This is a genomic window from Streptomyces sp. NPDC093221 (assembly GCF_044753885.1).
Taxonomy (GTDB): domain Bacteria; phylum Actinomycetota; class Actinomycetes; order Streptomycetales; family Streptomycetaceae; genus Actinacidiphila.
The window spans coordinates 346,030-401,859 of sequence record NZ_JBIVOA010000008.1; the positions used below are offsets into that span (position 1 = coordinate 346,030).

The following is a 55,830-nucleotide window of genomic DNA, read 5'->3' on the forward strand; positions in this document are numbered from 1 at the left end:
CTCCAGCAGGTCGCGCAGCTCGTCCTCCGCGAAACGCTCATCCGGCATGGTGTTCACCTCCGACGCCCGTGTCGACCGCTTCGGGCAGCCGTCCGCGCAGCGCCCGCAGCGCCTTGGACGCCTGGCTCTTGACGGTGCCCTCCGTGCAGCCGAGGACATCCGCGGTGTCGGCCACGCTCAGGTCCTCGAAGTAGCGCAGCACGACCACCGCGCGCTGGCGTACCGGCAGTTCCCGTATCGCCGCGGCCAGCGCCTGCTCCAGGTCCACGTCCCCGTACGGGTCCGCCGGCTGCGGGCGGTCGGGCAGCTCGCCGTGCGGCACCTCGCCGCGCCAGCGCCGCCGCCACCACGAGGCGTGGGTGTGCACCAGCGCCTTGCGTACGTACGCCTCCGGGCTGTCGCCCGCGATCCGGTGCCACTTCGGCCACACCCTGGCCAGCACCGTCTGGAGCAGGTCCTCTGCGAGGTGCGGGTCGCCGGTCAACAGCCACGCGACCCGCAGCAGTCTGGGGCCGCGGGCCGCCACGAACTCCTCGAAACCGGGGTGCGACACCGTTGTTCCTCTCCACACCCCTTCAACGCGGTGACCCGCCTCCGGGGTTGCCCCCCGGCTCGCCCCTCCCGAGACGCCGTCCTAGCGCCCCGCGGAAGGGCGCCCTGCCGAAGGGCGGAGCTGGATGTGGAGCTCGCGCAGCCGCGCCTCCTCGACCTCGGAGGGCGCGCCCATGAGCAGGTCCTGGGCGTTCTGGTTGAGCGGAAACGCGATCGTCTCGCGGATGTTGGGCTCATCGGCGAGGAGCATGACCATACGGTCGACGCCCGGCGCGATGCCCCCGTGCGGCGGCGCGCCGAAGTGGAAGGCGCGGAGCATGCCGCCGAACTCGGCCTCCACCGTCTCGCGGGTGTAGCCCGCGATCTCGAACGCGCGGTACATGACGGCGGGTTCGTGGTTACGGATGGCCCCGGAGGACAGCTCGATGCCGTTGCAGACGATGTCGTACTGCCAGGCCAGGATGTCCAGCGGGTCCTTGGTGTTGAGGGCTTCGAGGCCGCCCTGCGGCATGGAGAAGGGGTTGTGCGAGAACTCCACGGCCCCGGTGTCCTCGTTGCGCTCGAACATCGGGAAGTCGACGATCCAGCAGAAGCGGAAGACGTTCTCCTCGAACTGGCCGGTGCGCTTGGCGGCCTCGACCCGGACCGGGCCCATGATCTTGGAGACCTCGTCGAACTCACCGGCGCCGAAGAAGATCGCGGTGCCGGGCTTCGCGCCGACGGCGGCGAGCAGCGCGGTGACGTCCTCGGGGGTGAGGAATTTGGCGATCGGGCCGGTCAACGCGTTGCCGTCGCCGACCCGGACCCAGGCCAGGCCCTTGGCGCCGAGCGAGACCGCGTACTCGCCGAGCTGGTCGAAGAACTTGCGCGGCTGCTCGGCGGTGTCGGGCACGGCGAGCGCGCGTACGTGCTTGCCGGCGAACGCCTTGAAGCCGCTCCCGGCGAACACGTCGGAGACGTCAACCAGTTCGAGCGTGGTGCGCAGGTCCGGCTTGTCGTTGCCGTACTTGAGCATCGACTCGCGGAAGGGGATGCGGGGGAACGGCGAGGTGACCGTGCGTCCGCCGCCCAGCTCGGTGAAGAGGTCGGTCATGACCTTCTCGATGACGCCGAAGACGTCCTCCTGCTCGACGAAGCTCATCTCGACGTCGAGCTGGTAGAACTCGCCGGGCGAGCGGTCGGCGCGTGAGTCCTCGTCGCGGAAGCAGGGCGCGATCTGGAAGTAGCGGTCGAAGCCGGAGATCATCAGGAGCTGCTTGAACTGCTGCGGGGCCTGCGGCAGCGCGTAGAACTTCCCGGCGTGCACGCGGGAGGGCACCAGGAAGTCGCGGGCGCCCTCGGGGGAGGTGGCCGACAGGATCGGGGTGGCCATCTCGTTGAAGCCGAGCGCGGTCATCTCGCGGCGCAGGAAGGAGATGACCTGGGTGCGCAGCATGATGTTGCGGTGCATGCGCTGGCGGCGCAGGTCGAGGAAGCGGTTGGTGAGCCGCATCTCCTCGTTCGCGTTGTCCTCGGGGAAGACCGGGAAGGGCAGCGGGTCGGCCGCGCCCAGCACCTCCAGGGCGGTCACGTCGACCTCGACCTCGCCGGTCGGCAGCTCCGGGTTGACGTTCTCCGCGGAGCGGGCCAGGACGCGGCCGTCGACGCGGACGACGGACTCCTTGGACTGGCCGCTGAGCTGGTCGTACACCGGGGAGCCGGGGCGGACGACGAGCTGGGTGAAGCCGTAGTGGTCGCGCAGGTCGACGAAGAGGATGCCGCCCAGGTCGCGGCGATTGTGCAGCCAGCCGGACAGGCGGACGTCGGTGTCGACGTCGGTGGCGCGCAGCTCGCCGCAGGTGTGGGACCGGTACCGGTGCATCATTCGTCCTCGACGCTGGATGTTGGGTGGGTGGCCGGGCCAGCGGCCCAGCACAGCTTACCGGCGCCCGCACACCGGCCTCACTCCGGATTCGGTGGGGCGTAAGGCCACGAAGGCCGCCCTACTGGGCCATAACGCCCCAATTCTCATAAACTGACACAATGCGCACCGAGGACGTCCTGGCCGCAGTCGGTACCGGGCTGTGGCAGTGGCACGAGGCCACCGGCACCGTGACGGTCGACGCCCGCGCCGCGCGCCTGCTCGGGCTGTCCGGCGGCCCGGCCGAGCACCGGACGTCCGCCGTTCGGGCGTGCCTGCACGCCGCCGATTACGTGTCGCTGGCCGGCGCGGTCTCGCTGGCCTACTCGGAGGGCACGGTCGCCGAGGCGCTGGTGCGGGTGGTGGGCGACGACGGCGCGACCCTGCGGACGGTACGGGCCAGGGTGCGCCCGCAGGGCACGGTGATGGCGGGCACGCTGCACGAGGTGCGCGGCGGCCCCTCACGGGCGGCGCAGGCGGGCGGCGGCTGGCGGCGGGCCAGGGAGGCGTTCCTGCTGGACGCGGGGCGCGCGCTGGCCGAGGCCGACTCCACCGCCGAGGTGCTGCGGGTGGCGGCCACCTTGTCGATGCCGGGTTTCTCGCCCGACGGCCTCGCCGTCTTCGGCACGGACGGCGACCGGCTGTCGGTGATCGGGCACCACGGGCAGGCGGCGGGCACCGAGGACCCCTTCCTCGACATGCCGCTGGACACCGACTACCCGGCCGCGCTGGTGGTCCGTACCGGCCAGGCGGTCTATCTGCCGTCGCCGGCCGCGTACGAGGACCGCTTCCCGGTCACCTGGCCGCTGGTGAAACCGTTTGGCCGCTCCTCCTGGGCGTATCTCCCGCTGGTCGTGGCCGGGTCCACGATCGGCGCCTGGATGGCGGCCTTCCGCGACCCGGTGGCCTTCACCCCCGACGAGCGCTCGGTGCTCACCACCGTGGCCCGGATGCTCGCGCAGGCGCTGTCCCGCGCGCATCTGCACGAGTCGGAGCGCGCCCTGACCGACGGCCTCCAGCGCACGATGCTGCCCGCGCGCAGGCCCGGCATCGAGGGCATGGCGGTGGCCGCCCGGTACGTGCCGACCGGCGGCGGCCTCCAGGTCGGCGGCGACTGGTACGACGTGATCGGGCTGCCGTCGGGCCGAACCGCGATCGTCATCGGCGACGTCCAGGGCCACGACGTACGGGCCGCGGGGATCATGGGCCAGCTGCGGATCGCGCTGCGCGCCTACGCGGCCGAGGGCCACCACCCGGACGCGGTGCTCTCGCGCACCTCCCGCTTTCTGGCCGGGCTGCACGACGGGCTCCCCGACGGGCCGGCGGACGGGCTGCGCGACGGCCTGCACGAGGGGCTGAGCGCCGACGAGTCCGCCGACGTACGCTTCGCGACCTGCCTCTATCTGGAGGCCGACCCGCTGACCGGCACGCTCGACGTGGTGCGCGCCGGGCACCCGGAGCCCGCGATCCGGCTCGGCGACGGTACGACGATCGTCCGGCGTACGGCGGGCGGCCTGCCGCTGGGCATCGAGCCGGACACCGACTACCCGACGACCCGGCTGGTCCTGGAGCCCGGCGAGGTGCTGCTGCTGTGCACCGACGGCCTGATCGAGACCGGCGGCCACGACCTGGAGACCGGCTGGCAGCGGCTGCGCGATGTGCTGGAGGCCGGGCCCGCGGGCGATCTGGAGGAGCTGGCCGACTCCCTGATCCGCGCGGTGCACGGGCCCGCCTCCCACCACACCACCGGGCCGCTGGCCGACCGCCGCGAGGACGACATCGCGCTGGTCCTGCTGCGCCGCGACCCCGACGGCCCGACCTGCGCGGTCCCGGTCCGCCGCGCGGTGCTGACCGTCTCGCAGACCGACCCGGGCCGCATCCGCGCCACCCGCGACGACATCCGCGCCCTGCTGCACGACTGGACCTCGGCCGACCAGGTCGAGTCCGCCGTCCTGCTCGTCTCCGAACTCGTCACCAACGTGCTGGTGCACACCGACGAGGACGCCGTGCTGACCGCCATGGTCACCGGCATGCCCGGCACCCGCCGCCTCCACGTCGAGGTCGGCGACCGCTCCGACGACATGCCGCACCGCCGCTCCCCCGGCGAGATGGCCTCCTCCGGCCGCGGCCTGATGCTCATCGAGGAGCTCGCCGACGCCTGGGGCGTCGACCCGCGCGGCGACGGCAAGTCCATCTGGTTCGAGCTGTACGAGGCGACGAGCCCGTCGATCGGGTGACCGCCCGGCGGGGGGGCGGGGTCGGCCGCGGACGCGAATCCGTCACGGTCGTGTGAACCGGCCGTGAAACGGAGGAAAACACTGGTCGCACAGAGCGGTTGGGCCCGCTCCAACGCCCCGTGGAGCCGGTGCCTCCACCTAGCCTGAACGCCTACGTGACGGGCGATCGTACGGCCGACCGCGCGCCCTGACACTCACGCCGGCGAAAAGGCAGCACTGGGATGAGCCTGAAACTCCCCGCACCCACGGACGATCCGACGTCGCCCGGCGACCCGACCGCGCCCGGCGACCCGACGTCGCCCGGCCGCGTACCGGCGGCGTCCGCCGCACCGGCACCGCGCGGCGGCGGGAAGGGCCGGTTGCGGGCGCTGGACGGGCTGCGGCTGGTGGCCGCGCTCATGGTGGCGATCTACCACCTGGCCTTCCGGGGCAGCGGAGCCTGGCGCGGACAGCCGCTGGAGATCTTCCCGCACCTGTCGCACGCCGCCGCGTACGGACCGCTGGGCGTGCAGTTCTTCTTCATCATCAGCGGCTTCGTGATCTGCATGAGCGGCTGGGGCCGCAGCGTCAAGGCGTTCGCGATCTCCCGGATCAGCCGCCTGTACCCGGCCTACTGGGCGGCGCTGATCCTGGTGACCGTCGTCCTGTTCGTCCTCGGCTACAAGACCGTCTCGCGCACCGACCTGCTCACCAACTTCACGATGCTCCAGACCCCGGCGGGCTCCGAGCGCGTCCTGGGCGTCTCCTGGACGCTGTGGGCCGAGATGCGCTTCTACGTGCTCTTCGCCGTCACCGTCCTGTGGCGCGGCGCCACCCGCAAGCGCGTCCTGGCCTTCTGCGCCCTGTGGACGATCGGCGCCCTGTACGCGGACTCCTCCGGCCAGGAGTTCCTCAAGCTGGCCCTGATGCCCGAGTACGCGCCCTTCTTCATCGGCGGCATCGGCCTCTACCTGCTGCGCCGCTTCGGCCACGACCTGCTGACCTGGGGCGTCGTCGCGACCGGCTTCCTGCTCGGCCAGCACTACGCGGTCCTGGGCCTCGTCCCCAAGCCCGGTGTGGCCGTCACCTTCCACCGCTCGCCGACCGTCGTCATCGCCCTGGTCGCCGCGGGCTTCGCCGCCATCGCCGCGGTGACGCTCGTGCGCCGCGTCGCCGACGTCGACTGGCGCTGGCTGACCACGGCGGGCGCCCTGACGTACCCCTTCTACCTGGTCCACGAGATCCTGGGCACGCTCGTCATCGAGAAGCTGAAGGCCCACACCGGCATACCGAACTACGGCGTGCTCGCCCTCGCGATCGGCTCGATGCTGCTGCTCGCCTACCTCATCTACCGCCTGGTCGAACGCCCCTTGACGCCGATCCTGCGCCGCGCGCTCACCCACCAGGCCAACCGCCTGTCCGAAGCCCGCCCGGCCTCGACCGGCTGACGTCGCTGAGCCCGGCGACCACCGACTTCCCGCGCACCGGGCGCGGCACGACTCCCCAGACCTCGGCGAGGGCGTCGATGAGCACCAGCCCCCTTCCGCCCTCGCTCTCCGGCCCGGCCTCGGCCAACTCCGGCTTCTCCGGCCCGCCGTCGGACACCGCCACCCAGTAGTGCCCGTCGGCGGGCCACAGCACCAGCTCGATGACCGCGTCCTCCTCGCACCGGTCCCCGTGCCGCACGGCGTTCGTGACCAGCTCACTGGTCACCAACCCGAGATCCGCGGCCAGTTGGGGCTCCACTCCACGAGGGAGCGCCTCCGCGACGGCGTGCCGCGCCCGGCGCACGGACTCCGGCCGCGCCGGGAAGCGCCAGAGTGCTGGTAAGCGGGGGATTTCAGGCATGACGAACTCCGTTGCGTCGAAGGGGTCTTGTGGCGTCTTGAGGGTTCGCCGGTGGCATGCCGCCGTCACTCGCGGTGCGCTTCCGACGTAGTTGTGCGTAGCTGCGCGCTACTACGGTAGGGGGATGGGGCCACTTTTGCCAGGCGCTTCAAATAAATGGCCTCCCGGCCATGCGCCTATGCTCACCGTGGCAAGCGGTCGAGACACGCACAGGGAGGAAGGGCATGCCGACGAGGACGGTCCTCACCGAGCGACAGAAGCGTGTGGGAAGCGAGTTGCGCAGGCTGCGCACGGCGGCGGGCATGTCCGCCGAGAGCGCGGCGGGACTCCTGGGCGTCGACCGGAGCCGAATCTCCAACATGGAGTCGGGACTTCGGGCGATCAGCGCGGAGCGCGTGCGCAAGCTGGCCGTCAACTGCGAATGCACGGACGAGCGGTACGTCAACGCCTTGGCCGCGATGGCCGAGCCGAGCGGCACCGGATGGTGGGAGCGTTATCGGGGCAGCCTGCCCCAGGGGTTCCTGGACATCTCCGAAATGGAGGCAGGCGCGTTACGGCTGCGCGGCGCCAACACGGTCCACATCCCGGGCATGCTCCAGACGTCCGACCACGCCATAGCCATCTTCCGCGCCGTGGTGCCCAAGCTCCCGGAGCACGAGGTCGCCCTGCGCCTCGCCCACCGATCGGAGCGCCAGCAACTGGTCACCGGCACCAGCACGCTCCCGTACGTCGCGGTGATCCACGAAGCCGCGCTGCGCATGCAGTTCGGGGGACCTGACGTGGCGCGCGCCCAACTGGACTACCTGCTGGAGGTCTCCGAGCGGGACAACGTCACCGTGCTGGTCCTCCCCTTCGCCCACGGGGCCTTCCCCGGCGCGGGTCACACCGTCGTCTACGCCGAAGGCGCCGTGAGCCAGCTCGACACCGTGCAGGTCGACAGCTCCCACGGACCGGTCTTCCTCCACGCCGAGGCGCAACTCGCGAAATACCGAGCGCAACTCGACCTGTTGGAAGAGTTGTCCGTGTCCGCCGACCGGTCCCGCGACCTCATCCGCGAGATCGCGCACCAGCTCTGAGGAGATCAGACCCGATGCCCGACATCACCTGGGAAGCCCCCTTCTGCGGCGAAGGCAGCTCCTGCTTCCGCCTCGGCACCGACGCCGACGGCAACGGCTACATAGCCGTCAACGGCCGCGAGGACGAATACCTCACCGACACCCGCGAAGCCCTCCGCACCCTGATCACCGACATCAAGGCCGGCAAGGCCGACCACCTGCTGTAGGCCGGCCACCTCGCGGTCAAGAAGCCCCCGACGGCCGTCGGCCGTCACCGTCGGGTCAGGTCACGACCCGCAGTGCCGCGGGCCTGCTCGACACACCCCTCGAAACACCGCCCGGCGCGCGGCCCGGCGCACCGTCCGGGCCGCCGGGGCGGACCGGCTAGCGGCCGAGGACCGTGTCGGCCGGGATGGTGCCGAGGCGGCCGGCCTGGAAGTCGTCGAAGGCCTGGGCCAGTTCGGCGTGGGTGTTCATGACGAAGGGGCCGTACTGCATCATCGGCTCGCGGATCGGGAGGCCGCCGAGCAGGACGACCTCGAAGTTGGGCGAGCGGGACTCCTGGGTCTCGTCCGCGCGGATGGTGAGGGAGTCTCCCTTGCCGAAGACGACGGCCTGGCCCATACGGAAGGGGCGGGCGTCGGGGCCCGCGAAGCCGCGGCCGGCGAGGCCGTAGGCGAGGGCGTTGAAGTCGGCGCGCCAGGGCAGGGTCACCGAGGCGCCGGGGTTCACCGAGACGTGGATCATCGTGATCGGGGTGTGGGTGGCGCCGGGGCCCTCGTGGCCCGCGAGGTCACCGGCGATCAGCCGGATCAGCGCGCCGCCGTCACCCGAGGTGAGCAGCTTCAGACCGCCCGCCCGGATGTCCTGGTACTTGGGCGGCATCATCTTGTCGGCCTTCGGCAGGTTCACCCAGAGCTGGAGGCCGTGGAAGAGGCCGCCGCTGGTGACCAGCGACTCCGGCGGGGTCTCGATGTGCAGCAGGCCGGACCCGGCGGTCATCCACTGCGTGTCGCCGTTGGTGATCGTGCCGCCACCGCCGTGCGAGTCCTGGTGGATGAAGGTGCCGTCCATGATGTACGTGACGGTCTCGAAGCCGCGGTGCGGGTGCCAGGGGGTGCCCTTGGGCTCTCCCGGCGCGTACTCCACCTCACCCATCTGGTCCATCATGATGAACGGGTCGAGGTTGCGGTAGTCGATGCCCGCGAAGGCGCGGCGCACGGGGAAGCCCTCCCCCTCGAAACCGCTCGGGGCGGTGGACACCTGTAGCGCCTTGCGGGGCTGGGCGTCGTCGGGCGCGCTCACACGCGGCAGGGTCAGCGGGTTCTCTACGGTCACGGCGGGCATGACTGCCTCCTTCGGGATGCTCCGGTTCCAAAGTAGTTGAACACTGAACATCTTGCAAGGCGTGACTATTCCAGCACTCACCGGAGGGGAAGATCGAAAGCGCGGGCGTACGAGCCGGGACGTGCGCCCGTACGGTCTCAGGCGTACCGCCGTGCGGCCTCAGGCGTGCCGCCGTACGGCCTCAGGCGTGCCGCCGGGCAGCCTCAGCCGTACATCCGGCGCATCGTGAAGTCGACCATCTGCTCGACCGCCTTGGCGTCGAAGACCATGCGATGCTGGCCGTCGATGTCCAGCACGAAGCCGTAGCCGGTGGGCAGCAGGTCCAGCACCTCGGCGCCGGTGATCACGAAGAACTTGGACTCCTTGCCCGCGTACCGCCGCAGCTCCTTCAGGGAGGTGAACATCGGGATGACCGGCTGCTGGGTGTCGTGCAGTGCCAGGAAGCCCGGATTGTCGCCGCGCGGGCAGTACACCTTGGACGTGGCGAAGATCGCCTGGAAGTCCTCGGCGGCCATCGAACCCGTGGTGAAGGCGCGGACCGCGTCGGCCAGGGACGGCGGGGAGGGCTCCGGATAGCCACCGGGCATGGGTGCGGCGCCCTGGACCGGGCCGGGTCCGGGATTCACGCTCTGCTCGTAGCCGTACACGGCCTCAAGAGTAACGGCCCCCGGGACGAGGAAACGGTCACATCCGGCCCTTCCGGGGTTGCTTCTTATTACCGACGGGTAGCATTATTTTCCACGAGTGCCACGACCACCCCACTTGCGATACGGAGCCGACGTCATGGGCCACTACAAGTCGAACCTCCGCGACATCGAGTTCAACCTCTTCGAGGTGCTCGGCCGCGACCAGCTCTACGGCACGGGTCCGTTCGCCGAGATGGACGTGGAGACCGCGAAGGACGTCCTCGCCGAGCTGGCGCGCATGGCGGAGAACGAGCTGGCGGAGTCCTTCGCCGACGCCGACCGCAACCCGCCGGTCTTCGACCCGAAGACCAACACCGCCCCGGTGCCCGAGACCTTCAAGAAGAGCTACCAGGCCTTCATGGACGCCGAGTACTGGCGGCTCGGCCTGCCCGAGGAGATCGGCGGCACCACCGCGCCGCGCTCCCTGATCTGGTCCTACGCGGAGCTGGTGCTGGGCGCCAACCCCGCCGTGTGGATGTACTCCTCCGGCCCGGCCTTCGCCGGAATCCTCTACGAGGAGGGCACCGAGGAGCAGAAGAAGATCGCCGCGCTCATGGTCGACAAGCAGTGGGGCTCCACCATGGTCCTCACCGAGCCCGACGCGGGCTCCGACGTCGGCGCGGGCCGCACGAAGGCGGTCAAGCAGGACGACGGCACCTGGCACATCGAGGGCGTCAAGCGCTTCATCACCTCGGGCGAGCACGACATGTCCGAGAACATCATCCACTACGTGCTGGCCCGCCCCGAGGGCGCGGGACCCGGCACCAAGGGCCTGTCGCTGTTCATGGTCCCGAAGTACGAGTTCGACTTCGAGACCGGCGAGCTGGGCGAGCGCAACGGCGTCTACGCCACCAACGTCGAGCACAAGATGGGCCTGAAGGCGTCCAACACCTGCGAGATGACCTTCGGCGACGGGCTCCCCGCCAAGGGCTGGCTGATCGGCGAGAAGCACGACGGCATCCGGCAGATGTTCCGGATCATCGAATTCGCCCGCATGATGGTCGGCACGAAGGCCATCGCGACGCTCTCCACCGGCTACCTGAACGCGCTGGAGTACGCCAAGGAGCGCGTGCAGGGCCCGGACCTCGCGCAGTTCATGGACAAGACCGCGCCCAAGGTCACCATCACCCACCACCCCGACGTCCGCCGCTCGCTCATGACGCAGAAGGCGTACGCCGAGGGCATGCGGGCGCTGGTGCTCTACACCGCCTCCGTGCAGGACGCCATCCAGGTCGCCGAGGCGGCCGGCGAGGACGCCACGAGGCTGCACGGGCTCAACGACCTGCTGCTGCCGATCGTCAAGGGCTACGGCTCCGAGAAGTCGTACGAGCAGCTCGCCCAGTCCCTCCAGACCTTCGGCGGCTCCGGGTACCTCCAGGAGTACCCGATCGAGCAGTACATCCGGGACGCCAAGATCGACACGCTCTACGAGGGCACCACCGCCATCCAGGGGCAGGACTACTTCTTCCGGAAGATCGTCCGCGACCAGGGGCAGGCCATGACGGCGCTCAGCGAGGAGATCAAGAAGTTCCTCGCCGAGGCCACGGGCGGGGAGGACCTGGCCGCCGCCCGCGACCAGCTCGCCAAGGCGGCGGTGGACCTGGAGGCGATCGTCGGCGCCATGCTCACGGACCTTTCGGCCACCGAGCAGGACGTCCGCTCGATCTACAAGGTGGGGCTCAACACCACGCGGCTGCTGCTCGCCTCCGGTGACGTGGTCATCGGATACCTGCTCCTGCGCGGGGCCGGCGTGGCCGCCGAGAAGCTCTCCGGGGCCTCCGCCAAGGACGCCGCCTTCTACGCGGGGAAGGTCGCCGCCGCGAAGTTCTTCGCCGCCAATGTCCTTCCCGGCGTGGGGACGGCTCGGTCCCTGGCCGAATCCGTCGACCTCGGCCTCATGGACCTCCCGGAGGACTCCTTCTGACCCGCCCCCGGGGACTCCTTCCAACCCGCCCCGGCGGGCAGTCCGGTGGTCGCCGGACTGCCCGCCGGTGGTGGGTTGCTCGCGCACCCCGCGCCCCTCACGGGGCGAGCCATGTGGCCGAAAACTAAGCTGAGGGCATGAGCTCTCAGCGTCCGGCGTTTGACCGTAAGCACACCGAAGATCTGGCCGCCTTCGTGCAGGCGAGTCCGACGCCGTACCACGCGGTGGCGACCGTGGCGGAGCGGCTGGAGGGGGCCGGGTTCCGGCGGGTGGCGGAGACGGAGAAGTGGGGGGCCGAGCCGGGCGGGCGGTATGTGCTGCGCGGGGGCGCGGTGGTGGCGTGGTTCGTGCCGGACGGCGCACGGCCGGAGACACCGTTCAGGATCGTCGGCGCGCACACGGACTCGCCGAATCTGCGGGTGAAGCCGCGCCCGGACATGGGGTCGCAGGGCTGGCGCCAGGTGGCGGTGGAGATCTACGGCGGCCCGCTGCTGAACAGCTGGCTGGACCGGGACCTGGGCCTGGCGGGCCGGCTGACGCTGCGCGACGGCAGTACGCGGCTGGTCGCGACCGACCGCCCGCTGCTGCGGGTGCCGCAGCTCGCGATCCACCTGGACCGGGGCGTGAACGACGGGCTGACGCTGGACAAGCAGCGCCACCTCCAGCCGGTGTGGGGCCTGGGCGACGCGCAGGACGGCGACCTGATCGGCTACCTCGCCGAGCGGGCGGACCTCGACCCGGAGGACGTCGTCGGCTGGGACCTGATGACGCACGACACGCAGCCGCCCGCCTTCCTCGGGCGCGACGAGGAGCTGTTCGCCTGCCCCCGGCTGGACAATCTGCTGTCGGTGCACGCGGGCGCCGCCGCGCTGGCCGCCGCGGCGGGCGGCCAGGACCTCACGTACATCCCGGTGCTCGCTGCCTTCGACCACGAGGAGAACGGCAGCCAGTCCGACACCGGCGCCCAGGGCCCGCTGCTCGGCAACGTCCTCAGCCGCTCGGTGCACGCGCGCGGCGGCGGCTTCGAGGAGCGGCAGCGCGCGCTGGCCGGGAGCGTCTGCGTCTCGTCGGACTCCGGCCACGCCGTGCACCCCAACTACGCCGAGCGGCACGACCCGACGCACCACCCGCGCGCCAACGGCGGCCCGATCCTGAAGACCAACGTCAACCAGCGGTACGCCACCGACGGCACCGGCCGCGGCGTCTTCGCGGCGGCCTGCGACACCGCGGGCGTCCCCTACCAGCACTTCGTGTCGAACAACTCGATGCCCTGCGGGACGACGGTCGGCCCGATCACCTCCGCCCGGCACGGCATCACCACGGTCGACGTCGGGGTGCCGATCCTCTCGATGCACTCGGCCCGCGAGATGTCCGGCGCCGACGACCCGCATCTGCTGGCCAGCGCCCTGACGGCCTTCCTGGCGGCCTGACTCCGGGGCCTGCTTCCCGGGGCCTTCCGGGGCCTGCTTGCGGGCCGGGGCCGCGCCCCGGCCCGCCCGCGACCCGATGCGCCTGCTTGTGCCCCGAGGTCCGGGGTAGGCGCTGCTTCAGAACGCCGGAGCACAACTAGGCCAAAGGAAGCGGTAATTGTGGGCATCGGAGGCTGCATCATTCTGATCGCGGTCGGTGCGATCATCACGTTCGCCACCGACTGGCACGCCAAGGGCGTCAACATGGATCTGCTCGGCCTGATCATGATGGCCGTCGGCATCATCGGACTCGCCGCTTACGTCAGCATCTTCAAGCGCCGCCGGATTCCCCCGACGGCCGACGGCGACATCCCGCCCGTCGAGGAGCGCTACTACCCGGGTGACCGGCGGTACTGACACCAGGCCAGTACCACCGGCGTTCTGACGTGAGGTCAGCCCCGGATCTCAGAACAGCGACTTGTACATCTGCCAGCCCGCGCCGAGCCTGACGCGGGCGGCAAAGCCCGGCTCGCTGTCGCGGCCGTCGTAGCGCCACAGGTCGCCCGCCGCGTCACGGGCGACCAGTCCGGTGAGGTACGCCCCCCGGACCGGCCGGATTTCGCCGACGCCCACGATCGAGTTGTAGATGTTCCAGCCGGACCCGATCTTCACGCGCGGCCCGAAGTGCCCCTTGCCGTCGCCGTCATAGGCCCACAGCACCCCGGACTTGTCCCGGGCCAGAAGCTGACGGCCGTAGCCGACGGATTCGGAGTGCTGCGAGCCGATCAGCAGGTTGTACGTGTTCCAGCCGCCGCCGATGAGGGTGCGCGGCCCGAACCTGCCGTTCCGGTCGGCGGCGTAGAGGTACAGGCTGCCGGACGGCGTACGCGCCACGAGGTCCGCGCGGCCGTCACCGGTCAGGTCGCCGACCGAGGCCAGCGCGTCGTACGCGTTCCAGCCGGGGCCGATGAGCGTGCGCGGCTGGGACGGGGTGAAGTTCGTGCCCGCCTTGCCGTCGTAGCGCCACAGTTGGCCCGAGGCGTCCCTGACCAGCAGGTCGTTGACCCGGTCGCCGCCGAGGTCGCCGTAGGGCACGTACAGCGAGGACGTCGGCCAACCGGACGTGGAGCGGGCCGCGTTGACGTTGCCCTTGCCGTTGCCGGCGCGCAGGTCCAGGCGGCCGGACGGGGTGAGGCCGAAGAAGTCGCCGGTCCCGTCACCGGTGAAGTCGTGCACGCCCGCGGCGCCCTTGACGACGATCAGGCCGGTGAGGGAGAGCCCGCCGGGGCCGCCGTCGGCCGGGGGCGCGGTCAGCGTCCAGGTGTAGCGGCCGTTCTTGACCCACGCCCCGTCGGCGCCCTTGAGATTCCAACTCGCCGACACCTGCGCGCCCTTGGAGCCGCGGCGGGTGGCGACCGTCCTGCCCGCCTCGTCCGTGACCGTCAGGCTCCAGCCCGCGACGGGCCGGGACAGCGTCCACCTGCCGTACCAGTCCTCGGGGTTGTCCAGGACGTCGACGACGGCCGGGCCGACGTCGCTGCTCAGCACCGACACCGCGCTGCGCGGTATCGAGGTCAACGGCTGCACGTGGAAGCGGTGTTGCGCATCGACGTAGGCGACACCGCCGCCGTACTTGTCCACCGTCCACGTCACGCCTCGGTCGTCGGCCAGGTCGCTCGCTGCCAGTTCCGCGAGGTTGCTGCCGACGGCCGAGCCCGTGTGCACGTCGGTGAGCATCAGACGGCCCGCCGTCGTGTCGTGCCGGACGACGTAACCGTCGCCCAGCAGCGCGGTCCCGGTCGGCACCGGCACGTTCTTGCCGGTCGTACGGTCGTACACCCCGGCGCTGGTGCCGCACGACCAGTACAGCCAACGCCCGTCCGCCTGAAGCTCCTTGGGCACGCACGGCGCGCCCGTCTGGACCGTGGCGCCGTACGTCCGCCGCTCCAGGTCGTACGGGCGGACGGTGCCGGTGGCGCTGCCGGGCACCCACAGGGTGCGGCCCCACAGCGCGGAGGCCGTGACCGGGCCGTCGAACAGGGTGCCGTCGTAGCGGAGGTCGAAGACCTTCTGCCGCGCGGGGGTGCCCGTGTGCACCACGACGTACGGTCCCGCGGCGTCGGTGACCGTGCCGGGCGCGCCGAGGAAGACGGCGCGCGAATCGGTCGGGGACGGCGGCTGGGGCACGGTGATGATGTTGGCGGCGGAGAAGGCCACGGTGCCGGTGCCGGTGCCCTGGAGGTGCACGCAGGAGACGCCGGAGCCGCAGTCGGCGGGCTTCGGACCGTAGCTCCACAGCAGTTCGGGTTCCGACACGGCGGGCGCCGGGCCCGCGGCCACATCGCGCCGTACCAGGGCCGGGTAGGGCCGGGTGGTGTCGGAGTACGCCAGCCGCCCGGCGCTGTAGGACAGTCCGTAGACCGTGGCCGCGACCGGCGGCAGCGTCTTGAGGTCGGTGACGGTCGCGTCGGCGCCGTCGGCCGCGGTGATCCGGCGGACCGCCCAGTCGTCGGGTCCGGTGCCGCCCTCGACCAGCACCGAGCCGTCGGGCGCGGTCGCCATGTCCGTGGCGACCTTGGCCAGCAGGGTCCGCGCGGGGCCGCCGCCGACCGGGACGGCCCGCAGCGGAAGTCCCGCGGACTGGCTGTCCGTCGACCGCTCCAGCACCAGGACGCGGTCCCCGGTGACGGTGAGCTTCGGCGTACCGTCCCGGCCGTCGGTGGGCAGCGGCGTCTTCTCGACGGGGGCCGTCGGGTCGTCGAGCCGTACGGTGTACGCCGTCGTGGCCGCGCCGCCGTACGCCAGCACCCGGTCCCTGCCGAGGACGACGGTGGTCTGCTCGGCGGCGGGCACGTCGGCGAGGATCGCGCGCAGCGTGCCGGTGCGGTAGTCCAGCAGGTAGGCGTGCGCGGTGCCGGGCGCGGCGCCCGAGGTCAGCCGCAGGACGGCGTGGTCGCGGTTCTGCGCGAGCAGGTCGGGCCAGTCGGGCACGGCGGTCCCCGGGGGCAGCCCGGTGACGGTCAGGTCGGCGGAACCGTCCTTGCCGTCGCCGATCACGTGCAGCGCGGCGAGCGTGCCGTCGGCGGCGGTCTCGCTGGTGAGGACGCGGTCGAGGCTGAAGCCGAACGGCACCCAGCGCTGGCCCACCGGCGCGGTGACCGTGCGGAAGGTGTTGGTGTCGTAGTCGGTGATCGTCACCGACTGGGACGGGAAGTTGCGGATGAGGTGCGCGGACAGGCCGGTGTTGACCAAGGGCGGCGTGGGATCCGGCAGTACCGGGCCCTCGCTGCCGTCCGCCGGATTCACCCAGTGGGCGCCGTTGGCCCCCCTGACCAGGTATCCGTCGTTCCCGGCGGTGATCAGCGGCTCGCTCTGCGGCAGCCACCGCGAACCGGCGGGTATGACGGTCTCCTGCGACGCGGTACCGGACGGCGTACCGTCCGCGTACGCCGTGCCGCCGGTGGCGGCCGGGGCGAGCCCGGCGGCCATGACGACGACGGTGGCCGCCGCGACGGAGCCGCGTGTGAGAGCGCGACGAGGCACTCGGTCCCTCCCCAGGTGACGCTCCGCCCCCCGGCGGATCAAGAGTGATGGCCGGAGCTTACTCACCGCCCGGGCACGCCCGTACGGCGCCTGTACGCCTTACGCGTCCAGGCCCGCCAGGACCAGCGCCAGCCGGGAGTCGCCGTCGGCGCCGACGCGGACCGGGACGCCCCAGTCCTGCTGGTGCACGTGACAGGCGGGGTAGGGGTTGGCCGGATCGTCGTCGCAGGACGCGGCCATCGCGGAGACGTGCAGGACGCCCTCGGTGACGGACGGGTCGAGGACCAGGTCGCGGAAGAGGTCGGTGCCCTTGCCCGCACCCTCCGCCAGGAGTTCCGGCGGGGTGGCGCTGACCAGCAGCCGCGTCGAGGGCCCGTAGCGCTCGTCGAGCTTCTGCCCGTCGGGCGCGGTGAACACCACGTCGAGCCGGAAGGCACCGGCCGCCACGTCGGTCGCGTCCCGCTGCGTACGGTGGGCGACGGCCTCCACGCGGACGGCCTCCTCCGGCAGGTGCATCCGGGTCAGCCGGTGCCCGGCGGACTCCACCACGACGATGTCGCCGTCCACGACCACCGCGTCCGAGGGCTCGCGCAGGCCGGTCGCGAGCGTGGTGACCTCGCCGGTCACCGGGTCGTAGCGGCGCAGCGCGTTGTTGTACGTGTCGCTGACCGCGACCGAGCCGTCCGGCAGCGCGGTGACGCCCAGCGGGTGCTGGAGCAGCGCCTGCCCGGCGGGGCCGTCGCGGTGGCCGAAGTCGAACAGGCCGGTGCCGACGGCCGTACGGATGATGTAGCGGCGCGGCTCTCCGCCGTCACCGCCTGCCGCGTCCGCGTCCGGGTCCGGGTCGTCGTCGGCGCGCTCGACCCAGCGCAGCGCCGAGGTCTCGGAGTCGGCGATCCACAGCCTTCCCCAGCCGTCGGCCGGGGGCGCCCCCGCCTCGCCGCGCTCCGGCGCCGCCGCGAGGCCGGACGGCTGGGCGAACCACGCCTGCGCCGCGTGCCCGTCCACCAGCCCTTCGTTGGTCGTGCCCGCCGCGACCCGTACGGTCTCCGTCGCCGGGTCGTACGTCCAGAGCTGGTGCACGCCCGCCATCGCGATCCACACCCGGTCGTCGAACCAGGCCACGTCCCACGGCGAGGACAGGTCCACCTCGCGGGCCGGGCCGGACGTCGGGGAGCCCTGCCACCACTGCTTTCCGGTGCCCGCGACCGTCGTCACGTGCCCGGTGCCCAGGTCGACGCGGCGCAGCGCGTGATTGACGGTGTCGGCGACGATCACGCTGCCGTCCGGCAGCAGCGTCAGCCCCTGCGGCTCGCTGAAGCGGGCCGTCTCCGCGTTGCCGTCGGCCAGCCCGCGCGTGCCGGTGCCGATCCGCCGCACCACGCTCTCGGCGTCCGCCGCCAGCTCCACCAGGGCGTGCCGGGTCGAGTCCGACACCAGGAAGTGCCCGGAGCCGGGCAGCGCGAGCGCCTTGCCGGGGAAGCGGAGGTCGGTCGCGACCGGCTCGGGCGGTACGTACGGGCCGTCGCCCCTGCGCAGGGTGCCCTTGGCCGCGTGCTCCTTCTCCAGCGCCGTCACGAGCTGCTCCAGCGCGTGCGCGTGCCCCTCGCCCGCGTGCTGCGCGACCACGTACCCCTCGGGGTCGATCACCACCAGCGTCGGCCAGGCCCGTACGGCGTACTGCTTCCACGTCGAGAGCTGCGGGTCGTCCAGCACCGGGTGGTGCACCTCGTACCGCTCCACCGCGTCCACGACCGCCTGGTGCTCGGCCTCGTGCACGAATTTCGGCGAGTGCACGCCGACGATCACCACCGTGTCCCTGTGCCGCTCCTCCAGGGCCCGCAGCTCGTCCAGGACATGCAGACAGTTCACACAGCAGAACGTCCAGAAATCCAGAATGACGATGCTGCCCCGCAGGTCAGCGAGGGTCGGATGCTTGTCGCCGGTGTTCAGCCAGCCGCCCTCGCCGGTCAGCTCGGGCGCCCGGACACGTGCACGTGCAGTCATATCCCCATCCAACAGCATCCGCCGGGGTAGGCATTCCCTATGAAATACGTGGTGCGAGAGAAGATGTTCGCCATCGGTGACGACTACTGGATCGAGGACGAGCACGGCCGCAGGGCCTTCTACGTCGACGGGAAGGTCCTCCGGATCCGCGACACCCTCGAACTCCAGGACCCGGACGGCAACGAGGTCGCCGTCATCCGCAAGAAGCTGGTGTCCCTGCGGGACGCCATGACCATCGAGCGCGACGGCGACGTCCTCGTCACCGTCCGCAAGAAGCGCCTCCACCTGCTCCGCGACGTCTTCCGCGCCGAGCTCGCCTCCGGCGAGGAACTCGAAGTGCGCGGCGACATCATCGACAAGGAGTTCGACATCGAGTACGAGGGGGAGCGCCTCGCGCGCATCTCCCGCAAGTGGTTCACCCTCCGTGACGCCTACGCCATCGACATCGAGCGCGAGGACGCCGATGCCGCGATGCTGATCGCGGTGGCGGTGTGCGTCGACCGCATGGTCGACAAGGAGCACGAGGACGAATAGCCCTGCGCAGGGCGGCGACCCGGTCTTTCCGGGGCGCCGCCCCTGTGCCCGAGCCTCGCGCGGGTGGGTGCCCGCAGCGCCCCTGAAAGATCGGCGGGCCCTTCTCGCGGCCGGACAGGCCCTAGCGGGGCTTCGGGGTGGGGACTCCGAGGACGCGGTCGCGGAGGACGGGGAAATCGGCGCGGGTGACGTCCACGCGGAAGACGTCGACCTCGGCGGAGAGCGCCTGCTCGGCGGGCCCGGCCTCGGCGACGATCTCACCCCAGGGATCGACGATCATGCTGTGCCCGGCCTGCTCCACCCCGGCGTGGGTGCCGGCCGTCCCGCAGGCGAGGACGTACGCCTGGGACTCGACGGCGCGGGCGCGCACCAGCAGCCGCCAGTGGGCGAGCCGCCGCGCGGGCCAGCCCGCCGGAACGACCAGCGTCTGCGCCCCGGCGTCGAGCAGCAGCCGGAACTGCTCGGGAAAGCGCAGGTCGTAGCAGGTGGCGAGGCCGAGGACGGTGCCGGGGACGCGGGCGGTGACGATGTCGTGCCCGGAGGACATGAGGACGGCCTCGCCCTGGTCGAAGCCGAAGCGGTGGATCTTGCGGTAGACGGCCGCGAGAGCGCCGCCGGGGGAGAAGAGCAGCGAGGTGTTGAACAATTCGCCGCCGACGACGTCGCGTTCGACGATCGACCCGGCGTGCAGCCACACCCCGGCGTCGCGCGCCGCCGCGCTCATCACCTCGGCGGTCGGGCCGCCGTCCGCCGTCTCGGCCTCGGCCGCGAAGTCCTCGGCGGCGAAGGCGCCGACCGGCCACAGTTCGGGCAGCACGACAAGATCCGCGTCCGCGTGGGCACGTACCATCGCTGCCACACGGTCGCGCCGCGAGGCGACCGATTCCCTCTGGTCCACGTCGATCTGAAGAAGCGTTGCGCGCACTCGGACACCGCCCATACGTTGGGTCGTCAAGCCGGGCCTACCATCGTCACTCGAAAGCACTGCGTGGGCGCCCGCGCGCAGCGTAACTTAGGCGCCAACCGCCACGACCGCGCACCGACCGTCGAGGGGTCCCGTGACCGTCCACAGCAAGCTCCAGCCGTATATCGACGCCTGGACCCACTCCATAGAATCCGTCAACGAACTGGTGACGCCGCTGCCCGACGGCGCGTGGAACCGCCACACCGAGTGCCCGTACTGGTCGGTCCGCGATGTCGTGTCCCACATCATCGGCTTCGAGTGCGAGCTGCTGGGCGACCCGCGCCCCATCCACACACTTCCCAGCGACCTCCGGCACATCACCAGCGAGACGGCCCGCTACACGGAGGTCCCGGTCGACATCCGCCGCCACCACACGGCGCCGGAGATGACGTCCGAGCTGGAGTACACGATCATCCGCCGCTCGCGGCAGCTCAGGAACGAGTCGCGGCAGCCGGACGCCGAGGTCCGCGCGATCGGCGGCGGCGAGGTCACCCTGGAGGAACAGCTCTGGGGCCGCGTCTTCGACGTGTGGGTGCACGAGCAGGATCTGCGCCGGGCCCTCGACGCCCCGGGCAACCTCGCCTCCCCCGCGGCCGTACTGGCCCGTGACTACCTCCTGCGCTCGCTGCCGAAGCTGGTCGCCGAGGACGCGGGCGCCAAGCCGGGCTCCGCGGTCGTCTTCGACGTGCACGGACCGCTGGAGTTCATGCGGACCGTACGGGTGAACGCCGAGGGCCACGGCAGCATCGACTCGGCCGTCTCGCTCGGCCCGGCCGTCACCTTCGTCGTGGACTGGGAGACGTTCCTGCGGCTGCTCACCGGCCGGGCGCGTCCGGCCGCGCTCGCCGACCAGCTCAAGATCGAGGGCGACCGGCAACTGGCGGACGCGATCCTGTCGCACATCGCGGTCACGAAGTAGCGCCCGGCGCCTCGGGCGCCGTTTTCGGATCGCACCGTTCCCGGATCATGGCGTTCCCGGATCGCGCCGTTCCCGAATCACCGCGCGCCCGAATCACGGCGCGCCCGGCATGAACCCCGCCGCCGTACAGCGTCGTACGGCCGCGCCGGGCGTCAGTCGGAGGTGACCGCCGCCGGCAGGCGGTGCACGCTCTCGACGCGGCTGACCGCGATCCGCTCCCGCTCCAGCCGTTCCGCACGGCGGCGGAGCCGGAGGATCTGGGCGGTGCCGACCGCCTGGAGCACGAAGACGCTGCTCCAGGCGATCCGGTAGTCGTCGCCGGTCGCGTCGAGGAGCAGGCCGACGGCGAGCAGGGTGAGGACGGAGGCGGTGAAGCCGCCGATGTTGACGATCCCGGAGGCGGTGCCGAAGCGCTCGGGCGGGTTGGCGGGGCGGGCGAAGTCGAAGCCGATCATCGAGGCGGGCCCGCAGGCGCCGAGGACGACGCACAGGGCGACCAGCAGCCACATCGGGTCCTGGCCGTGGCCGCCGCCCCAGGCGAGCGTCGTGGCCCAGGCGGCGGCGGTGGCCGCGATCACGCCGAGGGTGAGCGGCATGCGGGCGCCGTGGTGGCGGGAGATGAGCTGCCCGAAGACCATGCCGAAGAACATGTTGGCGACGACGACGAGCGTGAGCAGCCCGCCCGCCGCGCCGCGCGAGAGCCCCTGGTCCTCGACGAGGTACGGCAGCCCCCACAGCAGCAGGAACACCATGCCGGAGAACTGGGTGGTGAAGTGCGTCCACATGCCCAGGCGCGTACCGGGTTCGGCCCAGGAGGCGGCGATCTGGCGGCGTACGTACGTCAGGCCCGCGTGTTCGGCGGGCGCGGGTTCGTATCCCTCGGGATGGTCCTTGAGGAAGAGGGCGACCAGGACGAGGACGAGCGCGCCGACCAGGGCGGTGCCGAGGAAGGTCGGGGTCCAGCCCGCCGAGTGCAGGACGCGGGAGAGGACGACGGTCGAGACGAGGTTGCCCGCGACGCCGAACAGCGCGGCGCCCTGGGCGATCATCGGACCGCGCCTGGCGGGGAACCAGCGCGAGCCGAGCCGCAGCACGCTCACGAAGGTCATGGCGTCGCCGCAGCCCAGCACGGCGCGGGCGCCGAGGGCCATGCCGTACGAGTGGGACAGCGCGAACGCCCCCTGGCCGAGGGTGAACAGCACGGCGCCGAGCAGCAGGACCTTCTTCGTGCCGAGCCGGTCCACCATCAGGCCGACCGGTATCTGCATGCCCGCGTAGACCAGCACCTGGAGGATCGAGAAGCTGGAGAGCGCGGAGGCGCCGATGTGGAAGCGGTCGGCGGCGTCGATGCCCGCGACGCCGAGGCTGGTGCGGTGGACGACGGCGACGAGGTAGACGGAGGTGCCGACGCCCCAGACGAGGGCGGCACGGCGTCCGCCGGGCGGGTCGCCCGGCAGGACCTTCTCCGGGGCCGGGCTCCGGCTCACGACTCGCCCCTGGCGAGCACCTTCACCCACGAGACGTGCCGGTCCACGACGTCGGCGGCCGTGTCGGCCGCGCCGTCCCTGAGCGCGTCCAGGATCTCGGTGTGCTCCGCGATGTTCTTCGCCACCCGGCTCGGCTCGGCGTGCATGGTGGCCACCCCCATCCGCAACTGACGGTCCCTGAGCTGGTCGTAGAGGTGCGCGAGGATACGGTTGCCCGCCGCGCGGACGATCTCCGCGTGGAAGCAGCGGTCCGCGACGGCGAAGGCCGCCAGGTCGCCGGTCTCCGCGTGCCCGCGCTGCTCGGCCAGGGACTCCTCCAGCCGCGCGATGAGCCGCGGCGGCACCGCCCCGACCACCTTGGCCACGGCGTGCTGTTCCACCAGCAGCCGGGTCTCCACCACGTCGGCGATCTCCTGCGCCGACACCGGCAGCACCAGCGCGCCCTTCTTCGGGTAGAGCTTGATCAGCCCCTCCGCCTCCAGCCGCAGCAGCGCCTCGCGCACCGGCGTGCGCGAGACCCCCACCGCGTCGGCGAGATCCCCCTCGGTGAGCAGCGTGCCGCCCTCGTAACTCCGGTCCAGGACACCGGACTTGACGTGCAGATAGACCCGCTCGGCGGCGGGCGGCGCCTTGACGGCGGGGCCGGGCGCGGCGACGGTGAGAGTGCTGGCATCCATGATGCACGCATCATAGATACAACAGTTGAGGGGACGGTACGGGCGTCCGGGATATGGACATGCCAGGAGCCCGTCGCGCAGGGGCGCTTCGGCGGCGGCGGGCCGCGGGGCTACCGTCTCGGAGCATGGCTGCGGACGACTGGCTGGCGGACACCCGAACCTCGTACGACACGGTCGCGGTGAGCTACGCGGACTTCGTACGGGAGGCGTTGGACGGCGCGCCGGCCCTGCGTACGGCGCTCGCTCTGTTCGCCGCCGAGGTCACCGGCGCCGGGGGCGGTCCCGTGGCGGACGTGGGCTGCGGCCCCGGTCGAGGGTCAAGTCGGCTTCGCGGAGGGCCTGTTCGAAGGGGGCGGGGGTGAGGAGGCGGGAGAGGAAGGTCTGGGTCCAGCGGCCCTCGGGGAACTCGTAGGCGACGTGGACGGAGCGGACGCCGTCGCCGACGGGTTCGGAGGAGACGACACGGATCAGGCCGCTGCCCGACCGCGCATAGCGGGGCAGGTTCTCTCCCCGATCGACGCCTGTACGGTCCTGATGTCCCTCGCGCTTCGGCTGGCTCGCGCCCACCGTCGCAACACGGCCGCCGCCGCGGGACAAGGGGGCCGAAGGAGGTCGCCAAGCGGCGGCGGAGCCTCCGTTCAGCCTCGCGTCACGCCGTCCAGGACGGCCTGGAAGGCGTCGGTGACCGGGCGCAGGTCCCGGTCGAGCTCGTCGATGTCGACCGCTTCGGCCCCGGCGTCGTCCCCGCGCGTCTCCGCCGCCCCGGCCCACCGCCTGAGCACCGCGACGTAGGCCGCCTGTACGGCGCCGCCGATCGCCGCCGGGACGGGGTCGCCCGCGTCGAGGCCGGTTCGCCCGGCCGCGTACCCGCTCACCGTCTCGCCCCAGACGCGCCAGTGCGCGGCGGCCTCCGCGACGAGCGCGGGGTCCCGGTCGAGCACGCGGAAGCGGTCGAGCCACGAGTCCGGCGCCGCCGCCTGCGAAAGCCGCGTGGACCGGACGACCGCCGACCGTACGGCCGTCATGACGGGTACGTCGTCGGCGTCGCGAAGGGCGGCCCGCAGCCGCTCGACCGCGCGGTCGAACTCGCCCCACACGATCCCCGACTTCGACCCGAAGTAGCGGAAGAGCGTCGAGCGCCCGACACCGCCCGCGGCCATGATCGCCTGGAGCGTCGTCGCCTCGTAGCCGTCGCGAAGCAGCAGGTCGAAGGCGACTTCCTCCAGGGCTTCGCGGGTCGAGGCGGGCGGTCGCCCGCGGCTCCTTCGGGAGGTGGTCATCGCCCGAGCGTAGTGGAGGAGTATTTTTGGGATGAGGTACCAATATTCTTCCGGGTGACCGCCGACATCAGCGCGGCCCCGCCGGGAGCCCACCGTCCAAGGAGCGGAAAATGCGCGCATGGCAGTTCACCGACATCGGCAAGCCCCTCACCCTCAGTGAGGTCCCGGCCCCGGCACCGGGCGCGGACGAACTCGTCGTGCACGTCCGCGCGGCCGGGCTGTGCCACAGCGACGTCGGGTTTCTCGACGGCACGCTGACGCCGCTGCTCCCGTTCCGGCCGATCACACTGGGTCACGAGATCGCGGGGGTCGTCTCCGCCGTGGGCTCGGACGTGACGCGGTTCGCCGTGGGCCAGAAGGTCGTCATCCCGGCCGCCATCGAGGGTCCCGGCACATCGAAGAACGGCGGATTCGCGGACGAGGTCGTCGTCCTCGAACGGCTCGTCGTCGCGCTGCCGGACGGGGTGCCGTTCGACCAGGCGGCAGCCGCCACCGACGCCGGGCTCACCTCGTACCACGCGGTCTCCGTGCAGGGGAAGGTCACCGCCGGCTCCCGCGTCGGGATCATCGGCCTCGGCGGGCTCGGCTCGCTCGGCGCCCAGACCGCGCTCGCGCTCGGCGCGACGGTGTTCGTCGCCGAGAAGAACGAGCGCGTGCACGACTTCGCCCGCTCGCTCGGCGCGGAGAAGGTCGCGGGCGACATCACCGACTTCGCGGGCGAGAACCTCGACGTGGTCGTCGACTTCGCCGGGTTCGGGACGACCACCGACGGCGCGATCCACTCCGTACGCCGGGGCGGCCGTATCGTCCAGGTCGGCCTCGGCCGCGCGCGCGGCGAGATCGACCTTCAGGCGCTCACCCTCAACGAGGTCGAACTCGTCGGCTCCCAGGCCGGATCGAAGGAGGACTGCGCGGCGGTGCTCGACCTCGTCGCCGAGGGGAAGCTGTCGTCGCGGGTCACCGAGATCGGATTCGAGGAGATCGGCGAGGGTGTCGGGCGGCTGGAGCGCGGCGAGGTGATCGGACGGCTGGTCGCCGTCTTCGGGTGATGTCGTCCCGGACGGACAGCGGGAGGGACGGACGGGCGGACGCGAGGCGGCGGGCGGCGGGCGGACGGACGCGAGGCGGCAGGCGGCGGGCGGCTCAACGGCCGCCGCCCGCCGTACTGCCGGCGCGGACGCACCGTCCGTCAGACGGTGCTCATCGGGGTCGCGTCCACGCTCGTCGTCTGCTGTTCGAGGCCGTAGACGGCGGGGGTGCCGCTCGGGGCGATCACGCCCACTTCCATCTGCATCTCGTGGTTCACGACCTGGTACATGTGGTCGCTCGCGCCCTTCTTGACGAACGGCTTGAGCCGCTTGCCGAGGGTGATGTACGAGGTCAGGTCCTTGGCCAGTGACGTCTCGTCGACGGCGCTGTCGTTGAGCACGAGGGCCCCGCCGTCCTTCGTGCGCAGCGCGTACGTGGTGCCGACGCGCGGGGCGGCCTTCTTGTAGTCGTTGTACGCGTGGCCGTCGAGGCCGTTGAGACGGTTGTTGTACGCGGAGATCGCGTTCTCGCGCGCCGTGGTCCGCGCCAGCGGGGTGTCGGCGCCGCCGGTCACGTAGAGGTCCGCCACCAGGTCGGCCAGGTCCGCGGGCGCGGTGCCGCCGATCTTCGCCGTCGGCTCGGCGACCCGCGCCAGCCCGTCCGCGTCCAGCGCGATCTCCGGGATCTTCTTCTGCTCGTCGCCCGAGAAGTCCTGGGAGTTGACCGCGCGCCAGCCGTCGGCCGTGTGCTTGAAGACGATGAAGCGGGTGCCGGTCGTCCACGGCGCGCCCGGCTTGCCGTCCTTCAGCTCCGCGCCCTGCGCCTTCACCATGAACCAGTCCGTGTTGGCCGCGGCCGGAGGGATGTAGAACGCGCGGTTGACGTACACGAAGGCCGCCAGATTCGCCTTGACGTTCTTCTGGTCGAGGCCGGACGCCTGCGTGAAGTAGCCCTTGTCGAAGGCGAGCATGGCCCCCGCCTCGGCCTTGGCGATCAGCGCCGGGCTGAGCTTCGCGTTCGCCTCGTTGTTGAGCGCCTGATACGTGTCCACGATCTTGTTCGCCTCGGCCACGGTCAGCAGCGGCGCCGCGTTCTTCCCGCCCTTGCCCTTGCCCGCGTCCCCGCTCTTCTCCGTGGACGTGTCCGACGTCTCGTCCGACGACGAGCCGCCGCACCCGGCGGTCAGGACGAGACACGTCGCCGCGAGGCCCGCCGCCAGCGCGACGCGGTGCTTTCGGTTAACCATGAGTCCCTGCTTCCCCGTGAACAACACTTCCCCGTAACGGCCTCGGGCCGCCGGAACCCGGTCCACGCTACCGAGCGGGCCGCGTCGGCCCACTGGTGGGGCTGCCGGGACGACCGGGGAGGGCGAGTTCGTACGCCCGAGGGGGTGGGGCCGCGAAGCCCGCCCGGGTGGCCGGGGCGGTCAATTCCGCCGCGCGCGGCCGTACGCGTCCGGACGTCCGGGCGTCCGGGCTCAGGACGGCCAGTCGCCGTGGGTCGTCGCGGGCTGGGGCGGGGCCTGGCGGACGGGGGCCGGATTGTCGGCGGCCAGCTCCTCGGTCGGGTTCATCAGGACCGCGAAGGCGACCACGAAGACGATCAGGCTCAGGCCCGCGATCAGGGGCAGGACGAAGGCGGAGGCCGAGACGCCCGTGGTCGGGTCGGTGTGGTCGGTGATCGTGGAACTGACCGCCGCCATGCCCGTGTAGTGCATGCCGCTGATCGCGAAGGCCATGACGAGCGCGGCCCCGGTGATGAAGAGCGGGCCGCGCGCGCGGAGCGTCGCCCACAGCGCCGCCGTGGCGGCCACGATGGCGATGACGATCGACAGGGCGACGGTGGAGCCGTCGTAGCTCATCGTGCCCGGCATGATGATCGCCGCCATGCCGAGGTAGTGCATACCCGCCACGCCGACCCCGGCGAGCAGGCCGCCCGCCAGCAGCGACGGCCAGGACGAGTCCCGGCCCGCCACGTAGATCCCGACGCCGACGACGCCCACCGCGAGCACCCAACTCAGCACGGTCAGCGTCACGTTGTAGCGCAGCGTCACGCCCTGGACGTCGTAGCCGAGCATCGCGACGAAGTGCATGCCCCAGATTCCGGTGCCCAGCGCGACGGCTCCCGATCCGAGCCAGCTCTTTCCCCGCCCGAATCCCACGAGGTGCAGCCGGGACGAGCAGGCCAGGCCGAGCACGGAGCCGACAAAGGCGATCACGTAAGCGAACGTCGGATAAAGGGAGTTGGACCAGAGCGGTTCGTGGTGTTGCATTTGAGCGGCCCTCTCAGGATTTTCCTGCCTGCTGAGTGAAGTGACGACAGCGCAGGCCGGAGAGGCACGCGCGCACAGGTGTACGACCTTGTATCACCTATACGGCCAATCGGCGATATTGATCTTCAAAATTGGTACACAGCGGGGACGCGTGGGGCTCGATATCACTCATGCGCAATTCGAGGCACCCCGAGGCCGCCTCACCGAGGCAAGTTTTCGCCCCTTCCGGCCAAGATCAACTTTCTCTCGCCGCAACCCGCCGCCGTCCCGTCGTTTCCCGCCCTGACCAGCCCGTCCCCCGCCCTGCCGACCGGCCGCTCCGCCCAACTCACCTTCCTTGCGCACCACTTCACGGCGCCCGAGCCTGTCCGGTTCCCACCGGTCCGGGCCTCATCGCCCCTCCCGAATAGCCGATTTACCCCCATGCGCGGTCACATGCATGACGCGCCTCCCGCCCCGAGACGATTCCCGGCATATTCGTTTTGCCATATCCTCGACGTCATATGCCCGTTCGGCATCACCGGGACAGTGAAGTGTCAGCGGCACGGTGAAGTGTCAGGAGCGCGGAGTAGCCGAATCCCCGATCGCCCGCCGGCTTTCGCGGCCCGCCGGGACGGCCACCGCGGACGGGCGGCCGGTCCTCGGGGTGGTGCCGCCGGTTCGGGGAAGGGGCACGAGGGGTGTTCATTCCGGTATGAGAGTCTGCTGGGGAACCGCGGCGATGTGTGACGGTGCCCGTCGGGCGGCGAACCTCGCCGCCGCTGAAAGGGCTGCACGATGCGCGACACGGTGGAGGCGATACCGGAGGCCGGGGCGGGACGCAGGCTGTCGTGGCCCTGGTTCCTCGTCGTGGTGGTCGTGTACGTGGGCATCATCCAGGGCCTGGGCCTGCTGATCGGCGTGGACACCGGTGACTCCGACAGCCAGTTCCCCACGACCGCGTCCCTGGTGCGCAACGCGCTGATCCCGATCGGGGCGTCGATCGCGTTCGGCGCCGCGGTGGTCTCCTGGCTGGGCTGGTGGGGCGAGGTCCTGCGCTACCGCGCGCCGGTGCGGCGCTGGGTGCGCTGGGTACCGATCTCGATGATCGCCGCCGCGGTGATCGGGCTGAACTACCCGCACCTGGCGGACCAGAGCCTGTCTCTCGTGGCCTGCCTGCTGCTGCTCGGGCTGTTCGTCGGCGTCGGCGAGGAACTCATGTTCCGGGGCATCGGCGTCCATGTCTTCCGCCGGGCGGGATTCACCGAGGGCAAGGTCGCTCTCTGCTCCTCCGTCGTCTTCGGCCTCGTCCACATCAGCAACGCCATCAGCCAGGGACCACAAGCGCTCGGGCAGGCCGCCGTCGTCTCCACCTCGGGCTACTTCTTCTACCTGTGCCTGCGCGCCGGCGGCGTCCTCGTGCTGCCGATGCTCGTCCACGGCCTGTGGGACACGAGCCTGATCTCCAACCTCGTGGGCGACAAGCCCCAGGTGTCGCTGGGCACCCTCCTGATCATCCTGCTCCAGGTCGCCCTGATCATCGTGCTGCTCGTCAGGCGCCGCGCGATCCAGCCCGCCTCCCCGGCCGTCCCGGCCTGACCAGCGGTACGTTCCCCGCCCGTCAGGTTGCCTGGCTACGACGCGCGCGTACGCCCTCAGGGGCGGTCGCCCGGCATGGCCTGTTCCAGTTCGCGCGCCAGTCGCCGCAGCCGGGCGGGGCGTCCGAGGTCCGGCAGGGACGGCCAGGTAAGCGTGACGCCCGCGCGGGAGGCGAGGGCCAGGACAGTGCCGACGAAGCCTTCGGACAGCGCCCGGTTGATCGAATGGCCGACCCGTAGGTCCCAGTCCAGCAGCGCCTGCGCGAAGACGGCCAGCGCGGCCGGGTCGACCCGGCAGTCGTCGTTCACCATCGGTCCGATGCCCGACGCCACCCCGACCCGCTCCTCGAACACCGGCACCTGCCCGTGGAAGAGGCGGCTGACGCCCGTCGAGGGGTTCCACAGGACGCGGTCGCCGACCTCGTAGTACTGACTCATCTCAACGCCGCTCTCGGTGATGGGGGCTGGGGCGAACGGCCCGGTGGGGCCGTGGCGGGTTCGTCTCGCGCCCTGCGGGCGCACTGCCGCTGGCTGCGGTGGGGAGGGAGGCCGGCCGGGGCTGTCGGGCGGGCCCGGGCCCGGGGTGGGTCGCGGTGACAGGCGGCCTTGACGGGGCCGGTGCCGTACGGGTGCCGGTTTGTACGCCGACCGCTGACACCGTGGGGCGCGCACGCCGAGGCGGTTCCGTGGTGCGGGCGCCGTAACCGGCGGCTGCCGGTCAGTTGACGAAGTCGCCTGCGGCGAGCGCCCGTTGGAAGTGCGTCCACTCGACGGGGGTGAAGGCGAGGGCCGGACCGTCGGGGTTCTTCGAGTCGCGCACGCGTACGGTGCCGGGCACGTTGACGGCGACCTCAACGCATTCCTGACCCGCAGGGTCCGGGCCGCTGTAGCTGGACTTCTTGAACTCGAAGTGCCTCATCGCGCATCCCCTTACGTTGCGAATGTGCCTGTCGTCAGGGCCTGTTGGAAGTGGGTCCACTCCGAGGGAGTGAAGGCCAGGGCCGGACCGTCCGGGTCCTTGGAGTCGCGGACACGTATGGTGCCGGGCACGTTGGTCGCCACCTCGACGCATTCCTGCCCGGCGTTCCCGCCGCTGTAGCTCGACTTGGTGAAATGGAACTCGGGCACGCCCTACGTCTCCTTGAGAATCCCGTCGATGAGCGCAGCCGAATTGTGCTGCGCCAAGGAGAGGCGCACGAGCCGGTCGAAGATCGCGCCCTCACGGGCGGCATCGCGCTCGCTCTCCAGCCAGAGCGTAGACGAGGTGGTGTCCATGTGCACCACGTCCATCGAGCCGGGTTCCGCGAACGAGACGATGGTGAAAGCGCTGGTCATGCCGGGATGCGCACCGGCCAAATAGGGCAGCACCTGGATCTTCACGTTGGGCAGTCGAGCCACTTCTCGCAGGTGGTCCAACTGGGCGCGCATCACGTGTCGTCCACCGACGAGTTGGCGTAGCGCGCCCTCGTGCACGACTGCCCAGAGCTGGAGCGGCTGTTCACCGGTGAGCCGGACCTGGCGGGCCATCCGCGACTCCACGAACGGCTCGATCTCGTCGGGGTCGTCCCAATTTCCGTTGCCCACCGCGAGGGCGCGAGCGTAGTCCGGGGTCTGGAGCAGGCCGGGTACGATCGCCTGTTGCCAGGTTCGGATGTGGGTGGCGATGTCCTCCAGAGCGACGTACTCCACCATGTCGGACAGCGCGGGGTGCTGGTTCCACCAGCCCTTTGCCTTCCGGCGGTCGCGGTCGGTCTTCGCCAGACCGAGCAACCGGTCGAGCACGACGGAGTCCGTGACGCCGTAGAGCTTGCACAGGGCGATGACGTCGGGGTCGCGGAACGGGACCCAGCCCCGTTCCATCTTCGTCACCTTGGCCACCGACGCGCTGAGCACTTCCGCCGCGCGCGGCTGGGTCAGTCCGGCGTCCTCGCGCAGGCGGAGCAGTTCGCCGCCCAACTTGCGGGCGAGCACGGTCGATACGCGATTGCCCACATCTGCCCGGCTGGTTGCCACGGGTCGCCACCTCCCTGGAAGCGGACTCAGTCTGCAACCGATCTTCCGCAGCGGCAAGCCAGTTACGGAGACATGTTTCCCCAAGAAGGTTGCACCCAAGAAAGGGAACCCTCTACCGTCGGTGACGACCCGCTCGCACAGCGGCGCCGCATGGCGGAAGTGCACCGCTGCGTCATGCCCGGGTGGGGCGGAGGGCGTGGGGGCGACGCCACCGCCAGGGACCGTGCGCGGGCTGACGCGCGAGGCTGGGAGGTCGCCGGGATGGGCGACGCGGAGACGACGTATGACACATGCCTGTACGCACCGACGGCGCGGAGTGTGAGCAGGGCGCGGGTGCGGACCGCCGAGCTGGTGGAGAAGTGGGGGCACCCCGAAGTGGCCGGGGACGCCGGGCTGTTGGTGAGCGAGCTGGCGACCAACGCGGTCCGGTACGGGCGGGTGGCCGGGCGGCTGTTCCGGGTCGAGGTGCGGCTGGCCGACGACGTACTGCGGGTGGGCGTCACCGACGCGCGCGGGGAGCGGCGGCCCCAGGTGCCCGAGGCCGTGAGCGACGACGACGAGTCCGGCCGGGGCTTACTGATCGTCGCGGCCGTCGCCGCCCGCTGGGCCGTCGTCCCCCTGGACGTGGGCAAAACGGTCTGGGCCGAGTTGGACCTGACACCCCTAGGGCGAGAGTGAGGGGGAGCATGGGCGGTATGGAGACTTCATTTCTCGGGATCGCTGAACTCGGCGAGCGGGGCCGGGCACCGGCCGTGGCGGTGGTCGTGGACGTCATGCGGGCGTTCACCGTGGCGGCTTGGGCGCTCGGGCGCGGGGCGGAGAAGGTAGTGCTGGCCGGGTCGTTGGACGAGGCGCTGGCGCTCAAGGCCCGGCATCCGGACTGGGTGACGGTCAAGGACGGTGCGCCCGCGCCGGGGTTCGACACCGTCAACTCACCGGGCCTGATGCGGTCACTCGCCCTGGAGGGACGGACCGTCGTACAGAAGACCACGGCGGGGACGGTCGGCGCGCTCGCGGTGAAGGACGCGCCGCTGGTGCTGTGCGCCGCGTTCGTGGTGGCGGAGGCGACGGCCGACCACCTGCGGGCGCACGCGGGCGACGGCGTCACCTTCGTGGTCACCGGCGAGGACGGTCAGGCCGACGAGGACCTGGCGTGCGCTCAGTACATCGCCGGGCGGGCCGCCGGGGCCGGAACGGACGCCGCCGAGTTCCTGCGCCGCGCCGCCACGTCGCGCGCCGCCGCCGAGCTGGCGGAGGGGGTGCGCGAAGGAGTGCACCCCGACGACATCGCGCTCTGCCTCGAACTCGACCGGTTCCCCTTCGCCATGGTGGCGGCCGTGGAGGGGCCGCTCATGGTCCTGCGGGCGTCAGCGGCGCTCGTCAGGGACGGATCGTGCTGACCAGGGAGGCGGTGGAGTTCATCGTGGACTGGATGGTGGGGGCGAGGCTGGTGGAGGAGAGGCAGAAGCCGAGGAGGACGCAGATGACGGCGTGGCTGGGCTTGAGGGACTTGTTGCGCATCATCATGGCGGCGAGGACGAGGAGCAGCAGGACGACGGAGACGGAGACGGCCATGGGGTGATGGCAGCATAAAAGGGGACGAATGGGTGGGACGCACGCACGACGGAGGGCCCGGACGTTTGTACGTCCGGGCCCTCCGTGCGGGTGACGGCGTCAGCCCCAGGTGAGCAGCCGCTTGGGCTGTTCGAGGATGGCGGCCACGTCGGCCAGCACGCGGGAGCCGAGTTCGCCGTCGACCAGGCGGTGGTCGAAGGAGAGAGCGAGCGTGGTGACCTGACGCGGCTTCACCTTGCCCTTGTGGACCCAGGGCTGGAGCTTGATCGCGCCGAAGGCGAGAATCGCCGACTCGCCCGGGTTGAGGATGGGCGTGCCGGTGTCCACGCCGAAGACACCGACGTTGGTGATGGTCACCGTGCCGCCCTGCATCGCGGCCGGCGAGGTCTTGCCGTCACGGGCGGTGGCGACCAGTTCGCCGAGTGCGGCGGCCAGTTCGGGGAGCGTCTTGTCGTGCGCGTCCTTGATGTTGGGGACGATCAGACCGCGCGGGGTGGCGGCGGCGATCCCCAGGTTGACGTACGACTTGTGGACGATCTCCTGCGCGGCCTCGTCCCACGCGGCGTTCGCCTCGGGGTGCCGCTTGAGGGCGACCAGCAGGGCCTTCGCGACCAGCAGCAGCGGGCCGACCCGTACGCCCGTGAAGGCGCGGTCCTCCTTCAGCTCCTGGACCAGCTTCATCGTCCGCGTGATGTCGAACGTCACGAATTCCGTGACGTGCGGCGCGGTGAAGGCGCTGGTGACCATCGCCTGGGCGGTGGCCTTGCGGACGCCCTTGATCGGGATACGCGTCTCCCGGGCGCCGGCGGTCGCCGCGAGCGGCTCGGGCGCGGCCGTCACCGGCGGCAGGGCGGCAGGCGGGGCCGCCGCCGCGCGGATGTCCTCGCGGGTCACCACGCCGTTCGGCCCGGTCGGCACCACGGTCGCCAGGTCGATGCCCAGCTCCTTGGCCAGCTTCCGTACCGGCGGCTTGGCCAGCGGCCGGTCCACCGCCGCCGCACGGTCGTGACCGTTCAGCTCGGCGGCCTGAGCCGGTACGGCAGCGGTCGGTACGTCAGCGGTCGGTACGTCAGGGGCTGGTACGTCAGGGGCCGCCTGCTTGCGCGGACGGCGCGTCGTGGCCGACGGCGCGACGCCGTATCCGACGAGCACCGCCTGCCGCTTGGGCTCGGCGGGCGGGGCCTCGGGGGCGGGAGTCTGCACGGCGGGCGGCTCCGAAGCCGCGACCCCGGCGGACCCTGCGGAACCGCCCGAATCGGCGGAACCGGCGGCCCCGTCCCCCCCGGCGTCCACCACGATGATCGGCGTACCGACATCCACCGTCGTGCCCTCGCCGAAGCGGATCTCGCTCACCACCCCGTCGTACGGAATGGGCAGCTCGACGGCGGCCTTCGCCGTCTCCACCTCGCAGATGACCTGCCCGTCGGTGACGGTGTCACCGACGGCCACGTACCACTTGAGGATCTCCGCCTCGGTCAGGCCCTCGCCGACATCCGGCATCCGGAATTCGCGGAAGCGCTGTGCAGGTGCGGTCATGGTCGTCACAACCCTCTCCTCAGAACGCCAGCGCGCGGTCGACGGCGTCGAGTACGCGGTCCAGGCCGGGCAGGTACTCCTCCTCCAGGCGGGCCGGCGGGTACGGGGCGTGGAAACCGCCCACCCGCAGTACCGGGGCCTCGAGGTGGTAGAAGCAGCGCTCGGTGATCCGGGCCGCGATCTCCGCGCCCGTGCCGTAGAAGACCGGGGCCTCGTGCACGACGACCAGGCGGCGGGTCTTCTCCACGGACGTCTGGAGAGTGTCGAAGTCGAGGGGCGAGAGCGAGCGCAGGTCCACGACCTCCAGGCTACGGCCCTCGTTCGAGGCGGCCGCGGCAGCCTCCAGGCAGACCTTCACCATCGGACCGTACGCGGCGAGCGTGAGGTCGGTGCCCTCCTGGGCCACGACCGCCTTGTGCGGGGAGCCGGGCACGGCCGAGGTGTCGACCTCGCCCTTGTCCCAGTAGCGCCGCTTCGGCTCGAAGAAGATCACCGGGTCGTCGCACTCGATGGCCTGCTGGAGCATCCAGTACGCGTCGGAGGCGTTCGAAGGCGTGATCACCTTCAGGCCGGGGACGTGCGCGAACAGCACCTCGGGCGACTCGCTGTGGTGCTCGACCGCGCCGATGCCGCCCGCGTACGGGATACGGATGACGACCGGCAGCTTGATCTTGCCGAGCGCGCGGGCGTGCATCTTCGCGAGCTGCGTGACGATCTGGTCGTAGGCCGGGAAGACGAAGCCGTCGAACTGGATCTCGACCACCGGGCGGTAGCCGCGCAGCGCGAGGCCGATCGCGGTGCCGACGATGCCGGACTCGGCGAGCGGGGTGTCGATGACGCGCCCCTCCCCGAAGTCCTTCTGGAGACCGTCGGTGATCCGGAAGACGCCGCCGAGCTTGCCGACGTCCTCACCCATGACGAGGACCTTCGGGTCGTTGTCGAGCGCCGTGCGCAGCGACTCGTTGAGGGCCTTGGCGATGGACATCTGGGTCATGTCAGCGTCCCTCTCCGGAAGCGGCGCCCTCGGACTCGAACGAGGCCAGGTACGCGGCGAACTGCGCGCGCTCCTCGTCGACGAGCGCGTGCCCGTCGGCGTAGACGTTCTCGAAGATCGCCATGGTGTCCGGGTTCTCCATCGTGCGTACGCCGTCGCGCACCCGCTTGGCCAGTACGTCGCTCTCCTGCTCGATCGACGCGTAGTACGCCTCGTCGGCCAGGCCCTGCTTGTCCAGATACGTCTTCAGCCGCAGGATCGGGTCCTTCGACTCCCACTGCTCGCGCTCCTCGTCGGCGCGGTAGCGGGTCGGGTCGTCGGTCGTGGTGTGGGCGCCCATCCGGTACGTGAACGCCTCGACCAGCATCGGGCCCTGGCCGCTGCGCGCGTGCTCCAGGGCCGCACGGGTGACGGCGAGCACCGCGAGGACGTCGTTGCCGTCCACGCGGACGCCGGGGAAGCCGTAACCGGCGGCGCGCTGGTAGATCGGCACGCGGGACTGCTTCTCGGTCGGCTCGGAGATCGCCCACTGGTTGTTCTGGCAGAAGAAGACGACCGGCGCGTTGTAGACGGCGGCGAAGGTGAACGCCTCCGCCACGTCGCCCTGGCTGGAGGCGCCGTCGCCGAAGTACGCGATGACGGCCGAATCCGCGCCGTCCTTGGCCACGCCCATGGCGTAGCCGGTGGCGTGCAGCGTCTGCGAGCCGATGACGATCGTGTAGAGGTGGAAGTTGTTCTCGTTGGGGTCCCAGCCGCCGTGGTTCACACCACGGAACATGCCGAGCAGATTGAGCGGGTCCACGTCACGGGTCCAGGCCACACCGTGCTCGCGGTAGGTCGGGAAGACGTAGTCGTCCGGGCGGGTGGCCCGCCCCGAACCGATCTGCGCGGCCTCCTGGCCGAGCAGCGAGGCCCACAGGCCCAGCTCGCCCTGGCGTTGCAGGGTGATCGCCTCGGCGTCGAAACGGCGGGTCAGCACCATGTCGCGGTACAGGCCACGCAACTCTTCCGGCGTCAGGTCGATGGAGTATTCGCCGTGCTCGACGCGCTCGCCCTCGGGCGTCAGCAACTGTACGAGTTCGGGCTCGGTGCCACGGCGCTTGGCGCCTGCTGCGCGGGTGGTCCGTCCCCTGCCCTTGGCGGGAGTGGCGGTGCTTCGCCCCCCGCTCCTGGCGGGGGTGGCCCCAGCGGCAGTGCTCTTCACGCTCACGTTCGCTCCTCCGTCTGTCCGGCCCCCGGGATCCGCCGGGCAGCCAGTGTGCGGCTCACCTGGTACGACGCGGCGCACGGGGTGTGTGCGGCATGGCCGAGCCAGGCGTGACAGTGCCCCGGCCAAGTGGCCTGCAACAGAGACGTTACCTATAACCCACGCCATCGCGCGAAGCCGTCCGACCTGCGGTTTTGCTTGGAGTTCCTAGTAAATACGCGTTACCGCAGGCCACCGGGACAACCGCACCGTATCCCGGATACGGAAAGTGCGTAAGAGGCGGCGCTGTCGTCCGTAAGAGGCGCGGGCTGTTGTCCGTAAGAGGCGGGGAGCTCCCGGCGGTGCGACGCTGGGCAGGTGCCTGTAGAAGGAAATAGCCCCACAATCCGCGTGTTCCTGCTCGACGACCACGAGGTGGTCAGGCGCGGGGTGCACGAACTCCTCTCGGCCGAGCCGGGAATCGAGATCGTCGGCGAGGCCGGGAACGCAGCGGAGGCGGTGGCGCGCATTCCGGCCACCCGCCCGGACGTCGCGGTGCTCGACGTACGGCTGCCCGACGGCAGCGGCGTCGAGGTGTGCCGCGAGGTCCGCTCGCACGACCCGTCGATCAAGTGCCTGATGCTGACGTCCTTCGCGGACGACGAGGCGCTCTTCGACGCGATCATGGCGGGCGCCGCCGGATACGTGCTCAAGGTGATCCGCGGCAACGACCTGATCGACGCCATCCGCGACGTGGCCGCGGGAAAGTCGCTGCTGGACCCGGTCGCGACCGCCAAGGTCCTGGACCGGCTCCGGCACGGCGGCGCGCGCTCCGAGGGCGACGACCGTACGGCCGACCTGACCGCCCAGGAGCGCCGCATCCTCGACCTGATCGGCGAGGGCCTCACCAACCGCCAGATCGGCGAGCGCCTGCACCTGGCGGAGAAGACGGTGAAGAACTACGTGTCCTCGATGCTCGCCAAGCTCGGCATGGAGCGGCGCACCCAGGCCGCCGCGTACGTGGCCCGCATGCAGGCCGAGGGTGACCGGAGGCATATGCCTTAGCACGTCCCAGGGGGTCGGCGCCAGTCCGCGCGGGCGGGGTGTCGCGGTGATCTACGCTTCTGCACGTGACGGGCACGGCGAAGGTGCCGCCGGCGCGGGCTTCGCTGACCGCTCTGCTGCGCCGCTACGAGGACGCGGGTACCCCGCTGACCTGCGTACCCGTTCCCCGGGGCTTGCTCAACAAGGGCTACGAGGTGACCACCACCCGCGGCCGGTTCTTCCTCAAGCAGTACGTCGCCCGGGACACCGCGGACCCCGGCGTGATCGCCCGGCAGCACCGCGCGACGCGGGGTCTGGTCGGCCTCGGACTGCCCGTCGCCGCGCCCCTGCCGGACTCCCGCGGGCGTACGGTCGCGCGGCTCGGCGGCCACGGATACGCGCTCTTCCCCTGGATCGAGGGCAGGCACCGCGAGGGCACCGAGCTGACCGCCACCCAGTCGCGGCGGCTCGGCACGCTGCTCGGCATGGTGCACGCCGGACTCGCCCGCGTGCAGCCGCCCCCGCCGGAGGACCAACGCCACCACCCGAGCGCCGACCCGGACCGTACGTACGCGCAGATCGACGAACTGCTCGCGCTGGTACGCCGGCACCGGCCGCGCGACGCCTTCGACGAACTCGCCGAGCACCGGCTGCTGGAGCGCCGCGCCCTGCTGCGCCGCCACGCCCACCGCCGGCCGCCGGACGCCGACGGGACGGTCAGCGGCTGGGTGCACGGCGACTTCCACCCGCTCAACCTGCTCTACCGCGGTGAGGAGCCCGCCGCCATCGTCGACTGGGACCGGCTCGGTGTGCAGCCGCGTGCCGAGGAGGCGGTACGCGCCGCCGCCATCTTCTTCGTCCACCCGCTGGACGGGCGTCTCGACCTGCGGAAGATCCGCTCCTACGCCCGTGCCTACCGCTCCGCGGCGGGGGTTCCCGTCGCCGAGCTGGCCGCCGCCGTCCACCGCGTCTGGTGGGAACGCCTCAACGACTTCTGGATGCTCCAGTGGCGTTATCAGCGGCGTGACCCCCGCAGCGATCCGCTTTTCCCGCCCGCCTCCGCCCTGGCCGTCTGGTGGACGGCCGAATACGGCGCCGTCATCGACGCCTTCACGTCCTAACGGCCCCCCGAGAAGGGCGCCCTTACGCAGGGCGGTGCGCGGAGTCTTCAGCGGTGCCCCTGCGCAGGGCGGTACCCCGAGTTTTTAGGGGCGCGGGGAACTGCGCCACCAGCCCCCACCGGGCTGTCAGCCCGAAAACAACAGCATCTGCCCCACTGGGGCCGGTTTTTCACGGCGCACCATCGCGCTGGCTGAGCGCGCAGTTCCTCCCCCAGCTACCGCTGGGAGGCGCCCCCAGCGCCCCTAAAAAGATCGGCGTGCCGCCCAGCGCAAGGAAACCGTCCGGGGTCGCGCCACGGAGGAGGGGCCGTGCGCCCGGAGGGGCGCTGACCGTGAGGGTCAGTTCTCCGGGGTGGCCGCGTCCGACGTCGGCGGGGTCGTCGGCGGGGTGGTGGGGGGCGTGGTCGGAGGGGTGGTGGGGGGCGTGGTCGGCGGAGTCGTCGGCGGGGTCGTGGGGGGCTTGGTGGTCGGAGTCGTCGGCGGGGTCGTGGACGGAGTCGTCGGCGGGGTCGTCGCCGGAGTCGTGGTCGGGTCGGTCTGGTCGGACCCGGTCTCCGTCGGCTCCGTGGACGGCGGGTCGGACGGGGTGCCCGTGTCCTGGGTCACCGACGGCGACGGGGAGTTGGCGGGCGCGCCGCCGTCCCCGCCGGTACCGCGCGTGGCGAAGTAGACGCCCAGCGCGATGGCCAGCACCGCGGCGATGGCGAAGAGCACCGGTTTGAGCCAGCGGTTGCCGCCGCCGCCCGGCGGCCGCTCGCCGTAGCCCTGACCGCCGTCGTCGTCACCGGTGCCGGAGATTCCGGCGAGCAGCGGGGCGCCGAATTCGGCGGTGGTGCTGTTGCCGGGCCGGCCCTGTGCCACGACGGTCGGCGACATGCCGCCGGTCCGGGGGCCCGCGAGGGGGGTGATGACGCCGGTGTTCCACATGCCGCCGGTCCAGCCGCCCTGCTGGACGAGCGCCTGATGCGCGTACTGGACGACGCCGCGCATCTCCTCGGCGCTCTGGAAGCGGTCGTCCGGCTGCTTGGCGAGCGCGCGCAGCACGAGCCCGTCCAGCTCGGGCGGCACCCGGTCGCTGATCTGCGACGGGACCTGCGGCTCGTCCTGGACGTGCTGGTAGACCACCGAAAGCGGCGTCTCGCCGGTGAAGGGCGGACGCAGCGCCAGCAGCTCGTAGAGGAGACAGCCGGTCGCGTACAGGTCGCTGCGGTGGTCGACGGCCTTGCCGAGCGCCTGCTCGGGCGAGAGGTACTGCGGGGTGCCCATGACCATGCCGGTCTGCGTCATCGTGCTCTGGGCGCCGTGCAGCGCCCGCGCGATGCCGAAGTCCATGACCTTGACCGCGCCGTTCGTGGTGATGATCACGTTGGCGGGCTTGATGTCGCGGTGCACGATGCCGTGCTGGTGGCTGTAGGCCAGCGCTTCGAGGACGCCGGAGACGATCAGCAGCGCCTGGTCGACGGGCGGCGGCTCGGCGCTGGAGAGCAGGTCCCTGATGGTGTGGCCCTCGACCAGCTCCATCACGATGTAGGGGACGGTGCCGGTGGGCGTACGGTCCTCGCCGGAGTCGTAGACCGCGACCACCGCGTGGTGGTTCAGACCCGCGACGGCCTGGGCCTCGCGGGTGAAGCGGGCCTTGGAGACCGGGTCCTCGGCGAGGTCGGTGCGCAGCAGCTTCACCGCCACGATCCGGCCCAGGCGCACGTCCTCCGCCGCGAAGACCTCGGCCATGCCGCCGCGGCCGAGCCGCCCGGTCAGCCGGTAGCGGCCCTCGCCGACGACGGTGCCCACGCCCCACTGGCCGGATGTCTCCGACGCTCCGGGGCCCGGGGCCGTCTCTTTGGGGTCGACCATCAGTCCTCGCCGTCGTTCGTACGCGGTCATCGTCCGGGCGGGCGCGCGCGGACGCCCGTATCGTACGGATGCCCCGGAGCGGCCACCGTACCGCTTTCGCGTGCCCCGCCGGGCACACGTCCGCGTCACAGCACCTCAATACGGCGGTCCCGCGGGGATACACAGCATGTGCGTGCCCGATGTGCGTCAGGTGACGAGATGGTCAACGAACTTGACGTGTCCGTGCGATGGGCCAGACTTGGCGGGCAAGCTCGGGGACGAATATCGCCACAGGCAACCGCACAGGTACCGGCGCGACCCTCTCCCCGGTGGACTTTCCAGGGGGTAGCGGTACAGATGAGCGGGGACGCCACGCAGGGCGAGTACACGGGGCGCTCGGTCGGCGGCGGGCGGTACGTGCTGCGCGACCTGCTGGGCGAGGGCGGCATGGCGTCTGTGCACCTGGCGCACGACACCGTGCTCGACCGGCCGGTGGCCGTCAAGACCCTCCACACCAACCTGGGCAACGAGCAGTCCTTCCGCGAGCGCTTCCGCCGCGAGGCGCAGTCCGTCGCGAAGCTGAACCACACCAACATCGTCTCCGTCTTCGACTCCGGCGAGGACACCATCGACGGCCAGCTCGTGCCGTACATCGTCATGGAGTACGTCGAGGGCAGCCCGCTCGGCGACGTGCTGGCCGCCGATGTGGCGCAGCACGGCGCGATGCCCGCCGACAAGGCGCTGAAGATCACCGGGGACGTGCTGGCGGCGCTCGCGGTCAGCCACGAGATGGGCCTGGTCCACCGGGACATCAAGCCCGGCAATGTGATGATCACCAAGCGCGGTGTGGTCAAGGTCATGGACTTCGGCATCGCGCGCGCCATGCAGTCCGGTGTCACCTCGATGACGCAGACCGGCATGGTGGTCGGCACCCCGCAGTACCTGTCGCCGGAGCAGGCGCTGGGGCGCGGTGTGGACGAGCGCTCCGACCTGTACTCGGTCGGCTGCATGCTCTTCGAGCTGCTGACCGCGCGGCTGCCCTTCGACGCGGACTCGCCGCTGGCGATGGCGTACCAGCACGTACAGGAGATCCCGCCCGCGCCGTCGACGTTCAACCGCGCGCTGGGCCCGGCCGTGGACGCGCTGGTGGCGCGCGCGCTGCGCAAGAACCCCGCGGAGCGCTTCCCGACCGCGGACGCGATGCACGACGAGGCGGACCGGGTCCTGGCGGCCACGCGGCGCGACACGATGCCGCTGATGTCCGGCTCCGCGCCGCCCACCGGCAACCGCGGCCAGGACGTGGCGGCGTCGGTCTTCCCGTACGCGCAGGGCCCGCTCCAGACCCCGCCGCCGCAGATGCGGACGCCGTACGCGCCGGGCAATCCGCAGCAGGGCGGTTACGGGCAGCCCGCGCCGGCCCCGTCGCTGCCCTCGGCGTACGGCTACCCGCAGCAGTCCCCGACGCCGCCGCCGACCCCGGCGTACACCATGGCGCCCCAGCACCAGCAGCACCAGCAGATGCCGCAGCAGCGCGCGGGCGGTCACCCGGGCGGCGGCACCGGTGGCGGCGGGAAGTCCAACACACCGCTGATCGCGGGCGCGGCCGTCGTGGTCGTGGCCCTCGCGGTGATCGTCGCGATCGTCCTGGCCAACAGCGGCGGCGGCAAGGGCAGCCCCAGCGCCGACGACCAGTCGGGCGGCCCGACGACCTCGTCCTCGACCCAGGCGTCCGCCGACCCGACCACGGGCACGGGCGCGGGCGACGTCGTGAACGGCGACCAGAGCCGCACGATCGACCCCGACAAGTGCACCAAGGCGCACAACGACCTGATCTCGAACGACCCGGACGTCATGACGATGCCGGACTTCACGTCGATCTACGTGGACTCGGTCGTCGCCTGCATCAAGGCGGCGGGCTGGCAGTACACGATCAAGCAGACCGACGAGCAGCAGTGGGGCAAGGGCGCGGTGACCAGCCAGACCCCGAAGTATCTGGAGGACTACAACCCGAAGAAGGGCGGCAAGGTCACCATCTGGGTGTCCACCGGCAAGAGCTCGAACTGACCGGGCCCCCGCCGGTGCGACACCTCACCGGCTCGGATGCGGATTAAAGGCCGGACATGAGATCCGGACGAGAGATCCGGACTAGAGATACGGGCCCGAGCGGGCGCCCTGGTTGCCGCCGTCGTCCTCCTCGTGGCCGCCGGCGCCGGGCGGCAGGGCGCGCCGCATCTGTTCGAGCTGGGCGCGGGCCGCCATCTGCTGGGCGAACAGCGCGGTCTGGATGCCGTGGAAGAGCCCTTCGAGCCAGCCGACGAGCTGGGCCTGGGCGATCCGCAGCTCCGCCTCGCTGGGCACGCTGTCGTTGGTGAAGGGCAGCGAGAGCCGGTCCAGCTCCTCCACCAGCTCGGGCGCGAGCCCGGCCTCCAGCTCCTTCACCGAGCTGGCGTGGATCTCCTTCAGGCGTACGCGGCTGGCCTCGTCGAGCGGCGCCTGGCGCACTTCCTCCAGCAACTGCTTGATCATGCTGCCGATGCGCATGACCTTCGCGGGCTGCTCGACCATCTCCGTCACCGGGATCTCGCCGTGCTCGCCGCCGTCACCGGTCGGCGCGCCTCCCAGGGCCATTCCGTCGGAACCGACGATCAGGACCTGCTGATTCGGTGAGTGCTGCGGATTCTGCGGATTCTGCGAGCTTTCCGGCGAGCGTTCGTTCATCGCGTTCATCGGCATCTCCATACCGCCATTGTCCCTTAGGACGCGCGGCGGGGGGGGGGCCGGGGGGGGGGCCCCCCCCGGGGCCCCCCCCCCCCCCCCCCCCCCCCCCCCCCCCCCCCCGGTGGGGGGGCCCCCCGCGCCCGCCGCCCCCCCCCCCCCCCCGCCGCCGCGCCCCCCCCCCCCCCCCCCCCCCCCGCCCCCCCGGCGGCCCCCCCCCCGGGGGGGGGGGCCCCGCCGCCTTCACCTGTGCCCGGCGTACGCGGTGCGCTCAGCGCGCCTTCAGCGGGTGCCCGCTGGAGGTGTCCACCACCGTACGGCCGCCGAGCGGCTTGTCCAGCCTCACCTTCTCGGTGAACTCCTTGGCGAGCGTGACGCACGTGCCGCCCTTGTCGGCCGCGGTCACCGTCACCCGCACCTCGTCCGCCGACTCCGCGGCCTTCGCGCTGTACGTGCTGCACACCCCGCCGTAGAAGGTCAGCGACAGCGTGCCGCCGTCCGCGTGGTACGTGGTCAGACCGACCGTGTGGTGCCGCTGGGCGGGCCCGCTCGGCTGCTCCGGCACGCCGGAGGGCGGCACGGCGGTACCGGGCGCGTCACGCTGGATGTACGCCGGGTCCACCGCGGGCTGCGCCTCCACGCTCGACCGGCTCACACCGGGCTGCGCGACCTCGAAGAGCCAGGACGGCACCAGCACCTGGGCGCCGGACACGTAGTCGAGCGACAGGCCGAACTCGGCCCCGCGCACGTCCATCGGATGGCCGTTGCCCGGCACGCACGGCAGCGTGTGGGGGAGCGTCCTGTCCTCGCCGGGCGTGGTCGGCAGAGCGCTCGGCTTCGGCGCGGGCGCCGACTTCGCCGGACAGGCGGCGATCCCGTGATCGGGGTGCATCACCTGCCCGTTGAGGTCCTTCAGCGCCTGCACGGCGCTCACCACCGGATAGCTGTCGCCCTTGTCGAGCGCCGAGAGGCGGCCGTGCGCCAGCGTGATCAGCCCGTCGGAGCCGACGTCGAGGCCGGTGCTCCAGTTGTGCGTCGGCAGGCCGTCCACGACCGGGTCGGCCGTCACCGCGCGGAGCGCGCCCGCCGTCTCGTGCGCGTCGACCGTGGCGCCCGACAGGCCGAGACCGGCCAATACGGGCGCGGCCACCGCCTTCGCGCGCTGCTCGGACACCGGCGGCTCGGGCGTCGGCGCCTGCGTCGAGGTCGTACCGCTCGCGGGGGCGGAGGACACCGGTCCGTTCGTGCCGGGGCTGCCGGGGCTGTCGGCGTTGCTCGAATCGCTGGAGCCCGTGCCGGTGTCCGTCCCCGGGCCGCTCTTCTCCGGGCCGCCGGGGTTCACCGGCCGCGGGGGATAGGCAGGTTCCGCCGGGTTGACGGTGGTCGCGCCGTACCGGCTGTACGACCAGGTGCCCGGCGCGGCCTTGGTGACCAGCAGCGTCGGCCCCGCGCCGTCGCCCGGCCCCACCCGCCACGAGTCGCCCTGCGCGGTGGCCGGGCCGCTCATCCCGAGCAGCTTCGCCAGCCGTTCCGCGTCGGCCGCGACGACCGGACCCTCCCCGCGGTAGACCGCGGCGGAATCGGGGCCCTTGGGCAGCGAGCCGGTCAGCGTGTACGTGCCGCCGGTCGCCGGACCGCTGCTCGTCCCGTTGTCCGCGCCGCCGCCGTCCGCGCTGCCCGAGCCTTCGCCGGGGGCGTCGTTCAGCCGCAGCGGGGCCGGCCCGGCCTTCGGGTGACCGCCCTCGTTCGCGGTCGCCGCCCAGTACGCCCCGCCGCCACCGGCCAGCAGGACGGCGGCGGCCACCGCCGCCACCAACAGCCGTGGCCGGGGCGCGGACCGCTCGGGGCGGGGCCCTTCCGTCGTCGGGTCCGCGTTGTCGTCGTCGCGTTCGGTGCTCACCGCGTGCTCCTTCGGCTCCGTACGTCAGATGCGGATCTGACGCGGCGGGCCGGATTCCGGTTCCGCCGGGCCCGTTGCGCCGTCCGGAGGAACGGCGACGCGGGCCCCGCCGAAGGGGCCGTTCGTGATACGCCGGACAGGCCCTAGTCGCCGAACTCGGCCATACCGCGCACCACGTGCGCGGACGCGGGCGGGACGACGATGCCGTGCAGGCTGGCGGGGGCGACCACGGCCTGGGCCTTGGCGGCCGGGGTGTGCCAGTGCGCGGCCATCCGGCGGCAGTCGCCGAGCAACTGGTCGAGCGACTCGGGCTCGGCGAGCGGGAACGACGCGGACACCGGAGGCGTGGCCGAAAGGGCGGAAGCGGAGGACGGCACGGGTGCGGCGGGGGTAGACCTCATACCTCGACCCTAGGCACGGGCGGACCATCGAGAAAGCCCTACTATCGGGTAGTTTCGCCGTGTCCGACTGCTACGGCGCACCCGGTAGCGTGGGACGCCTGCTCTTCTCGTCGATCCCCCGCAGGAGCCTGCCGCCGTGCGTATCGCCGTAACCGGATCCATCGCCACTGATCATCTGATGACCTTCCCCGGCCGTTTCGCCGATCAGCTCGTCGCCGACCAGCTCCACACGGTCTCGCTGTCCTTCCTCGTGGACGGTCTCGACGTGCGGCGCGGCGGGGTCGCCGCCAACATCTGCTTCGGCATGGGCCAGCTCGGCACCTCGCCGATCCTGGTCGGCGCGGCGGGCAACGACTTCGCCGAGTACCGCGCCTGGCTCCAGCGGCACGGCGTGGACACCTCGTCCGTACGGATCTCCGAGGTGCTGCACACCGCCCGCTTCATCTGCACCACCGACGCCGACCACAACCAGATCGGCTCCTTCTACACCGGCGCCATGAGCGAGGCCCGGCTGATCGAGCTCCAGGCCGTCGCCGACCGCGTCGGCGGCCTCGACCTGGTCTCGATCGGCGCCGACGACCCCGAGGCGATGATCCGGCACACCGAGGAGTGCAGGACCCGCGGCATCCCCTTCGCCGCCGACTTCTCCCAGCAGATCGCGCGGATGGACGGCGACGACATCCGCGTCCTGCTCGAAGGTGCCGCGTACCTCTTCAGCAACGAGTACGAGAAGGGCCTCATCGAGGCCAAGACCGGCTGGAGCGACGAGGAGATCCTGGACCGGGTCGGCACCCGCGTCACCACCCTCGGCTCCCACGGCGTCCGGATCGACCGCAAGGGCGAGGAGCCCGTCCAGGTCGGCTGCGCCGAGGAACAGACCAAGGCCGACCCCACCGGAGTCGGCGACGGCTTCCGCGCCGGCTTCCTGTCCGGGCTCGCCTGGGGCGTCAGCCTCGAACGCGCCGCGCAGGTCGGCTGCATGCTGGCGACCCTCGTCATCGAGACCGTCGGCACCCAGGAGTACGAGCTGCGCCGCGGCCACTTCATGCAGCGCTTCAGCAAGGCGTACGGCGACACCGCCGCCGAAGAGGTCCGCACGCACCTCGGCGCGCGCTGAACGCTCCCGGGTGAGCGCCCGTCAGGCCCTGCGCCGCACCGTGTACGCGGTGCCGCGCTCCGCCGGGCGCTCACCCAGATAGTCGTGGGCCCGCATCTCGCACCACGCGGGGATGTCGAGCCGGGCGGCCTCGTCGTCGGACAGCACGGTGACGAGGCCGCCGACCGGCACGTCGTCGATGACCCGCGCGAGGTCGATGACCGGGATCGGGCAGAGCTTGCCGAGCGAGTCCACGACCAGAGCGGACTCCCGCGGCTCCCGCCCGCCCTGTCGGCCGGGCCCGGCCGACGCGGCCGACGGCGCGCCCAGCGCCGAGCGGACCTCGGCCACGACCCCCGGCAGCACCGCGAGGAAGCGCTCGACGTCCTCCGCGGCGGTCCCCGGCGGCAGCGACACCCGTACGTTCCCCTCGGACAGCACACCCATCGCCTTGAGCACATGGCTGGGCGTCAACGTGCTCGACGTGCACGACGATCCGGACGACACCGAGAAACCGGCCCGGTCGAGACCGGTCAACAGCGCCTCGCCGTCGACGTACAGGCAGGAGAAGGTGACCAGGTGCGGCAGCCGCAGCGTGCCGTGGCCGACCACCTCCACGTCCGGCACGACCCGCGGCACGCGCGACCTGATCAGGTCCACCAACGCCGTCAGCCGGACGGCCTCCCGCGCCGCCTCCTCGCGCACCGCCCGCAGCGACGCGGCGGCGGCGACGATCGCGGGCAGGTTCTCGAAGCCGGGCGCGCGCCCCGACTCCCGTTCGTCCGCGGGCCCCTGAGGCGCGAAGCGGGTGCCCTTGCGGACCACGAGCAGCCCGACCCCGGACGGCCCGCCCCACTTGTGCGCGCTCGCCGTCAGCAGCGACCACTCGCCCTCGACCCGCCCCCAGCCCAGCGACTGCGCCGCGTCCACCAGCAGCGGCACCCCGGCCGCCCGGCACAGCGCCGCCGCCTCCGCGACCGGCTGCACCGTACCCACCTCGTGGTTGGCGGACTGGAGGCAGGCCAGCGCGGTGTCCGCGCGCAGCGCCGCCGCGAAGTCCGCGGCGGCCACCCGCCCCGACCGGTCGACGCCCACCGTCACCCGTTCGTACGCCTCCGCCGCGTGCAGCACCGACGAGTGCTCGACGGCCGAGACCACCACCTGACGGCCCGTCCGACGGCGGCCCGCCATGGCGCCGGACACACCCGTGTGCACCGCGCGTGTCCCCGAAGGAGTGAAGACCAGTTCGTCGGGGCGGCAGCCGACCGCGTCCGCCGCGGCCTCGCGGGCCGCGTCGAGCAGCAGCCGCGCCCGGCGCCCCTCGCGGTACAGCCGCGCGGGGTCGGCCCACCCCTCGTCGAGGGCGGCGAGCAGCGCCTGCCGGGCGACAGGGTGCAGCGGAGCGGCCGAAGCCATATCGAAATAGGACACCTCAGCACGCTACAACCCGCCCGCGCCGACCGGCCGGGCGCACTGTCAGAAGGCCCCCGGAGTGCGGGATTCCATCCCTTCGGGGTGTGCCCCGGCGCGTTGTACCCCCTCCCCGCGTGACCTCAAATAGCGTCCAGTAGGGTTTGGTCCGCATAAACATCCACACCTAATTGCCCGTGCACGGACCGACCGACCAGCAGGCGGCCGGGCACCCGGACGCTCGGGCGAGACTCTCGGGAAGGCGCTACGTGAGTCCCAACGGCTCCGACCTCCCCCACGGCCAGAACGGCGTGGGAGGTACCCCCTCGTCGCGGCGCCCGGTGCGGCGATGGCTGCCGCGGGCGCTGGCCGCGGGCCTGGTCCTTGCGACCGCCACTGGTTGCTCGTACAAGGACTATCCCCGCCTCGGCATGCCCAGTCCTGCCACGGAACAGGCACCCCGGATCCTCGCGCTCTGGCAGGGCTCCTGGGCCGCCGCGCTGGTGACCGGCTGCCTTGTCTGGGGCCTGATCCTGTGGAGCGTGATCTTCCACCGGCGCAGCCGGACCAAGGTCGAGGTCCCCGCGCAGACGCGCTACAACATGCCCCTTGAGGCCCTGTACACGATCGTCCCGATCATCGTCATCGCGGTGCTGTTCTACTTCACCGCCCGTGACGAGTCGAAGATCCTGGACACCTCCAAGAAGCCGCAGCACGTGATCAACGTGGTCGGCTTCCAATGGAGCTGGGGCTTCAACTACGTCGAGGACGTGGACGGCAACCCGGCGACCCCCACGGGCGTGCCGAAGGAACTGTCCGAGATCCCCGCGAACAAGCTGCTGCTGCCCCCCGGCGCCGAGGGCGTCTACGACGTGGGCACGCCGGCCAGCAGGAACCCGGACACCGGCAACCCCGGTCCGACGCTCTGGCTCCCCAAGGGAGAGAGCGTGCGGTTCGTCCTCACCTCGCGTGATGTCATCCACTCCTTCTGGATCGTTCCGTTCCTGATGAAGATGGACGTCATCCCCGGCCACACCAACGTCTTCGAGGTGACTCCGAGCAAGGAGGGCACCTTCCTTGGCAAGTGCGCCGAGCTTTGCGGTGTGGACCACTCCCGGATGCTCTTCAACGTGAAGGTCGTTTCGCCCGAGGAGTACAAGCAGCACCTCAAGGACCTGGCGGCGAAGGGCCAGACCGGGTACATCCCGGCGGGCATCGCCACCACGGGCAACGCGAAGAACTCGGAGCCCAAGACCACATGAGCATTCTGAACGAACCGCAGGGCGCCGCCGCGGCGGACGACTCCTACGCGGACGAGATCCCGGCACGCCGGCGCAAGCCCGGCTCGGTCATCGTCACGTGGATGAGCACCACGGACCACAAGACGATCGGCTCGATGTACCTCATCACGTCGTTCGCCTTCTTCCTCATCGGCGGCGTGCTCGCGCTGCTGATGCGCGCGGAGCTGGCCCGGCCGGGCAACCAGTACCTGTCGAACGAGCAGTTCAACCAGGCGTTCACGATGCACGGCACCGTGATGCTGCTGATGTTCGCGACCCCGCTCTTCGCGGGCTTCGCGAACTGGATCATGCCGCTGCAGATCGGCGCCCCCGACGTCGCGTTCCCGCGGCTGAACATGTTCGCCTACTGGCTCTACCTGTTCGGCTCGCTCATCGCGGTCGGCGGCTTCGTGACCCCGCAGGGCGCGGCCGACTTCGGCTGGTTCGCGTACTCGCCGCTGTCGGACGCGGTCCGCTCGCCGGGCATCGGCGCCGACATGTGGATCATGGGCCTGGCCCTGTCCGGCTTCGGCACCATCCTCGGCGCGGTCAACTTCATCACCACGATCATCTGCATGCGCGCACCCGGTATGACGATGTTCCGCATGCCGATCTTCTGCTGGAACGTGCTGCTGACCGGTGTCCTCGTCCTGCTGGCCTTCCCGGTGCTCGCCGCCGCGCTGCTCGCCCTGGAGGCCGACCGGAAATTCGGGGCGCATGTGTTCGACGCCGCCAACGGCGGCGCGTTGCTCTGGCAACACCTCTTCTGGTTCTTCGGCCATCCAGAGGTGTACATCATCGCGTTGCCCTTCTTCGGCATCATCTCCGAGGTCATCCCGGTCTTCAGCCGCAAGCCGATGTTCGGCTACATCGGCCTGGTGGCCGCGACGATCTCCATCGCCGGTCTGTCCGTGACCGTGTGGGCGCACCACATGTACGTCACCGGCGGGGTGCTGCTGCCGTTCTTCTCGTTCATGACCTTCCTGATCGCGGTGCCGACCGGTGTGAAGTTCTTCAACTGGATCGGCACGATGTGGAAGGGGTCACTGAGTTTCGAGACCCCGATGCTGTGGTCCATCGGCTTCCTGATCACCTTCGCCTTCGGTGGTCTGACCGGTGTCATCCTGGCGGCGCCGCCGCTGGACTTCCACGTCTCGGACTCGTACTTCGTGGTCGCGCACTTCCACTACGTGGTGTTCGGCACCGTCGTGTTCGCGATGTTCGCGGGCTTCCACTTCTGGTGGCCCAAGATGACCGGCAAGATGCTGGACGAGCGGCTCGGCAAGATCACCTTCTGGACGCTGTTCTTCGGCTTCCACGGCACCTTCCTCGTCCAGCACTGGCTGGGCGCCGAGGGCATGCCGCGCCGGTACGCGGACTACCTGGCGGCTGACGGGTTCACCACGCTGAACACCATCTCCACCATCAGCTCGTTCCTGCTCGGTCTGTCGATACTGCCGTTCCTCTACAACGTGTGGAAGACCGCCAAGTACGGCAAGAAGGTCGAAGTCGACGACCCGTGGGGCTACGGCCGTTCGCTGGAGTGGGCCACCTCGTGCCCGCCGCCGCGGCACAACTTCACCACGCTGCCGCGCATCCGCTCCGAATCCCCGGCGTTCGACCTGCACCACCCGGAGATCTCGGCGATCGACTCGCTCGTCAACCGGGGTCCCGACCAGGCGCTCTCGGGCGTCAGTGGCGACCTGCACCACGACCGTAAGGAGTCCGGTCAGTGAGGGTCCAAGGCAAGATGTTCCTCGGCCTGGCCGTCTTCATCCTGGCCTCGGCCATCGTGTACGGCCTGTGGTCCAAGGAGCCCGCGGGCACCACGGCGCTCTTCCTCGCCTTCGCGCTGAGCACGATGATCGGCTTCTACCTCGCGTTCACCGCGCGCAGGGCCGACACCGGCGCGCAGGACCGGGAGGACGCGGAGGTCGCGGACGACGCCGGCGAGCTGGGCTTCTTCAGCCCGCACAGTTGGCAGCCGCTCGCGCTGGCCACCGGCGGCGCGCTGGCGTTCATGGGCATCATCTTCGGCTGGTGGCTGCTGTTCGTCTCGCTGCCGGTGATCCTGATCGGCGTGTACGGCTGGGTGTTCGAGTACTACCGCGGTGAGAACCGCACCCAGTAGCCGGGCAGGGCGGTGACGCGGCCCCCACGGGACCCGCGTCACCCGGGGAACAGAAGTACGGGCGGGCCCGGACACCGACTCAGGTGTCCGGGCCCGCCCGTTCGCGCGTCCGACCTCTTTTGCACGTATCCACCGAGCGAAATCACCCGGTTGTTCCTAACTTGAGTGCATGAGCCACAATTCTCTACGCCGTAACGCGCTGCGCTGCTCCCTGCTGGTGGCGCCCCTCGCGGTGGGGCTCACCGCTTGTGGCGGCGGCGGCAATCCGCTCGCCGCCACGCCGCACGACGCCGCCGCCAAGGTCGCGTTCGGCTCCGCGGCCGGAGGCAAGGCCGACCCGTCCAAACCACTCCAGGTGACCATCAAGAAGGACGGGAGCCGGATAACCGACGTGACCGCTACGGACGCCGCAGGGCGCTACGTACGCGGCGAACTCGGCTCCGACGGCCTGAGCTGGCACTCCACCGGCGCGCTGGCCGCAGGCGCGCACTACACGGTCCGGGTGAGCACCGAGGACTCCGACGGCCGCCCCGGCCGTAAGACGCTCGGTTTCGACACCACGCCCGCGGACGCGGGACTGCACGTCGCCTTCGGCCCCGACGCGGGTACGTACGGCGTCGGACAGCCGATCACCGCCGAGCTGAGCGTCCCGGTCAAGGACCCGGCGGCCCGCGCCGCCGTCGAGGGCAACCTCAAGGTCAGCTCGACCCCCCAGGCCGCCCCCGGCTCCTGGTACTGGGTCGACGACCGCACCCTGCACTACCGGCCCAGCACGTACTGGCCCGCGGACGCCACGATCGACGTGACCAGCACCCTGAACGGCGTACGCGTCCAGGACGGGCTCTACGGCGGCACCGACAAGTCCCTGGAGCTGCACACCGGCGACCGGGTCGAGGCGCTCACCGACGCGGGCACCCACCAGATGACCTTCAAGCGGAACGGGAAGGTGGTCCGTACGCTCCCCGTCACCACCGGCAAGCCCGGCTTCTCCACCCGCAACGGCGTCAAGGTGGTGCTCGGCAAGGAGCAGTTCGTCCGGATGCAGAGCGAGAGCATCGGCATCGCCGCGGGCAGCTCCGACTCCTACGACCTGCCGGTCTACTGGGCCACCCGGGTGACATGGAGCGGTGAATACGTGCACGCCGCGCCGTGGTCCGAGGGCTCGCAGGGGTACGCCAACGTCAGCCACGGCTGCACCGGCATGAGCATGGACAACGCCCACTGGTTCTTCGACAACGTGCGGCAGGGCGACATCGTGGAGGTCACCCACAGCCTCGGCGACACGATGACGCCGTTCGACAACGGCTTCGGCGACTGGAATCTGAGCTGGGCGCAGTGGAAGAAGGGCAGTGCCCTCGGCGCCGCGGGTCAGTCCGCGGCGACGCAGAACACCGCCACCACCGCCACCGTCTCCAACCCGGCCCGGCTGCGCCCCCAGGCGCTCTGACCGGCCGCCGCGGCGCTCAGCGCGCCGTCGTCGCCACGGCCGTGGTCCTCGGCGCCAGCCTGGCCCGCAGCAGCCCCGCCAGGGACTCGCTGAGGGCGACCGGGTCGACGGGGTGGGCGACCGCCGCGTCGGCCCGGCTCCAGGTCGCCAGCCAGGCGTCCTGGGGACGGCCGATCAGCACCAGCACCGGCGGGCAGCGGAAGATCTCGTCCTTCGCCTGACGGCACACCCCCATGCCGCCGGCGGGGGAGGTCTCACCGTCGAAGACGCAGACGTCGATGCCGCCGCGCTCCAACTCGGTGAGAACCGCGGGCATCGTCGCGCACTCCACGTACTCCACCGGCGGCAGGTCGGCGGCGGGCCTGCGGCCGACGGCGAGCCGGACCTGCTCCCGGGTGTTCGCGTCGTCGCTGTAGACCAGCACCGTGGCGGTCGCCTGCATCGTGGTTCCTCCTCGTGAAGGCGTTCTCAAGTGCGTCGGATGCTACTCCCGCCAGCGCCTTCGCGAGGAGGGTTCGTACCCCGCGAAGATCGGCGGCCCGGTCGTCCGACGCACCGTCATCCCTCCTTCGGGGGACGGCACCGCTAGGCCACGCGGGTCTCCTGCGGGCCTTGACACACCGAATGGCACCCCCCGGAGTCAGCGCCAGATAAGCGACCGACATAATGTCGGACGTGGCGACAGCAACAGCAGTAGATACCGGGCACGCGCACCCGTCGGTCAACCGGCCGAACCTCACCAGCGTCGGAACCATCATCTGGCTGAGTTCCGAGCTGATGTTCTTCGCGGCCCTCTTCGCGATGTACTTCACCCTTCGGTCGGTCACGGGTGCCGACTTCTGGAAGGAACACGCCCATGCGTTGAACGTCCCGTTCTCGGCGACGAACACGACGATCCTGGTGCTCTCCTCCTTCACCTGCCAGATGGGCGTCTTCGCCGCTGAGCGCGGCGACGTGAAGAAGCTCCGCTCCTGGTTCATCGTGACCTTCATCATGGGTGCGATCTTCATCGGCGGGCAGATCTTCGAGTACACCGAACTGGTCAAGAAGGACGGCATCTCGCTCAGCTCGGACCCCTACGGCTCGGTGTTCTACCTGACGACCGGGTTCCACGGGTTGCACGTGACGGGCGGACTGATCGCGTTCCTGCTGGTACTCGGGCGGACGTACGCGGCCAAGCGGTTCACCCACCAGCAGGCCACCGCAGCCATCGTCGTGTCCTACTACTGGCACTTCGTCGATGTCGTGTGGATCGGCCTCTTCGCCACGATCTACCTGATCAAGTAGCCGGTCGCACACCGCACACACATTCCAGAAGCATCGACGCAAGAGATCCTGACACCGGGGTAATCCGTGAAAAAGCTCTCCGCACGACGGCGCCACCCGCTGGCGGCGCTTGTCGTCCTACTCTTCGCGCTCGCGGTCACCGGGGGGCTGTACGCCGCGCTCGCGCCGGCGCCGAAGGCGCAGGCCGACGACGCGGCCCAGTCCCTCGCGATCACTGAGGGCAAGAAGCTGTACTCCGTCGGCTGCGCAAGCTGCCACGGCACTTCGGGCCAGGGCAGCTCCGACGGACCGAGCCTGGTCGGCGTCGGCTCCGCCGCCGTCGACTTCCAGGTCGGCACCGGCCGGATGCCCGCGCAGCAGCCCGGCGCGCAGATCCCGAAGAAGAAGGTCATCTACGACCAGGCCGAGATCGACCAGCTCGCCGCGTACATCGCGTCCCTCGGCCCCGGCCCCGCCGTGCCGAGCAAGGACCAGTACAACCCCGCGGGCGCGGACGCCGGCAAGGGCGGGGAGCTGTTCCGCACCAACTGCGCCCAGTGCCACAACTTCGTCGGCAAGGGCGGTGCGCTGACCAACGGCAAGTACGCGCCGACGATCCAGGGCGCCTCGCCCAAGCACATCTACGAGGCCATGCTGACGGGTCCGCAGAGCATGCCGTCCTTCCCGGACAGCACGATGCCGCAGGACACGAAGGCGGACATCATCGCGTACCTCCACGAGGTCAACAGCAGCGAGACGAAGAACCCCGGCGGTCTCTCGCTGGGCAGCATCGGTCCGGTGTCCGAGGGTCTGGTCGCCTGGGTCTTCGGCCTCGGCTTCCTGCTCGTCTGCACCACCTGGATCGCCGCCCGGACGACCAAGGCCAAGAAGTCATGAGCGAGACTGGATCTCACAAAGACGTGTCAGAGAACCTGCCAAGTGAGCACGGCGCTCACGGGAGCGAACCAGCGGTCCCCGACGACCCGTTCGCCAACCCCGGCCATCCCCCCCACGAGTACCGCCGTCAGGACATCGACGAGCGGGCCGAGAAGCACTCCGAGCGGGTCGTGGCGGGGCTGTTCGGCCTGTCGATGCTCGGCACCGTCGCGTTCATCGCCTGCTTCGTGATCTTCCCGGTCGACAAGATCGTCTTCATCTTCCCGTTCGGCAACGTGAGCGCGCTGAACTTCTCGCTCGGCCTCACGCTCGCCGTGGCGCTGCTGGGCATCGGCGCGGGCGCGGTCCACTGGGCCCGCACCCTGATGTCCGACGAGGAGTTCGCCGACGAACGCCACGCGGCGGGCGCGGACGAGGAACTGCGCGAGAACATCGAGCAGCAGTGGGCGCAGGGCGCCCGCGAGAGCGGGTTCGGACGGCGCAAGCTGATCCGCAACACGATGTTCGGCGCCCTGACCCTGGTCCCGCTGGCCGGTGTCGTGATCCTGCGCGACCTCGGCCCGCTGCCGGAGGACAAGCTCCGGCACACCCTGTGGGCCAAGGGCAAGGTGCTGATCAACCAGAACACGAACAAGCCGCTGCGCCCCGAGGACATCGTGGTGGGCTCGCTCACCTTCGCGATGCCCGAGGGTCTGGAGGAGTCCCAGGAGGACTTCCAGGAGCAGATCGCCAAGGCGGCTCTGATGATCGTCCGGATCA

General features: G+C 71.2%; 53 protein-coding genes (2 of these 53 cut by a window edge). 24 read left to right on the forward strand and 29 right to left on the reverse strand.

Annotation, left to right across the window (positions count from 1 at the left end; genetic code table 11):
* From ACIQCJ_RS27970 to aspS, 3 genes are all read right to left on the reverse strand, one after another.
* Positions 1–48, reverse strand: partial view of a hypothetical protein gene (locus ACIQCJ_RS27970; RefSeq protein WP_402712906.1) — the start only. 777 nt of this gene lie to the left of the window's left edge; 48 of the gene's 825 nt are visible here — the first part of the coding sequence; its start codon is at positions 46–48; its stop codon lies off the left edge, out of view.
* On the reverse strand, positions 38–553 hold the full coding sequence (locus ACIQCJ_RS27975; protein ID WP_355339621.1) for a SigE family RNA polymerase sigma factor: 516 nt from the start codon (positions 551–553) through the stop codon (positions 38–40). The genes ACIQCJ_RS27970 and ACIQCJ_RS27975 overlap by 11 nt, the downstream gene beginning before the upstream one ends.
* 81 nt (positions 554–634) lie before the next feature.
* Positions 635–2,413 carry an aspartate--tRNA ligase gene (gene aspS / locus ACIQCJ_RS27980; protein ID WP_355339618.1) on the reverse strand — a complete coding sequence of 593 codons (1,779 nt, stop codon included), beginning with the start codon at positions 2,411–2,413 and terminating at the stop codon, positions 635–637.
* 161 nt (positions 2,414–2,574) lie between these two features.
* Here aspS and ACIQCJ_RS27985 point away from each other — a divergent pair, with 161 nt between their 5' ends.
* The gene (locus ACIQCJ_RS27985) at positions 2,575–4,689 is read left to right on the forward strand and encodes a SpoIIE family protein phosphatase (protein ID WP_402712907.1); all 2,115 of its coding nucleotides are present in this window, start codon (positions 2,575–2,577) and stop codon (positions 4,687–4,689) included.
* 221 nt (positions 4,690–4,910) lie between these two features.
* Positions 4,911–6,116 (forward strand): acyltransferase family protein, encoded by a 1,206-nt coding sequence (locus ACIQCJ_RS27990; RefSeq protein WP_402712908.1) that lies wholly within the window; start codon positions 4,911–4,913, stop codon positions 6,114–6,116.
* Here ACIQCJ_RS27990 and ACIQCJ_RS27995 read toward each other — a convergent pair.
* Positions 6,064–6,516, reverse strand: coding sequence for an ATP-binding protein (locus ACIQCJ_RS27995; protein WP_391158641.1), 453 nt, complete (start codon positions 6,514–6,516; stop codon positions 6,064–6,066). The genes ACIQCJ_RS27990 and ACIQCJ_RS27995 overlap by 53 nt on opposite strands.
* A gap of 224 nt (positions 6,517–6,740) precedes the next feature.
* Between ACIQCJ_RS27995 and ACIQCJ_RS28000 the strand changes: the two genes are divergently transcribed.
* Entirely contained in the window at positions 6,741–7,592 is an 852-nt protein-coding gene (locus ACIQCJ_RS28000; protein ID WP_391041868.1) for a Scr1 family TA system antitoxin-like transcriptional regulator, read from the forward strand.
* Positions 7,593–7,606: 14 nt separating this feature from the next.
* Positions 7,607–7,798, forward strand: a complete 192-nt coding sequence (locus ACIQCJ_RS28005) for a hypothetical protein (protein ID WP_355339601.1) — start codon at positions 7,607–7,609, stop codon at positions 7,796–7,798.
* 157 nt (positions 7,799–7,955) lie between these two features.
* Here ACIQCJ_RS28005 and ACIQCJ_RS28010 read toward each other — a convergent pair whose 3' ends face one another.
* Both ACIQCJ_RS28010 and ACIQCJ_RS28015 read right to left on the reverse strand, forming a co-directional pair.
* Entirely contained in the window at positions 7,956–8,918 is a 963-nt protein-coding gene (locus ACIQCJ_RS28010) for a pirin family protein (RefSeq protein ID WP_355339584.1), read from the reverse strand.
* Between the two features lie 203 nt (positions 8,919–9,121).
* A complete protein-coding gene (locus ACIQCJ_RS28015; protein WP_391041886.1) occupies positions 9,122–9,565 on the reverse strand; it encodes an SseB family protein in 444 nt (147 codons plus the stop codon).
* Between the two features lie 136 nt (positions 9,566–9,701).
* Between ACIQCJ_RS28015 and ACIQCJ_RS28020 the strand changes: the two genes are divergently transcribed.
* The 3 genes from ACIQCJ_RS28020 (at position 9,702) to ACIQCJ_RS28030 (ending at position 13,354) form a co-directional block, all read left to right on the forward strand.
* The gene (locus ACIQCJ_RS28020; protein WP_391041888.1) at positions 9,702–11,528 is read left to right on the forward strand and encodes an acyl-CoA dehydrogenase C-terminal domain-containing protein; all 1,827 of its coding nucleotides are present in this window, start codon (positions 9,702–9,704) and stop codon (positions 11,526–11,528) included.
* A 137-nt stretch (positions 11,529–11,665) separates the two neighbouring features.
* Positions 11,666–12,958 (forward strand): M18 family aminopeptidase, encoded by a 1,293-nt coding sequence (locus ACIQCJ_RS28025; protein WP_402712909.1) that lies wholly within the window; start codon positions 11,666–11,668, stop codon positions 12,956–12,958.
* 159 nt (positions 12,959–13,117) lie between these two features.
* On the forward strand, positions 13,118–13,354 hold the full coding sequence (locus ACIQCJ_RS28030) for a hypothetical protein (protein ID WP_188282515.1): 237 nt from the start codon (positions 13,118–13,120) through the stop codon (positions 13,352–13,354).
* A 48-nt stretch (positions 13,355–13,402) separates the two neighbouring features.
* On the opposite strand, the gene ACIQCJ_RS28035 is transcribed toward ACIQCJ_RS28030, so the two are convergent.
* Both ACIQCJ_RS28035 and ACIQCJ_RS28040 read right to left on the reverse strand, forming a co-directional pair.
* On the reverse strand, positions 13,403–16,480 hold the full coding sequence (locus ACIQCJ_RS28035; protein WP_402712910.1) for a hypothetical protein: 3,078 nt from the start codon (positions 16,478–16,480) through the stop codon (positions 13,403–13,405).
* A gap of 99 nt (positions 16,481–16,579) precedes the next feature.
* The gene (locus ACIQCJ_RS28040) at positions 16,580–18,487 is read right to left on the reverse strand and encodes an NHL domain-containing thioredoxin family protein (RefSeq protein ID WP_355339572.1); all 1,908 of its coding nucleotides are present in this window, start codon (positions 18,485–18,487) and stop codon (positions 16,580–16,582) included.
* A 39-nt stretch (positions 18,488–18,526) separates the two neighbouring features.
* On the opposite strand from ACIQCJ_RS28040, the gene ACIQCJ_RS28045 reads away from it, so the two are divergent.
* The gene (locus ACIQCJ_RS28045; RefSeq protein ID WP_355339569.1) at positions 18,527–19,021 is read left to right on the forward strand and encodes an LURP-one-related family protein; all 495 of its coding nucleotides are present in this window, start codon (positions 18,527–18,529) and stop codon (positions 19,019–19,021) included.
* A gap of 121 nt (positions 19,022–19,142) precedes the next feature.
* Here ACIQCJ_RS28045 and ACIQCJ_RS28050 read toward each other — a convergent pair whose 3' ends face one another.
* Positions 19,143–19,946 (reverse strand): carbon-nitrogen family hydrolase, encoded by an 804-nt coding sequence (locus ACIQCJ_RS28050; protein WP_402712911.1) that lies wholly within the window; start codon positions 19,944–19,946, stop codon positions 19,143–19,145.
* A 133-nt stretch (positions 19,947–20,079) separates the two neighbouring features.
* Here ACIQCJ_RS28050 and ACIQCJ_RS28055 point away from each other — a divergent pair, with 133 nt between their 5' ends.
* A complete protein-coding gene (locus tag ACIQCJ_RS28055) occupies positions 20,080–20,904 on the forward strand; it encodes a maleylpyruvate isomerase family mycothiol-dependent enzyme (RefSeq protein ID WP_355339563.1) in 825 nt (274 codons plus the stop codon).
* A gap of 152 nt (positions 20,905–21,056) precedes the next feature.
* Here ACIQCJ_RS28055 and ACIQCJ_RS28060 read toward each other — a convergent pair whose 3' ends face one another.
* The 4 genes from ACIQCJ_RS28060 to ACIQCJ_RS28075 form a co-directional block, all read right to left on the reverse strand.
* A complete protein-coding gene (locus ACIQCJ_RS28060) occupies positions 21,057–22,391 on the reverse strand; it encodes an MFS transporter (RefSeq protein ID WP_391158667.1) in 1,335 nt (444 codons plus the stop codon).
* Entirely contained in the window at positions 22,388–23,068 is a 681-nt protein-coding gene (locus ACIQCJ_RS28065) for a GntR family transcriptional regulator (protein ID WP_355339557.1), read from the reverse strand. Before ACIQCJ_RS28065 ends, ACIQCJ_RS28060 begins: the two co-directional genes overlap by 4 nt.
* 261 nt (positions 23,069–23,329) lie before the next feature.
* Positions 23,330–23,635: a hypothetical protein gene (locus ACIQCJ_RS28070; protein WP_402712912.1), complete on the reverse strand. Its 306-nt coding sequence runs from the start codon at positions 23,633–23,635 to the stop codon at positions 23,330–23,332.
* 71 nt (positions 23,636–23,706) lie between these two features.
* On the reverse strand, positions 23,707–24,348 hold the full coding sequence (locus ACIQCJ_RS28075; RefSeq protein ID WP_402712913.1) for a TetR family transcriptional regulator: 642 nt from the start codon (positions 24,346–24,348) through the stop codon (positions 23,707–23,709).
* Positions 24,349–24,458: 110 nt separating this feature from the next.
* Here ACIQCJ_RS28075 and ACIQCJ_RS28080 point away from each other — a divergent pair, with 110 nt between their 5' ends.
* Positions 24,459–25,397, forward strand: coding sequence for a zinc-binding dehydrogenase (locus tag ACIQCJ_RS28080; RefSeq protein ID WP_402712914.1), 939 nt, complete (start codon positions 24,459–24,461; stop codon positions 25,395–25,397).
* Positions 25,398–25,537: 140 nt separating this feature from the next.
* Here ACIQCJ_RS28080 and ACIQCJ_RS28085 read toward each other — a convergent pair whose 3' ends face one another.
* Complete coding sequence (locus ACIQCJ_RS28085; protein WP_402712915.1) at positions 25,538–26,623, reverse strand: hypothetical protein; 1,086 nt, start codon at positions 26,621–26,623, stop codon at positions 25,538–25,540.
* A 231-nt stretch (positions 26,624–26,854) separates the two neighbouring features.
* Positions 26,855–27,595 (reverse strand): MHYT domain-containing protein, encoded by a 741-nt coding sequence (locus ACIQCJ_RS28090; RefSeq protein ID WP_355336742.1) that lies wholly within the window; start codon positions 27,593–27,595, stop codon positions 26,855–26,857.
* An 831-nt stretch (positions 27,596–28,426) separates the two neighbouring features.
* On the opposite strand from ACIQCJ_RS28090, the gene ACIQCJ_RS28095 reads away from it, so the two are divergent.
* Complete coding sequence (locus ACIQCJ_RS28095) at positions 28,427–29,227, forward strand: CPBP family intramembrane glutamic endopeptidase (protein WP_402712916.1); 801 nt, start codon at positions 28,427–28,429, stop codon at positions 29,225–29,227.
* Positions 29,228–29,283: 56 nt separating this feature from the next.
* On the opposite strand, the gene ACIQCJ_RS28100 is transcribed toward ACIQCJ_RS28095, so the two are convergent.
* The 4 genes from ACIQCJ_RS28100 to ACIQCJ_RS28115 form a co-directional block, all read right to left on the reverse strand.
* Positions 29,284–29,664, reverse strand: a complete 381-nt coding sequence (locus ACIQCJ_RS28100) for a DUF6086 family protein (RefSeq protein WP_402712917.1) — start codon at positions 29,662–29,664, stop codon at positions 29,284–29,286.
* A gap of 280 nt (positions 29,665–29,944) precedes the next feature.
* Positions 29,945–30,145, reverse strand: coding sequence for a DUF397 domain-containing protein (locus ACIQCJ_RS28105; RefSeq protein ID WP_402712918.1), 201 nt, complete (start codon positions 30,143–30,145; stop codon positions 29,945–29,947).
* An 11-nt stretch (positions 30,146–30,156) separates the two neighbouring features.
* Positions 30,157–30,354: a DUF397 domain-containing protein gene (locus tag ACIQCJ_RS28110; protein ID WP_391121651.1), complete on the reverse strand. Its 198-nt coding sequence runs from the start codon at positions 30,352–30,354 to the stop codon at positions 30,157–30,159.
* A gap of 3 nt (positions 30,355–30,357) precedes the next feature.
* The gene (locus tag ACIQCJ_RS28115) at positions 30,358–31,239 is read right to left on the reverse strand and encodes a helix-turn-helix domain-containing protein (protein ID WP_402712919.1); all 882 of its coding nucleotides are present in this window, start codon (positions 31,237–31,239) and stop codon (positions 30,358–30,360) included.
* A gap of 261 nt (positions 31,240–31,500) precedes the next feature.
* Between ACIQCJ_RS28115 and ACIQCJ_RS28120 the strand changes: the two genes are divergently transcribed.
* Positions 31,501–31,917, forward strand: a complete 417-nt coding sequence (locus ACIQCJ_RS28120; RefSeq protein ID WP_402712920.1) for an ATP-binding protein — start codon at positions 31,501–31,503, stop codon at positions 31,915–31,917.
* Between the two features lie 17 nt (positions 31,918–31,934).
* Positions 31,935–32,639 carry a 2-phosphosulfolactate phosphatase gene (locus ACIQCJ_RS28125; protein ID WP_355336738.1) on the forward strand — a complete coding sequence of 235 codons (705 nt, stop codon included), beginning with the start codon at positions 31,935–31,937 and terminating at the stop codon, positions 32,637–32,639.
* Here ACIQCJ_RS28125 and ACIQCJ_RS28130 read toward each other — a convergent pair.
* From ACIQCJ_RS28130 to pdhA, 4 genes are all read right to left on the reverse strand, one after another.
* On the reverse strand, positions 32,620–32,814 hold the full coding sequence (locus ACIQCJ_RS28130; RefSeq protein WP_355336737.1) for a hypothetical protein: 195 nt from the start codon (positions 32,812–32,814) through the stop codon (positions 32,620–32,622). The two genes, ACIQCJ_RS28125 and ACIQCJ_RS28130, sit on opposite strands and share 20 nt — an antisense overlap.
* A gap of 99 nt (positions 32,815–32,913) precedes the next feature.
* Positions 32,914–34,359, reverse strand: a complete 1,446-nt coding sequence (locus ACIQCJ_RS28135) for a dihydrolipoamide acetyltransferase family protein (protein ID WP_402712921.1) — start codon at positions 34,357–34,359, stop codon at positions 32,914–32,916.
* Positions 34,360–34,369: 10 nt separating this feature from the next.
* Complete coding sequence (locus ACIQCJ_RS28140; protein WP_355336735.1) at positions 34,370–35,344, reverse strand: alpha-ketoacid dehydrogenase subunit beta; 975 nt, start codon at positions 35,342–35,344, stop codon at positions 34,370–34,372.
* Position 35,345: 1 nt separating this feature from the next.
* Positions 35,346–36,554, reverse strand: a complete 1,209-nt coding sequence (pdhA, locus tag ACIQCJ_RS28145; RefSeq protein ID WP_355336734.1) for a pyruvate dehydrogenase (acetyl-transferring) E1 component subunit alpha — start codon at positions 36,552–36,554, stop codon at positions 35,346–35,348.
* Between the two features lie 381 nt (positions 36,555–36,935).
* Here pdhA and ACIQCJ_RS28150 point away from each other — a divergent pair, with 381 nt between their 5' ends.
* Complete coding sequence (locus ACIQCJ_RS28150; RefSeq protein WP_355336779.1) at positions 36,936–37,595, forward strand: response regulator transcription factor; 660 nt, start codon at positions 36,936–36,938, stop codon at positions 37,593–37,595.
* Between the two features lie 65 nt (positions 37,596–37,660).
* The gene (locus ACIQCJ_RS28155; RefSeq protein WP_401305543.1) at positions 37,661–38,695 is read left to right on the forward strand and encodes a phosphotransferase; all 1,035 of its coding nucleotides are present in this window, start codon (positions 37,661–37,663) and stop codon (positions 38,693–38,695) included.
* A 339-nt stretch (positions 38,696–39,034) separates the two neighbouring features.
* On the opposite strand, the gene ACIQCJ_RS28160 is transcribed toward ACIQCJ_RS28155, so the two are convergent.
* Positions 39,035–40,549 carry a protein kinase domain-containing protein gene (locus ACIQCJ_RS28160; RefSeq protein ID WP_355336732.1) on the reverse strand — a complete coding sequence of 505 codons (1,515 nt, stop codon included), beginning with the start codon at positions 40,547–40,549 and terminating at the stop codon, positions 39,035–39,037.
* Between the two features lie 336 nt (positions 40,550–40,885).
* On the opposite strand from ACIQCJ_RS28160, the gene ACIQCJ_RS28165 reads away from it, so the two are divergent.
* Positions 40,886–42,592 carry a protein kinase gene (locus ACIQCJ_RS28165; protein WP_402712922.1) on the forward strand — a complete coding sequence of 569 codons (1,707 nt, stop codon included), beginning with the start codon at positions 40,886–40,888 and terminating at the stop codon, positions 42,590–42,592.
* A gap of 81 nt (positions 42,593–42,673) precedes the next feature.
* Here ACIQCJ_RS28165 and ACIQCJ_RS28170 read toward each other — a convergent pair whose 3' ends face one another.
* The 3 genes from ACIQCJ_RS28170 to ACIQCJ_RS28180 form a co-directional block, all read right to left on the reverse strand.
* Positions 42,674–43,246 carry a proteasome activator gene (locus tag ACIQCJ_RS28170; RefSeq protein WP_391043469.1) on the reverse strand — a complete coding sequence of 191 codons (573 nt, stop codon included), beginning with the start codon at positions 43,244–43,246 and terminating at the stop codon, positions 42,674–42,676.
* Positions 43,247–43,514: 268 nt separating this feature from the next.
* The gene (locus tag ACIQCJ_RS28175) at positions 43,515–45,143 is read right to left on the reverse strand and encodes a hypothetical protein (RefSeq protein ID WP_402712923.1); all 1,629 of its coding nucleotides are present in this window, start codon (positions 45,141–45,143) and stop codon (positions 43,515–43,517) included.
* Positions 45,144–45,286: 143 nt separating this feature from the next.
* Entirely contained in the window at positions 45,287–45,544 is a 258-nt protein-coding gene (locus ACIQCJ_RS28180; RefSeq protein WP_355334286.1) for a hypothetical protein, read from the reverse strand.
* 136 nt (positions 45,545–45,680) lie between these two features.
* Here ACIQCJ_RS28180 and ACIQCJ_RS28185 point away from each other — a divergent pair, with 136 nt between their 5' ends.
* Positions 45,681–46,661 (forward strand): carbohydrate kinase family protein, encoded by a 981-nt coding sequence (locus ACIQCJ_RS28185; protein ID WP_355334284.1) that lies wholly within the window; start codon positions 45,681–45,683, stop codon positions 46,659–46,661.
* Positions 46,662–46,682: 21 nt separating this feature from the next.
* Here the strand turns inward: ACIQCJ_RS28185 and ACIQCJ_RS28190 are convergent, their stop codons facing one another.
* Positions 46,683–48,071, reverse strand: coding sequence for an aminotransferase class V-fold PLP-dependent enzyme (locus ACIQCJ_RS28190; RefSeq protein WP_355334282.1), 1,389 nt, complete (start codon positions 48,069–48,071; stop codon positions 46,683–46,685).
* 248 nt (positions 48,072–48,319) lie between these two features.
* Here ACIQCJ_RS28190 and coxB point away from each other — a divergent pair, with 248 nt between their 5' ends.
* From coxB to ACIQCJ_RS28210, 4 genes are all read left to right on the forward strand, one after another.
* The gene (gene coxB, locus ACIQCJ_RS28195; protein ID WP_188281474.1) at positions 48,320–49,312 is read left to right on the forward strand and encodes a cytochrome c oxidase subunit II; all 993 of its coding nucleotides are present in this window, start codon (positions 48,320–48,322) and stop codon (positions 49,310–49,312) included.
* A complete protein-coding gene (ctaD, locus tag ACIQCJ_RS28200; RefSeq protein WP_355334278.1) occupies positions 49,309–51,066 on the forward strand; it encodes a cytochrome c oxidase subunit I in 1,758 nt (585 codons plus the stop codon). The genes coxB and ctaD overlap by 4 nt, the downstream gene beginning before the upstream one ends.
* On the forward strand, positions 51,063–51,461 hold the full coding sequence (locus ACIQCJ_RS28205; RefSeq protein ID WP_188281472.1) for a cytochrome c oxidase subunit 4: 399 nt from the start codon (positions 51,063–51,065) through the stop codon (positions 51,459–51,461). Before ctaD ends, ACIQCJ_RS28205 begins: the two co-directional genes overlap by 4 nt.
* Positions 51,462–51,630: 169 nt before the next feature.
* Complete coding sequence (locus ACIQCJ_RS28210) at positions 51,631–52,908, forward strand: Ig-like domain-containing protein (protein ID WP_355334275.1); 1,278 nt, start codon at positions 51,631–51,633, stop codon at positions 52,906–52,908.
* Between the two features lie 16 nt (positions 52,909–52,924).
* On the opposite strand, the gene ACIQCJ_RS28215 is transcribed toward ACIQCJ_RS28210, so the two are convergent.
* Complete coding sequence (locus ACIQCJ_RS28215) at positions 52,925–53,350, reverse strand: hypothetical protein (RefSeq protein ID WP_402712924.1); 426 nt, start codon at positions 53,348–53,350, stop codon at positions 52,925–52,927.
* A gap of 224 nt (positions 53,351–53,574) precedes the next feature.
* Here ACIQCJ_RS28215 and ACIQCJ_RS28220 point away from each other — a divergent pair, with 224 nt between their 5' ends.
* From ACIQCJ_RS28220 to ACIQCJ_RS28230, 3 genes are all read left to right on the forward strand, one after another.
* Positions 53,575–54,195 (forward strand): heme-copper oxidase subunit III, encoded by a 621-nt coding sequence (locus tag ACIQCJ_RS28220; protein ID WP_355334271.1) that lies wholly within the window; start codon positions 53,575–53,577, stop codon positions 54,193–54,195.
* Between the two features lie 66 nt (positions 54,196–54,261).
* A complete protein-coding gene (locus ACIQCJ_RS28225; protein WP_355334269.1) occupies positions 54,262–55,071 on the forward strand; it encodes a c-type cytochrome in 810 nt (269 codons plus the stop codon).
* Positions 55,068–55,830 carry the 5' portion of a Rieske 2Fe-2S domain-containing protein gene (locus tag ACIQCJ_RS28230; RefSeq protein ID WP_355334266.1) on the forward strand. It continues 299 nt past the right edge of the window, so the window shows 763 of its 1,062 coding nt (coding positions 1–763); it begins with the start codon at positions 55,068–55,070; the stop codon falls past the right edge of the window. The genes ACIQCJ_RS28225 and ACIQCJ_RS28230 overlap by 4 nt, the downstream gene beginning before the upstream one ends.

Excerpts from the sequence above, each read along its gene's own strand:
- aspS (WP_355339618.1), bottom strand. The coding sequence starts at position 2,413 with ATGCACCGGTACCGGTCCCACACCTGCGGCGAGCTGCGCGCCACCGAC.
- ACIQCJ_RS27985 (WP_402712907.1), top strand. The coding sequence starts at position 2,575 with ATGCGCACCGAGGACGTCCTGGCCGCAGTCGGTACCGGGCTGTGGCAG.
- ACIQCJ_RS27990 (WP_402712908.1), top strand. The coding sequence starts at position 4,911 with ATGAGCCTGAAACTCCCCGCACCCACGGACGATCCGACGTCGCCCGGC.
- ACIQCJ_RS27995 (WP_391158641.1), bottom strand. The coding sequence starts at position 6,516 with ATGCCTGAAATCCCCCGCTTACCAGCACTCTGGCGCTTCCCGGCGCGG.
- ACIQCJ_RS28000 (WP_391041868.1), top strand. The coding sequence starts at position 6,741 with ATGCCGACGAGGACGGTCCTCACCGAGCGACAGAAGCGTGTGGGAAGC.
- ACIQCJ_RS28005 (WP_355339601.1), top strand. The coding sequence starts at position 7,607 with ATGCCCGACATCACCTGGGAAGCCCCCTTCTGCGGCGAAGGCAGCTCC.
- ACIQCJ_RS28010 (WP_355339584.1), bottom strand. The coding sequence starts at position 8,918 with ATGCCCGCCGTGACCGTAGAGAACCCGCTGACCCTGCCGCGTGTGAGC.
- ACIQCJ_RS28020 (WP_391041888.1), top strand. The coding sequence starts at position 9,702 with ATGGGCCACTACAAGTCGAACCTCCGCGACATCGAGTTCAACCTCTTC.
- ACIQCJ_RS28025 (WP_402712909.1), top strand. The coding sequence starts at position 11,666 with ATGAGCTCTCAGCGTCCGGCGTTTGACCGTAAGCACACCGAAGATCTG.
- ACIQCJ_RS28040 (WP_355339572.1), bottom strand. The coding sequence starts at position 18,487 with ATGACTGCACGTGCACGTGTCCGGGCGCCCGAGCTGACCGGCGAGGGC.
- ACIQCJ_RS28045 (WP_355339569.1), top strand. The coding sequence starts at position 18,527 with ATGAAATACGTGGTGCGAGAGAAGATGTTCGCCATCGGTGACGACTAC.
- ACIQCJ_RS28065 (WP_355339557.1), bottom strand. The coding sequence starts at position 23,068 with ATGGATGCCAGCACTCTCACCGTCGCCGCGCCCGGCCCCGCCGTCAAG.
- ACIQCJ_RS28075 (WP_402712913.1), bottom strand. The coding sequence starts at position 24,348 with ATGACCACCTCCCGAAGGAGCCGCGGGCGACCGCCCGCCTCGACCCGC.
- ACIQCJ_RS28080 (WP_402712914.1), top strand. The coding sequence starts at position 24,459 with ATGCGCGCATGGCAGTTCACCGACATCGGCAAGCCCCTCACCCTCAGT.
- ACIQCJ_RS28085 (WP_402712915.1), bottom strand. The coding sequence starts at position 26,623 with ATGGTTAACCGAAAGCACCGCGTCGCGCTGGCGGCGGGCCTCGCGGCG.
- ACIQCJ_RS28095 (WP_402712916.1), top strand. The coding sequence starts at position 28,427 with ATGCGCGACACGGTGGAGGCGATACCGGAGGCCGGGGCGGGACGCAGG.
- ACIQCJ_RS28100 (WP_402712917.1), bottom strand. The coding sequence starts at position 29,664 with ATGAGTCAGTACTACGAGGTCGGCGACCGCGTCCTGTGGAACCCCTCG.
- ACIQCJ_RS28105 (WP_402712918.1), bottom strand. The coding sequence starts at position 30,145 with ATGAGGCACTTCGAGTTCAAGAAGTCCAGCTACAGCGGCCCGGACCCT.
- ACIQCJ_RS28120 (WP_402712920.1), top strand. The coding sequence starts at position 31,501 with ATGGGCGACGCGGAGACGACGTATGACACATGCCTGTACGCACCGACG.
- ACIQCJ_RS28125 (WP_355336738.1), top strand. The coding sequence starts at position 31,935 with ATGGAGACTTCATTTCTCGGGATCGCTGAACTCGGCGAGCGGGGCCGG.
- ACIQCJ_RS28130 (WP_355336737.1), bottom strand. The coding sequence starts at position 32,814 with ATGGCCGTCTCCGTCTCCGTCGTCCTGCTGCTCCTCGTCCTCGCCGCC.
- ACIQCJ_RS28140 (WP_355336735.1), bottom strand. The coding sequence starts at position 35,344 with ATGACCCAGATGTCCATCGCCAAGGCCCTCAACGAGTCGCTGCGCACG.
- ACIQCJ_RS28160 (WP_355336732.1), bottom strand. The coding sequence starts at position 40,549 with ATGGTCGACCCCAAAGAGACGGCCCCGGGCCCCGGAGCGTCGGAGACA.
- ACIQCJ_RS28165 (WP_402712922.1), top strand. The coding sequence starts at position 40,886 with ATGAGCGGGGACGCCACGCAGGGCGAGTACACGGGGCGCTCGGTCGGC.
- ACIQCJ_RS28170 (WP_391043469.1), bottom strand. The coding sequence starts at position 43,246 with ATGAACGAACGCTCGCCGGAAAGCTCGCAGAATCCGCAGAATCCGCAG.
- ACIQCJ_RS28180 (WP_355334286.1), bottom strand. The coding sequence starts at position 45,544 with ATGAGGTCTACCCCCGCCGCACCCGTGCCGTCCTCCGCTTCCGCCCTT.
- ctaD (WP_355334278.1), top strand. The coding sequence starts at position 49,309 with ATGAGCATTCTGAACGAACCGCAGGGCGCCGCCGCGGCGGACGACTCC.
- ACIQCJ_RS28210 (WP_355334275.1), top strand. The coding sequence starts at position 51,631 with ATGAGCCACAATTCTCTACGCCGTAACGCGCTGCGCTGCTCCCTGCTG.
- ACIQCJ_RS28215 (WP_402712924.1), bottom strand. The coding sequence starts at position 53,350 with ATGCAGGCGACCGCCACGGTGCTGGTCTACAGCGACGACGCGAACACC.
- ACIQCJ_RS28220 (WP_355334271.1), top strand. The coding sequence starts at position 53,575 with ATGTCGGACGTGGCGACAGCAACAGCAGTAGATACCGGGCACGCGCAC.